Raw genomic sequence first — 57,671 nt, 5'->3', positions numbered from 1 at the left:
CGTAAAGGTGGTCTTCGTCAGAAAGTCGCAGCCAGGCAGTTCGTCGCCGGTATGCAGGCCCCGCAAGGCCAGGTCGATCAGGTTGCGATTGTGTTCATAGTGGCCGACGCTGGGCACAAGCCGTTGGGTTTTGACCTGTAGGTGCTCCGGGTTCAGGTCGTGAATCTCCAGGTCATCGCTCAACCGCTCCAGCCATTGAAAACGGGCCAGGGCTTGGGGGTTCGCGGCGGGGCCCAACAGATCGAGCAGGTGTTGGCGTGCCCGGTTGTAACTGGCCAGATGTTCAGCCAGCGTGGCCCGGTGTGCCTCGCTGGCGCTGCGATACCAATCGGGTGCGCTGTAGCGCAGCAACCGTTCGAGCAGGCGTTGGGCGCGCAGTTCCAGACGGGCACCGAGGTCGGGCAGGGCGCTGCGGATCGCGCGGTCGAGGGCCGCGATCAATTGGGCAGGGTCGTGCTGCGGGTTGTCCACCAGGCTCAGGGCCCGGTCGATATCCTGGGTGCGCTTGGCGATCAGTGCACCGACGGTGTGTTCGAACAACGGCTGGTCGTCGATGGGTGATAGTTCCAGGGGCCAGATTCCGGCGGGGCTCAAGGCGTGGTAGCGCGTGGGCAACCTGTCGATGAACTCACTGCGCCCGCTGGCGTGCTCCATGTTTTGCCGCAAGTGGGTGTTGAGTTCGGCCAGGGTGTTGAACGATTCGATCCCTCGCGCAGGTGTGAACAGCAAGACTTGGCCGACGTCCTGCGCGCTCATCAGGTCGTTGACCACAACGCTGTTTTTTTCTGTGGCGACAAAGGCACCGGCCAGCTCGACCTGTTGCGCCTGGTAACTGAACTGCAAGGCGTACAGGCCTGGACGCAAGCTTGGGGGCAGCGCCACGCTTTCGAGCATCGTGCCTTCTTGTGGGTGCAGCAGGCGATCCTGGACGCCGAGCCTGGCCTCATGCTCCAGGGCGGTGAACCCGGCTTCGAAGGTCATGTAGGATTTGAGTGACCTGCCATCGATCTGCCCACGCAGGTCCATGTCCATCAGATGCGTGTTCAAGGTGCTCTTGAGAGTGGTGAGCAGAGTCTGGCCTTCCGAGGTTTTCAGGTCGTTGTTGGCTAATCCTTGATAGTTGGTTTTTGCCTTGCTCAGGAACTGTTCCCGGTAGCGCTTGAGGATGCCGTCCAGGCGTTCCAGGTAGCGTTGTTCGGCTGTGGGTTTATGGTCGGGCAGCAGTGGGGTTTGGGCGTTGAGCAGGTGATGGCCGATTTGGTTGAGGTAGCCTTTGATTTCCTCAAAAGACGGTGGGGGGGTGGGTGTGCTCATGGAAACGGTCTCAGTCGGTAGAAAGAGCCGGCAGCATGGCGAGGAAGAGGGAGGAGGTGGTGGTACATATGTATGCCACGATTTGGCGGGAGTATCGCGATACATGCTGGGAGCCTGCTCGCGATAACGGCCTGTCAATCACAGACTCGGGGTTGGTTTGAAGTGGTATTAGAGGTGGGGATTTTGAAGGCAAGGATCGCAGCCTGCGGCAGCTCCTACGGGATTGGTATCAACTCCGTAGGAGCTGCCGCAGGCTGCGATCTTTTTAATTTATTTTTTTCGGGCGACCAACGGTCGTGGGGGATTACGGGCGGATTTCGATCATCGTGCCGTCGGGCACCAGGTTCCAGACTTCGCGCATGTCCATGTTGCGCATGGCGATGCAGCCGTCAGTCCAGTCCAGGGTGTGGAACAGGTCTTCCGGGGTGTCTTCGCTGTCCGGGGTGCCGTGGATCATGATCATGCCGCCGGGCTCGACGCCTTCACGACGGGCGCGGGCCGAGTCGCTGATGTTCGGGTAGGAAACGTGCATCGCCAGGTTGAAGCGGTCGCTGACCTTGCGCCAGTCGACCCAGTAGAAACCTTCCGGGGTGCGCTTGTCGCCTTCCATCAGCTTGGGCCCCTTGGGACGCTTGCCCAGGGAAATGCGATAGGTCTTGAGCGGCTTGCCGTCATTGATCAATTGCAATTGATGGGAAGACTTGAGAATCAGGATCTTCTCGATGACCTTGCCGTCCAGGGTTTCCACGGCAGAAGCCTGGGACACCGTGACAAACGACAAACAGAACAGGGCAAGCAACCAGCGCATTGAAACGATTCCCCAGGAGGTGTCGCGACTATTTATGTATAGAAGTTTTTGCAGGAGCTGCCGCAGGCTCGTGCCGCGTTCGGGCGATCTTTCGGCGCCTTTGTGTGATGCCGAGATGACATCAGATAATGGCAGGCTGAGCAAGTGGCGGGATCGATTCAGACCGAACGGGATAGACCTCGGTCCGCCGGTCAGCGAAGAAGCATTCTAAGGTACGACCCACCGTGCGGAAAGCCAGCTCATCCCATGGAATGTCCGCTTCGTCGAATAGTTGCACTTCCAGGCTCTCGGGGCCGGCAGAGAAGTCCAGGTCCGCCAGTTCGGCCCGGAAGAACACATGCACCTGGCTGATGTGTGGCACGTCGATCAGGGTATAGATGCTCAGGTTGCGCACCCGGGCGCAGGCTTCCTCGGCGGTTTCGCGAATGGCTGCCTGCTCGATGGTTTCGCCGTTCTCCATGAAACCGGCGGGCAGGGTCCAGTAGCCGCGACGTGGCTCGATGGCCCGTCGGCACAGCAACACCCGGGTGCCCCAAGTCGCCACGCAGCCGGCGACGATGTTGGGGTTCTGGTAGTGAATGGCCTGACAGCTGTCGCAGACAAAACGCAGGCGCGAATCGCCTTCGGGAATGCGCTGGGTCACCGGGTTACCGCACTGGCTGCAAAATTTCATGCTGGGGTTCCTGAATGCTGCGCCTATCTTGGCGTGCGGCAGTGTCTGTCGGCAAGTTGTCGTTTCGCGACATGGGGCTGCTGCGGGGGTTGGGCGACCGCAGCGATTGGTGCATGATGCCGGGTAGGGCACAGATCGAGAACACTCATGCTGGACGAGCTACTGCATCGGGTTAGTAACCACACACCACGCACACTGGAGACCGACCGTCGTTTTCCCGAGGCCGCGGTGCTGGTGCCCATCACCCGCAGTGACGAGCCTGAGCTGGTGTTGACCCTGCGTGCCAGCGGCCTGTCGACCCATGGCGGCGAAGTTGCCTTTCCCGGCGGGCGTCGTGACCCTGAAGACCCGGACCTGATTTTCACCGCCCTGCGTGAAGCCGAAGAAGAGATCGGCCTGCCGCCGGGGCTGGTCGAGGTGATCGGCCCGCTCAGCCCGCTGATCAGCCTGCATGGCATCCAGGTCACGCCCTACGTCGGGGTGATCCCGGATTTTGTCGAATACCGGGCCAACGATGCCGAGATTGCCGCGGTGTTCAGCGTGCCCCTGGAGTTCTTCCGCAAAGACCCCCGCGAACATACCCATCGCATCGATTATCAGGGCCACAGCTGGTACGTGCCGAGCTATCGCTATGGTGAATACAAGATCTGGGGGCTGACGGCGATCATGATCGTCGAGTTGATCAACCTGCTGTATGACGCAAAAATCAGCCTGCATCAGCCTCCTAAAAGCTTTATCAATACCTGAAGCCATCGTTCGAATGGCCAAAAAGCCCGCCTGAGCCTTGAGGAAACACAGATGAAATACCGCCTGGGCGACGCCCGCGTCGAAACCCATCCACAGAGCTGGGTCGCACCCAATGCCGTGCTGGTGGGCAAGGTCAAGCTGGAAGAGGGCGCCAACGTCTGGTTCAACGCCGTATTGCGTGGCGACAACGAGTTGATCCTGATCGGCAAGGACAGCAACGTCCAGGACGGCACCGTGATGCACACCGACATGGGCTACCCGCTGACCATCGGCACTGGCGTGACCATCGGCCATAACGCCATGCTCCACGGCTGCACCGTCGGCGACTACAGCCTGATCGGGATCAACGCGGTGATTCTCAATGGCGCGAAGATCGGCAAGAACTGCATCATCGGCGCCAACTCGCTGATCGGCGAAGGCAAGGAGATCCCCGATGGGTCGCTGGTCATGGGCTCACCGGGAAAGGTGGTGCGCGAACTGACCGAGCCGCAAATCAGGATGCTGGAGGCCAGCGCTGCTCACTACGTGCACAACTCGCAGCGTTATGCCCGCGATCTGGCCGAGCAGGAACAATGACCGCCACCGAACGCCCGGTGGCATCGCCCTGCGTGAGCATTTGTGCGCTGGACGACGATGATATCTGCACCGGTTGCCAACGCACGGTGGAGGAGATTACCCGCTGGAGCCGCATGGACAACGACGAGCGGCGCAAGGTGCTGGGGTTGTGTCATGAGCGGGCCAAGGCCAGTGGGTTGATCTGGATGCTCCCTTCCAAATCCGATAGCTGAATTCGCCCCGGAACAAGCTCGCTCCTACATGGGAATGCGGTCGACTGTGGGGGCGAGCCTGCTCGCGATGGACTCAAGAACACCGCGGGGAACCAGACTCCCCGCGTTATCGTTCACGCCCATCGCGAGCTGGCTCGCTCCTACAGTATCCTGTGCGTCAAATTGCCAGGTATTTCCCGCCCATGTTCTTCCTGATCGCCTACATCAGCAGCGTCGTGCTGATCAACTATGCCTTTTCCACCGCACCGGACCTGGACATCATCTGGTCGGCCTGGGGCGGGCTGGTGTTTGTGTTGCGCGACATGGTGCAAGCCCGTTTCGGGCATGGCACCCTCGTGGCGATGCTGGCGGCACTGGTGTTGTCCTATGTCACCTCTGATCCGTCCATCGCTCTGGCCAGCGCCACGGCCTTCGCGGTTTCCGAGTGCATCGACTGGCTGGTGTTCAGCATCACCAAACGTGCGCTGCATGATCGCCTGTGGATAAGTTCGGCCCTGAGTATTCCCCTCGATACCTTTATCTTTTTCGGCATGATCGATGCCCTGACGCCGGGGGTGATCCTCACCGCCCTGGGTTCGAAGTTCGCCGGGGTCACCGCCGTGTGGCTGATCATGGCCTGGCGCCTGCGCAAACAGGCTGTCGTCAGCTGAAGTTCATGTAAAATGCCGCGCTTTCTCCCCATGGGAAGCGCGCTTCCCTCGATGATCCGCTCCTTGAGGACCTTCAGATGACCCGTATCGGAACTCCATTGTCGCCCACCGCGACCCGCGTATTGATGTGTGGCTGTGGCGAGTTGGGCAAGGAAGTGGTGATCGAGCTGCAACGCCTGGGCGTTGAAGTGATTGCCGTGGACCGCTACGCCAATGCGCCGGCCATGCAGGTGGCGCACCGCAGCCACGTGATCAACATGCTCGATGGTGCTGCCTTGCGCGCCGTGATCGAAGCCGAGAAGCCGCACTTCATCGTGCCGGAAATCGAAGCCATCGCCACCGCTACCCTGGTGGAACTGGAGGCCGAAGGTTTCAACGTGATCCCGACTGCCCGCGCCGCGCAATTGACCATGAACCGCGAAGGCATCCGTCGCCTGGCCGCTGAAGAACTGGACCTGCCAACCTCGCCGTACCATTTCGCCGACACCTTCGAGGACTACAGCAAAGCCGTCGAAGACCTCGGTTTCCCGTGTGTGGTCAAGCCGGTCATGAGTTCCTCGGGCAAGGGCCAGAGCCTGTTGCGCAGCGTCGATGACGTGCAGAAAGCCTGGGACTACGCCCAGGAAGGTGGCCGTGCCGGTAAAGGTCGGGTGATCATCGAAGGCTTCATCGATTTCGACTACGAAATCACCCTGCTGACCGTGCGCCACGTCGGCGGCACCACCTTCTGCGCGCCGGTCGGCCACCGTCAGGAGAAGGGCGACTATCAGGAGTCCTGGCAGCCGCAAGCCATGAGCCCGATTGCCCTGGCTGAATCCGAACGTGTCGCCAAAGCCGTGACCGAAGCCCTGGGTGGCCGTGGTCTGTTCGGTGTCGAGCTGTTCATAAAAGGTGATCAGGTGTGGTTCAGCGAAGTCTCGCCGCGCCCGCACGACACCGGCCTGGTCACCCTGATCTCCCAGGACCTGTCGCAGTTCGCCCTGCACGCTCGGGCCATTCTCGGTCTGCCGATTCCGTTGATCCGTCAGTTCGGGCCTTCGGCCTCGGCGGTGATCCTGGTGGAAGGGCAGTCGACCCAGACCGCTTTCGCCAACCTGGGCGCTGCCCTGAGCGAACCGGATACCGCGCTGCGCCTGTTCGGCAAGCCTGAAGTCAACGGTCAACGCCGCATGGGCGTAGCCCTGGCCCGCGACGAATCGATCGAAACCGCCCGCGCCAAGGCGACCCGTGCTTCGCAGGCGGTTGTCGTAGAACTGTAAAAAACTCTCCGGCGGGCCTATACCTTTTATGGGCTCGCCGCAATTCACTGTAGGAGCGAGCCTGCTCGCGAAAGCGAATTCATAGTCGACATTGATGTTGACAGGCTTTGCGCTATCGCGAGCAGGCTCGCTCCTACAGGGGTTGTTGATCGACCGGCATCAGATTTACCCGCAAGACCCTTCATTAAAGCTCCAGGCCTGTACCCATGAACTCCCAAAGCATCATCGTCCCGAAAATCTCCACCCTGCCGGTCCACGAACCCCGGGCCCGGGCCGTCGTGCGCTGGCTGGTGCGCAAGAACATCATCGAGGAGGAGCTGACCACTTGCGGCCGCACCGGCAATCGCATGGCCCACGCCATCGCCGACGGTGCCCGCGCAGTGGTCCTGCACCCCGAAGCCCTGCCGTTCGGCGAGCCGATCAATGGCCTGGAGATCATCACCAAGCGCTGCATCTATACGCCAGCCAAGGGTTTCCTTGAAGAAGCGGGCTGCGCCGAGTGCCGCAAGGAAGTCGGTGAAGCCCTGTTCGAAAGCCTGGAAGACTGGATGCCGGGGCGCACCGACAACTTCACCTGCCCCGAATGCGGGCATGAAGACGACATCAACGGCTTCCTGTTCCTGCAGGAATGCGGCTTCTCCAACCTCGGTTTCATCTTCAATAACTGGGCCGAAGCCGGGTTCAAGCAGAGCTTTATCGATGAATTCGCCGATTGGCTCGATCAGCCGGTCAGCTGGGTGAAAGTCGAACTCTAAACGCCGTATGCCCCTGTAGGAGCTGCCGCAGGCTGCGATCTTTTGATCTTGTTTTTTAAAAATCAACATCAAAAGATCGCAGCCTGCGGCAGCTCCTACAGGGGCGATATGTTCCGTATATCTATAAGGTCGATAATAGATAGAGTTTTACATTGAACCCGAGGGGGTGTCTGACTATAATGGCGCGCTTCCATTTTCCCGCTCGGGAGCCCCCGCGATGCTGCGTATCAGCCAAGAAGCTCTGACATTCGACGACATTCTCCTAGTGCCCGGTTATTCCGAGGTGCTTCCTAACGAAGTCAGTCTCAAGACCCGCCTTACCCGTGGCATCGAGCTGAATATTCCACTGGTTTCCGCTGCCATGGACACCGTCACTGAAGCCCGTCTGGCAATCGCCATGGCTCAGGAAGGTGGTATCGGTATCATCCACAAGAACATGACCATCGAGCAGCAAGCGGCCGAAGTCCGCAAGGTCAAGCGTTACGAAGCCGGTGTGGTCAAGGACCCGATCACCATCGTCGCCGACGCCACCGTGCGCGAGTTGTTCGAACTGACCCGCATGCACAACATCTCCGGCGTTCCGGTGCTGCACAATGGCGACCTGGTCGGCATTGTCACCTCCCGTGACGTGCGTTTCGAGAACCGTCTGGAAGCCACTGTCCGTGAAGTGATGACGCCTAAAGAGCGTCTGGTCACGGTCAAGGAAGGCGCCGACAAGAACGATGTGCGTGAACTGCTGCACAAGCACCGCATCGAGCGCGTGCTGATCGTCGACGACAAGTTCGCCCTCAAGGGCATGATGACCGTCAACGACATCGAAAAAGCCAAGGCTTACCCGCTGGCCAGCAAGGACGATCAAGGTCGTCTGCGTGTTGGCGCAGCAGTCGGCACCGGTAAAGACACCGGTGACCGCGTTGCCGCGCTGGTCGCTGCTGGCGTTGACGTGGTGGTAGTCGACACCGCTCACGGTCACTCCAAGGGCGTGATCGACCGCGTTCGCTGGGTCAAGCAGAATTTCCCTGAAGTGCAGGTCATCGGCGGCAACATCGCCACCGGCGCTGCCGCCAAGGCCCTGGCCGAAGCTGGCGCTGACGCAGTCAAGGTCGGTATCGGCCCTGGCTCGATCTGCACCACCCGTATCGTCGCCGGTGTCGGCGTGCCGCAAATCAGTGCCATCGCCAACGTTGCTGCTGCCCTTGAAGGCACTGGCGTACCGTTGATCGCCGACGGCGGCATCCGTTTCTCCGGTGACCTGTCCAAGGCCATCGTAGCCGGTGCTTCCTGCGTGATGATGGGCTCGATGTTCGCCGGTACCGAAGAAGCGCCGGGCGAGATCGAACTGTTCCAGGGTCGCTCGTACAAGGCTTACCGCGGCATGGGTTCGCTGGGCGCCATGTCCCAGGCCCAGGGTTCCTCCGACCGCTACTTCCAGGACTCCTCGGCAGGCGCCGAGAAGCTGGTTCCGGAAGGTATCGAAGGGCGTGTTCCGTACAAGGGCACCCTGAGCGCCATCATCCATCAGCTGATGGGCGGCCTGCGTTCATCGATGGGCTACACCGGTAGCGCCGACATCGAAGAGATGCGCACCAAGCCTGAGTTCGTGCGGATCACCGGCGCCGGCATGGCCGAATCCCACGTTCACGACGTGCAGATCACCAAGGAAGCGCCAAACTACCGCGTAGGTTGAGCCTTCAAGCAACAAGCTAAGCAACCGGGGCTGTTTTATTCAGCCCCGAGTTGTTTCTGAATCACGACTGTTTCTGAATGACTTAGACGAGACTGAATCATGGCCCTCGATATTCACGCTCACCGCATCCTGATCCTCGACTTCGGTTCCCAGTACACCCAACTGATCGCCCGCCGCGTGCGTGAAATCGGCGTGTACTGCGAACTGCACCCGTTCGACATGGACGAAGATGCGATCCGCGAATTCGCTCCTAAAGGCGTCATCCTCGCCGGCGGCCCAGAGTCGGTTCACGAAGCCAACAGCCCGCGCTGCCCGCAAGCCGTTTTCGATCTGGGCGTGCCGGTCTTCGGTATCTGCTACGGCATGCAGACCATGGCCGAGCAACTGGGTGGCAAGGTTGAAGGTTCCGAGCTGCGTGAGTTCGGTTATGCCCGCGTAGACGTGGTCGGCAAGAGCCGCCTGCTCGATGGCATCGAAGACCACATCGACGCCGACGGCCTGTTCGGCCTCGACGTATGGATGAGCCACGGTGACAAGGTCACCCGCATGCCGGAAGACTTCCATATCCTGGCCAGCACCCCGAGCTGCCCGATCGCCGGCATGTTCAGCGACGAGCGTCGCTATTACGGCGTGCAGTTCCACCCGGAAGTGACCCACACCAAGCAGGGCGGTCGCATCCTGTCGCGCTTCATCCTCGACATCTGCGAGTGTGAAGCCCTGTGGACGCCGTCGAAGATCGCTGAAGACGCCATCGCCCAGGTTCGCGCCCAGGTCGGCACTGACAACGTCCTGCTTGGCCTGTCCGGCGGTGTGGACTCGTCCGTGGTTGCCGCGCTGCTGCACAAGGCCATTGGCGACCAGCTGACCTGCGTGTTCGTCGACAACGGCCTGCTGCGCCTGCACGAAGGCGAGCAAGTGATGGCCATGTTCGCCGAGAACATGGGCGTCAAGGTGATCCGCGCCAACGCTGAAGATCAGTTCCTCGACAACCTGGCCGGCGAAGCCGACCCGGAAAAGAAGCGCAAGATCATCGGTCGCACCTTCATCGACGTATTCGATGCCCAGTCGAACAAACTGGAAAACATCAAGTACCTCGCTCAGGGCACCATCTACCCGGACGTGATCGAGTCGGCTGGCGCGAAAAGCGGCAAGGCCCACGTGATCAAGTCGCACCACAACGTGGGCGGCCTGCCGGAAGAAATGAACCTCAAACTGGTTGAACCGCTGCGCGAGCTGTTCAAGGACGAAGTCCGTCGTCTGGGCCTGGAACTGGGCCTGCCGTACGACATGGTCTACCGTCACCCGTTCCCGGGCCCGGGCCTGGGCGTGCGGATCCTTGGTGAAGTGAAGAAGGAATACGCCGACCTGCTGCGTCGCGCCGACCACATCTTCATCGAAGAACTGCGCAAGGCCGACTGGTACCACAAGGTCAGCCAGGCGTTCGTGGTGTTTCAGCCGGTGAAATCGGTTGGCGTGGTTGGCGATGGCCGTCGTTACGCCTGGGTCGTGGCCCTGCGTGCCGTGGAAACCATCGACTTCATGACCGCGCGTTGGGCGCACCTGCCTTACGAACTGCTGGAAACCGTCAGCGGCCGCATCATCAACGAAATCGAAGGCATCTCCCGCGTCACTTATGACGTGTCGAGCAAGCCGCCGGCGACGATTGAGTGGGAGTGATCGTGATTGAGCTTGTGAACCCAGGCTCAAAACGATAGTGGCAAATGAAGCCCCCGATCGAGAGATCGGGGGCTTTTTGCATTTCAGAGAGCGGGTGCCGGGTTAGGCAGGCGACCTATGAAAACCATGCCGGTTCGTGTGAGCGCACGGGACAGTTCTACGATGTTTGCGTAAGGCACCCGATGGACGGCGGTCCATGACGGACGGACGATCAGATACTCACCGTCAACCGTACGCCCGACCGGCGTTCGGGCAATCTGGCCGTCTCTGCCGCGATGAACCAGCGTCCAGTCGTCATTCGACTTCTCAAAGGTGAACATGCCTTGGCGCAGCAACAGTCGGTTGAGTTCCTCGGACGTTCTTTCGAGCAGCGGCAGTGGCATCTGCAAACTCAGATCGGCGGATAAGGTATCGGAATCTCCGTTGAAGGGGGCATTTTGCGCAAGAGTAACGCGGTTCACTTCGATTCCTCGATCCAGCTCGATCAGCAAGTTGTTTTCAGGCAGCACTTCTTCGATGCGCAGACCGATACCACCGTGGATTTCGCTGATGCCCGGCATGCTCCGAAAGGTATTGGTGTTTTCCTGATCGGTCAGCACAACCCAATTGCCGGTCCCGTTGAGCGATTCGTTTGCCTCCATGATGGTATGGGTGAGATAGCTCTTGATGGCTTGCTCCTGGGTGTCAGGAAGTGCAAGGCCGGGGTAGCGGTAGCTCGCCAGACAATCCGTTGCCTGAACCCGAATCCCGTTGAGTCGGGCAGTCTTGACCACCTCAAGTGGTGTGTACTGCCCGGATGGATCGCTTTTCAGTTGTTGCAGGTACTTTTCGAGGTCATCGGACATCTCTCCGGTCCTGGCGAATTCATTCAAGTCCAGTTGACTGAAGTCGTTGAGCAAACGATGAAAATAGAGCGTTTTAACTCCTTGTCGGGAAAGGGCTGGCATGTTCTCGATGAGAAAACGCATGCTGGCAATGCGATCCTGACTCTCACCGATGACCAGGCCCGGTGCAGCGTTGAACACTTTCTCGATCAGTTCCGGGGCAGTGGTCGATGGCGTGACGACGGGGACGACCGGGCGTGCCGGTAAGGAAGCGAACAATCGGGTGCGGGAAAAGTAGTTGCGGGCGTCCAGTGACAGCTTGATCCGACGGGCATCGATGTATTCTTGATAGGGGGTTAGAAGCATCACACGCCCATTACCCTGCGGGATCATTTTGATATGGATTTCCGGTTTGCCCAGCGCCAGTCTCCTGACGCTGTATAGGTTCGGGGCATCGTACTGTGTGACGGGTTTACGCACGCTGACTGGCGGCGTGTTCTGTACCACCGCTTGCGACGTTCCCCTGAGGGTATTGCCGCCTCCTTTGAGGCCATATCGCTGCATCGTTTCCCACTCGCCTTCGGCATTCAAACGAACAGGAATCGAGCCAGCGAACGTTGATGGACGCTCCGGATCAATGATTGCCCAGTGCCCGGATCCGGTACCATCGCTTTGAAAGCGAACGTAATAGGGCATCTCGTCCAGCATGATGGCGGTCGAGGGTTCCGAGTCGAGTCGATAGATGCCCTGGAATTTTCCAGAACTTGATTCGGGTGTTAACCCTTCCAGCACTTCGTTGGCTTGCCAGTGCTGAGGGATGGTCGACCGCTGAAGTTCAGGCGCTACCTGGGCAAGTTCCTCGACCACCGAGGCAGCACCCTCTGCCTCGCCGGTTACCTCAGGCCATCCCATTGGCTGCATGCCTTTTTTGATCAATGCCTGTTTCAGTTCATCAAGGCTATTTACCGTCATGGTGTCGTAGGACGGCCTGAGCGGGGTATCCAGATTCATCCTGCCTTCAGATGTCATTCTGATCACACTGTCTGCCATTCGATTTTCGGCATCGCGGTAAACCACCAGCAGGCTACTTCTGTAACGCTGGAAGGTGAACATCCCGGGATCCGGCAGCAGCGCTCGCAAGTCCCGTGAACTGCGGTAGGCCCACGGCGTTTGCATTTGTACACGCCAGTCGGCTTTGATTCGCGCTACGACCCCGCCGAAATCACTGAGGCCGTCCACCACTTCAGAAACAGGGGAATCCGGATAGTCGTCATACTCCACCGCTAATCCTGGATCGAGATCGATGGGTTGAGCCTGGCCCGGTATTACATCGTCGACCCGAATACTCAGGGCGTCGGTCTGCTCGCTGATGCCCTGGTAGTCTCTGAAGCTCGTCATATGCTCCTGATTGACCAAGGCAATCCACTTGGCGGGCCCGTTTAATTCTTCATTGGTTTTAATGACCTCGCTGGCAAAAAAGCTCCTTGCCATTCGAGTGTTCGGATCACGCAGAAGAAAGCGTTCATTGATATGGAAGGTCGTCGACATGTCGACGGCTTGAACCCGGATGCGCTGGGCATTGGCCGCTTTCACCAGTTCCATCAGGTTGAATTTACCCTCGGGATCGTTGCCGGCATGGATATCGAGTTTTCTCAGGTAGCTCTCCAGCTCCTCGGGCATTTCGCCGGTTCTTGCAAAGGTATCCAGATCGAGCTGGTTGACGTTGGCCAGCAGTTCCTGCAAGTACAGTGTCTTCACGCCACGCTGTGCCAGGGTGGGCATGTTTTCGATCAGCAATTGTTTGCTGCCGATGCTGCCGCGGCTCTCGCCCACGACGAGTCCCGGTTTTTCGGCAAATGCGCTATCGAACAGCTCGGTCGATGTGTTTAATCGTTCAGACAATACCGGTGGACGAAGCGTTGGGGGATTGAGCTCGTAGTAGGCTTTTGCATCGCTGATGAGATTGCTGCGAGATTCTTCCTGAGCCAACTCGAATTCGCTCTCGGTCGTAAGAGCTTCGTCATCGACAGACATGAAATTACTACGGGCTCCCCCGGCATCAGCATCGATCCCGAGCACGCTGCGCACGTCGATCGAGCCGACAGTCCATACCCTCCTGAACACACAGAGCACGTCGGGTCCGCCGAGTGCCCAGGCTCTCATTTCGGGATCTGTGAGGCCGGGGACATGAATGCCGGGCGTTCGCGCCCACTCTTCGACGACAGGCTCATTTGACGCGCCAGCGAGTGGAGGTACGTCCATGCCTCCTCTTAGTCCTAATCGGGGGAGGATTTCCCATTTGCCTGCGGCATTCAGACGTACAGGGATAGACCCCGAGGAGGCCAGGGGATTGGTCGGGTCGATAATTGCCCAATGGTTGCCTCCATTGAGATTATCGATATAGCGCACGTAGTAAGCGTTGTCGTTGATCTTGATGGCCGATGAAGGGTTGGAGGTCAGTGGGTAAGTGCCTTGTAGCTTGCCCGGTTCACGAATCAGTGTGTCGTCATTCAATGACACATCGATTTTGAAGGAGTCCGGGACCTTCACGGCCGACTCGACATCGACCAGCTGTTGCACCGGTGTGCCGGCTGGTGTTTGCTCGGGGGCTTTGGACGATTGCATTCCCTCCTTCAGCTCCGCCATTTCCTGAGCTTCGGCCGCATCGATCTCGGGGCCGACTTCTTGTAGCGAACCCGGCCCTTTGAGGACGAGCAGATTAAACAGCACATCGATGCCCGAGAGTACTGCACCAAGGACGCCAGCCTTGCGTTCTGCGGCAGTTTTGGCATTGACCGCTTGATCGATGTTCAACCCCATGTTGGCGATGCTGGCGCCCACAACCGGTAGTGCGACCGGCCATCCCACAACCGCCATCGGGCCAAAGACTTTCACACTCGCAGTGAGGTAACCGATCCAGAGCTTCTTGCGCAGATCGCCATTGGAGGTCAGCGAAAGCACGGCTTCGGCGAGCATGGCGTCTTTTGTCGAGTCGCGTAGCCAACTGAACGCGTCACCGCTGATGGCCTGGTTTTTCTGGTTGATCAGGTGATGGTCATATTTACCCCACGTGGCGACCAGTCGATTCATCAGGTCGGTGATGTTTGTGTCGATATCCTGACGATCTGCCAGGGAAAAATGCGCCATGTACGACTCGTGCGCGTCTCCCTTGTCCATCCACAGCAGCACCCAGTGATGCATGTCGATTGCCGTTTCCAGAACCTGGAAGGGATCGTTGTTGCCGGGCAGGTAAACGACCTGCCGACCTTTGGGCGCCACAAAACGCAGAACAGTGGTCGCGACATATCCCGCGACATCCAGGGTTCGAATGCTGTCGGTGCCGTGGTGTTGTGATTGTAAAAATTGCAGGCTGACAGGCCAGGTAATCGGACCTAACGCAGCATTTGTCACGAACTGGAAATCCTCATCGCTCAACTGGCGTTTATCCCGTGCCTGCACGGCATTTAGCAGGAAGTTGCACTTGGCAAGCGTGCGGAAATCGCTGCCGGAATCACTCCAGAATGCCGTCAGGTGCTTGTTGTAGAGCGAACTGAAATCGATGCTCCAGAAGTCTTTCAACACGTCCTTGCCATGCAGGCGTACTTCGTTGGTTTCATTGAAGTTACCCGCGCCCGGGCCGGCGCTATAGAAGCCGGCATACAGGTCGAGCAGATCGGCGTTGTCCTGGTCAGTGGCGCGAAAGCGGTGGATCACCAATTGCGTGAGGGTCATGGATGACGTCGGCGTCGCGTTGACATGCTCCCAGCCGGTGAAGGCTTTCGAGCTGCTTTGGGCTGCGTCGAAGCGATGGAAATACACGTTGTCCGGATCGAGGCCGGTGATGCCGTATTTTTTCAGCAGGTTGCCGGCGACCTCATGCGCCGTGTCTTGCAGGCTGGGACAGGTCTTGATAACGCGAGTGGCGATCGCCTTGAGCGCTGCCTTGTCGGCGGCATTGGGCAGTGGGCGTGTTTCTGTTGGGTTCATGCTCTCTATCCTTGAGTAACGGGCGCCGAGGATGACCCGTTCGTTCAAGGAATGTGCACTACATAGTTATGCCCATTGGTGATTMAGTACCGTGTAGTCTCAGCGCCGCGCCACATCCGAAAAGTAGAACTTATCCAGCGTATGCCGCGATTCGGTGTACTCGAACTGCCTCCCATCCTGCAAAAACGTCTGGTTGCTGACCACGATCACATGGCTCTGGCCGTCGAGGTCCAGGTGTTGCTGGTCGTCCTTGCTGAGGGGCACCGCTTCGATGGTGCGCTGGGCGTAGGCGATTTGCAGTTGCAGGGTCTGCTCGATGAAGGCGTAGATCGATTGTTCGGCGATGTCGCGGGACAGGCCGGGAATCACGTCGCTGACGAAATGGTTGATGTCGAGGATCACCCGTTTGCCGTCGATTCGCCGCACGCGCTTGATCCGCGTGATCAGGCTGCCTTCTTCAGCCTTGATGTGTTCGAGCAGTGGGCCTTCGAGGGGAATCTGGGTGAATTCGACCACCTCGGTGCTGACGTCGTTGCCCAGTCGCGGGTAGGTTTCCTGGAAGCTGACGATACCGCCGAGCTGAAATTCGATCGGGTTGGTCGACAGCACGAAGGTGCCTTTGCCATGGACTTTCTGCGCAAAACCGCGCTCCTGCAATTGCTCGATGGCCTTGCGCACGGTGCCGCGGCTGGCTTGATAGCTGTCCATCAGTTCGGTTTCGGAGGGCAATCGGGCGCCGCGTTCCAGACGTTCGGTCGTGATGCTGGCAAGCAGATCGCTGTAGATCTGGTTGTATTTACTCATGGGGATGGCTCTATGCCGCGCTGTGCTCAAGGTTTCGAACCTTAAGGGCAGGGTAGGGGTTTGTCCATGCGGCTTTGGGTTTCTTTGACTTCGGATGTAGGAAATATCGCTGCCTGTCAGGTTCAGGATAAACAAGATCAAACTCGTCTGTACGAGTTGTTGCAATAACTCGTACAGACGAGTACTTTTCGTTTCGGCGTGCTGCCAATAACAAAAAACTACAGTGGAAGAACAAGCATGAGCCACGACTATCCGAATATCGTCACTGAGCTGCTGCACAACCTCGGTGGCAGCGACAACCTCGAGCAGGCCGCGCATTGCGTCACACGGCTACGCCTGGCCCTCAAGGACCCGAGCCTGGTCAACAGCGCCACGCTGAACCAGATCGATCTGGTCAAAGGCTCGTTCTTTACCGGCGGCCTGTTCCAGGTGGTCATCGGCCCCGGCGAAGTGGAAAAGGTCTACGCCGAGCTGCGCCGGCAAACCGGTCTCGCCGCCTCGACCATCGCCGACGTTAAACAAAAAAGCGCCGACAAGATCCACCCGATGCAGCGATTGGTGCGGGTATTTTCCGACGTGTTCATGCCGATCCTCCCGGCGCTGATCATTGCCGGCCTGCTGATGGGCATCAACAACCTGATCGGCGCCAAGGGCATGTTCATCGAGGGCAAGACCCTGCTCGATGCCTACCCTAAGCTTGACGGGATCTGGAGCCTGATCAACCTGATGGCCAACACCTCGTTCGTGTTTCTCCCGGCGCTGGTGGGCTGGTCGGCGGCCAAACGCTTTGGCGGCAGCGAAATCCTCGGCATTGTGCTCGGCCTGATGCTGGTGCACCCGGATCTGCTCAATGCCTGGAACTACGGCAAAGCAGTGGCGGGGCTGGAGGGGCAAAGCCTGCCGTACTTCGACATCCTCGGTATGTTTCAGATCGAGAAAGTCGGTTATCAGGGACAAATCCTGCCGATCCTGCTGGCGGCCTACGTGATGAGCGTGATTGAAAAGTGGCTGCGGGCGCGGGTGCCTAACGCGGTGCAATTGCTGGTGGTGCCGATCACTACCATCGTCGTCACCGGTGTGCTGGCGCTGGCGGTGATTGGCCCGGTAACCCGTCATCTGGGGATTCTCATCACCGAAGGCGTGGTCACCCTGTTCGACCTGGCGCCCATGGTCGGCGGCGCGATTTTCGGGCTGCTCTACGCACCGCTGGTGATCACCGGCATGCACCACATGTTTCTCGCGGTCGACCTGCAACTGATCTCCACTCAGGGCGGCACATTCATCTGGCCGATGATCGTCATGTCCAACCTCGCCCAGGGCAGCGCGGCACTGGCGGTGTTCTACATGACCCGCAGTGTGCGGGACAAGAGCATGGCCTCGACCTCAGCGATTTCTGCCTACTTCGGCATCACCGAACCGGCCATGTTCGGGGTCAACCTGCGCTACAAGTTTCCGTTCTATGCGGCCCTGATCGGCTCGGCGCTGGGCAGCATTTTCCTGTCGCTGAACAAGGTCCAGGCCTCGGCGATCGGCGTCGGCGGATTGCCCGGTTTCATCTCGATCATTCCGCAGTTCATTCCGATGTTCGTGATCGGGATGGTGATTGCCATGGTCGTGCCGTTTGTTCTGACCTGCGGGTTGAGCATGAAGATTGTCCGGCCCGGGTATCGGGTCGCCTGATAGATCGCATTCGCCCTACGGGGCCGGCACAAATTTAAGAGGAAGTCCCGCCATGCAAGACTGGCAACGTTCGGTGATCTACCAGATCTACCCGAAGAGTTTTCACAGCCACGCCGGCAACCCCACGGGGGATTTGCTCGGCGTCGTGGCCAAGCTCGATTACCTGCACTGGCTGGGTGTCGATTGCCTGTGGATCACGCCGTTCCTGCGTTCGCCCCAGCGCGACAATGGTTATGACATCAGCGATTACTACGCCATCGACCCGAGCTACGGGACCATGGCCGACTGCGAGTTGCTGATCGCCGAGGCCGGTAAGCGCGGGATCAAATTGATGCTCGACATCGTGGTCAATCACACCTCGATCGAACACACCTGGTTCCAGCTGGCCCGCAGCAGCCTCGATAACCCCTACCGCGATTTCTACATCTGGCGCGACCAGCCGAACAACTGGGAATCCAAGTTCGGCGGTTCGGCCTGGGAGTACGAGGCCCAGACCGGTCAGTACTACCTGCACTTGTTCGACCACACGCAGGCCGACCTGAACTGGGACAACCCCCAGGTGCGTGCCGAAGTCTTCAAGATGATGCGTTTCTGGCGCGACAAAGGCGTGGGTGGTTTCCGTCTGGACGTGATCAACCTGATTTCCAAACCAGCGGATTTCCCCGAGGACAACACCGACGGTCGACGTTTCTACACCGACGGCCCGAACGTCCACGACTACTTGCAGCAAATGCACCGTGAAGTGTTCGAAGGCCATGACCTGATCAACGTCGGCGAGATGTCATCCACCAGCCTGGAACACTGCATCCGCTATTCGCGGCCAGAGTCGAAAGAGCTCTCGATGACCTTCAACTTTCATCACTTGAAGGTTGATTACCCGAACCTGCAAAAGTGGATTCGCGCCGATTTCGACTTCCTCGCACTCAAGCGCATCCTCTCCGACTGGCAAACCGGCATGCAGGCCGGCGGCGGCTGGAACGCACTGTTCTGGTGTAACCACGATCAGCCACGGGTGGTCTCGCGTTTTGGTCATGACGGTGAGCATCGGGTGGTGTCGGCGAAGATGCTCGGTACGGCGCTGCATTTCCTGCAGGGCACGCCGTTTGTGTATCAAGGTGAAGAACTGGGCATGACCAATCCGGGGTTCGATCACATCGATCAGTACCGCGATGTCGAAACCCTGAACATTCACCGGCTCAAGCGCGAGGCAGGTAGCAGCGACGCCGACAACATGGCGGCGATCATGCAGAAGTCCCGGGACAACGGTCGCACGCCCATGCACTGGAACGCCGAGCCTAACGCCGGTTTCAGCGCTGCCGAACCATGGATCGGGGTGCCGGCCAACGCGGCGCAGATCAACGTCGCCCACCAACTCGACGACCCGGATTCTGTGTTGCATTACTACCGTCAGCTGATCGCCCTGCGCCGCCGTGAAACGCTGATGTCCGACGGTGTGTATCGGCAGTTATTGCCTGAGCACACGCAAATCTGGGCGTACGTGCGTGAAGGCCATGGCGAGCGTTTGCTGGTGCTGAACAACTTCTACGGCACGCCGTGCGAAGTCGAACTGCCGGATGAGGTGATCAGTGAAGCGATGGCGCAACGGCTGGTGATCAGCAACTACCCGGACTGTCCGCTGCGCAATCAGCAGGTGTTTTTACGGCCGTTTGAGTCATTCGTGCTGCACCTGACTGACCACTAGCCCTTAACCAATAAAAGCACCGTTTCAAAAAACACGCAGAACGCTGCGCGGGGGAGTTTTGCGCGCCGATTTTGCTGCATCACACAATAAGAATAATGAGGTGGTTCTTGAAAACAACAATAAATCGCAGCCTTGTAGCGGCGGGCGTGTGCCTGGCATTACCACTGTCGGCCCAGGCGCTGGAGTTCTCCGGTTACTTGCGTAGCGGCGTCGGGACCTCGGTTAACAGCGGTAAGCAGCAGTGTTTCCAGTTGCAGGGAGCGCAGACCAAATACCGCTTGGGTAACGAATGTGAGCAGTACGCTGAACTTGAACTGCGCCAGGATCTGTACACCCTGGACGATGGTTCGGTGCTCAGCGTCGACGGCATGGCATCGCTGTATAACCAGTACGACAAGGACCTGACGTTCAACGGTGACAACGGCTCGGTGCGCATGCCCCAGATGTACGCGCAATGGTCGAACATGCCCAGCCTCAACGGCGGTTCGCTGTGGGCCGGTCGGCGTTACTACAAACGGAACGATATCCACATTTCCGACTTCTATTACTGGAACCAGAGCGCTACCGGCGGCGGTATCGAAGATGTGCTGATCGGCGATCTGAAGTACAGCTACGCCTTTTCGCGCAAGGACAACCTGTACCAGAAGGATTATGTCACCCGGCAGGATTTCAACGTCGCAGGTTTTCAGACCAACCCCGGCGGTGAGCTGGAGTTTGGCCTCAGTTACATCGAAAAACCTGGCCGCAGCGATGCGCACGCAGGTTGGGCAATCACCGCCCAGCATGTGCAGAAAGACTTCCTCGGCGGTAAGAACAAACTGGCGCTGCAATACGGCAAAGGGCCTGGCACCGGGTTGGGTTACACCGGCGATGTGGGCCTGGACGACAGCAACAAGAGCTACCGGCTGGTGGAATTCTTCGACTGGCAAGTGACACCGCGTTTTGGTGGTCAGGTCGAAGCGGTCTATCAGAAGGATATCCGCCCGGACGGTAACGGCCAGAACTGGATTTCCCTGGGTGTTCGCCCGGCTTACGCAATCACCGACCAATTCAAGTTGGTGACTGAGCTGGGACACGATCAGGTCAAGGCCCCAGGAGGTACGCGCAAGTTGAGTAAATTCTCCTTTGTCCCAACCTGGTCGCCAAAAGGCCCGGGGTTCTGGGAACGTCCCGAGGTGCGTTTGTACTACACCTATGCCAGCTGGAACGAGGCGGCCAAACGGGCGGCCAACGAGCTGGCGGCGGGTTCGGCGTTGTCCGACACCGGTTCCTTCGGCACGGCGCGACACGGTGCGAACGTCGGATTGCAGGTCGAGTATTGGTGGAAATAAACGCATACCCCTGTAGGAGCTGCCGAAGGCTGCGATCTTTTGGCGTCCTTGAGGACACCAAGATCAAAAGATCGTCCGAACGCGGCCCGAACCTTCGGCAGCTCCTACCCGGTACCGCAATATCCCAGCGTCTTTTATAAAGAACAAAACAGCAGGTGACGTCATGGCTACACCCCAACAATTGCAACTGCTGGCACCCTTGTCCGGCGTGCTGATGCCGCTGGACATGGTGCCCGATCAGGTGTTTTCCAGTCGCGTGATCGGCGACGGTCTGTGCATTGATCCGACTTCGCAAACCTTGTGCGCACCGCTGGCCGGGGTGATCAGCAATGTGCAGGTCAGTGGGCATGCCGTCAGCATCACCGACGACAATGGCGTGCAGGTGCTGATGCACATCGGCCTCGATACCGTGAACCTGGCCGGCAAAGGTTTCACCCGGTTGGTGGAGGAAGGTCAGCGGGTAGTAGTGGGGCAGGCGCTGATCGAGTTCGAGGCCGATTACATCGCCTTGAACGCCCGCAGTTTGTTGACCTTGATGCTGGTGGTCAGCGGTGAGCCGTTCACCTGGCTGACACCCGAAACGGGTGTGGTGGAAAGCGGTCAGCCGCTGCTGAGTCTGAATCCATCCGCAGAGGCGGCCGATGAGCCGATGCCGGAGGAGGGCGAAGCGCTGTTCTCCAAACCGGTGACGCTCCCCAATACCAACGGTTTGCATGCTCGACCTGCGGCAGTGTTTGCCCAAGCGGCGAAAGGCTTTTCGGCGAGTATTTGCCTGCATAAACAGCAGAACAGCGCGAACGCCAAATCCTTGGTGGCGATCATGGCTTTGCAGACCGGCCATGGTGACATCCTGCAGGTCAGCGCAGAGGGCGCGGATGCCGAAATGGCGATCAAGACGCTGGCCGAGTTGCTGGCCGCCGGTTGCGGGGAAGTCGTGACGGTGATGGCAGAGGTTGAGACGGTTGCTGCTGAGGCCTCATCGCTGAAGGTGCTGCGCGGCGTCTGTGCATCGCCGGGGTCGGCGTTTGGCCAGGTGGTGCAAATTGCGGAGCAGACCCTCGAGGTGAGTGAGTCCGGCGTCAGCCCTCAGGTTGAGCGCGAACACCTGTCCCGGGCGTTGGCGGCAGCGGTTCTGGCCCTGCAGCAGTTGCGTGACAACGCCACGGGCGACGCTCAGGCAGACATCTTCAAGGCGCATCAGGAACTGCTCGAAGACCCTGGCCTGCTGGATCAGGCACTGGCACTGATCGATGCAGGCAAAAGCGCCGCTTTCGCCTGGCGTGCGGCCACCGAGTCGACGGCAGCCTTGTTCAAAAGCCTGGGCAATGCCTTGCTGGCCGAACGGGCTGCCGACCTGGCCGACGTCGGTCAACGGGTACTGAAGTTGATTCTCGGTGTAGAAGATCGTGCGATGGAGTTGCCGGACGGGGCGATTCTGATTGCCGAGCAACTGACGCCCTCCCAAACGGCTGGTCTGGACACGCGCAAGGTGCTGGGGTTCGCCACGGTCGGCGGTGGAGCTACCAGCCATGTGGCGATTCTCGCGCGGGCCTTCGGCTTGCCGGCGATCTGCGGCTTGCCGGTTCAGGTGCTGGCACTGGCCAACGGCACGCGGGTGTTGCTCGATGCCGACAAGGGCGAGTTGCAGCTGGATCCTGAACTGACCGCCATCGAGCAGTTGCAAACCCATCGTCAGCAGCAAAAGAAACGCCAGCAATACGAGCTGGCCAATGCAGGGCTGGCTGCCTGTACCCGTGATGGGCATCACGTTGAAATCACCGCCAATATCGCTTCGCTAGCCGAAGCCGAACAGGCGATGGCGCTGGGTGGCGAGGGCGTCGGTCTGTTGCGTTCGGAGTTTCTTTATCTGGATCGCAATCATGCGCCAAGCCATGACGAGCAGGCTTCCACCTACAGCGCCATCGCCCGCGCCCTGGGGCCCGCGCGCAATCTGGTGGTGCGCACCCTGGATGTCGGCGGTGACAAACCGCTGGCCTACGTGCCGATGGACCACGAAACCAATCCGTTTTTGGGTATGCGCGGGATTCGTTTGTGCCTGGAGCGTCCGCAGCTGTTGCGCGATCAGTTCAAGGCAATTCTGAGCAGCGCCGGGCTGGCTCGCCTGCACATCATGCTGCCGATGGTCGCGCAGCTGTCGGAGTTGCGGTTGGCCCGTCAGCTGCTTGAAGAAGAGGCGCTGACATCAGGGCTCACGGAACTGCCGAAACTGGGGATCATGATCGAAGTACCGGCGGCGGCGTTGATGGCTGACCTGTTTGCACCCGAGGTGGATTTCTTCTCCATCGGCACCAACGACCTGACCCAATACACCCTGGCCATGGACCGCGATCACCCACGGCTGGCCAGTCAGGCCGACAGTTTTCATCCCTCGGTGCTGCGCTTGATTGCCAGCACCGTGAAAGCCGCTCATGTCCATGGCAAATGGGTCGGGGTGTGCGGCGCCCTGGCTTCGGAAAAACTGGCGGTACCGCTGTTACTGGGGCTTGGCGTGGATGAGCTGTCGGTGAGCGTACCGTTGATTCCGGCGATCAAAGCGGCGGTTCGCGAAGTGGACCTGCTGGATTGTCAGGCCATCGCCCAGCAGGTGCTGGGGCTGGAAAGTGCCGAGCAGGTACGCGAGGCATTGCGGCAGCACCACGAGGCAACGGTCAATACTTCACTGGTTCTGGAGAACTGAGCATGTTCGAGAAAATGCAGCGGGCGTTCTGGAAAGCTTTGACGCCGGACCTGGTGGTGGATGAGCCGAAAGTGGTGGCTCAGCCTGTTTGCGGTTTGGCCCCGAATGTCGTGGCCGCGCTGGGCGGTGTGGATAACCTCAAGTCGCAACAGCCGATGGCGCTGACCCGGGTGCGGGTGGAGTTGCGGGATGTGGTGCAAATGGATCGGCAGGCGCTAACGGCTGCGGGGGTGCCGGGCGTGATGCTACTGGAGGATGGGGTTGTGCATTTGATTACCGGACTTCAGCCATAACCGGACCTTTGTGATGAGGGGGCTTGTCGGACCGGCGCATCGCCCTGCTGGGTCGCGAGGCGGCCCCTAACTCTGCAATCGCATGGCCTGTGACCATCCGCTGCGCTGCCCTTACTGTTTCTCAACCGCAGGTGTATCGTATTCGCCTTTTGCAGGCCCCTCGCCTGTGGTTGATATGTGAGGTAGTTGAGTTCATGTCCTTTACCCGTCGCCAAATCCTCGGTGGCCTGGCCGGTCTTGTTGTCGTTGGTGTCGGAGCCGGTGGCGCGTCGCGTTACTGGCTGGGCAAGATGGCCGATGCTGACGCCGGTCATGACTACGAGTTGATCGCTGCGCCGCTGGACGTTGAGCTGGTGGCCGGGCACAAGACTCAGGCCTGGGCGTTCGGCCCGTCCGCACCGGGGACCGAGTTACGGGTGCGCCAGGGTGAATGGTTGCGGGTACGCTTCATCAACCACCTGCCAGTCGCCACCACCATTCATTGGCACGGCATTCGTCTGCCGCTGGAAATGGATGGCGTGCCGTACGTCTCGCAACTGCCGGTGCTGCCGGGTGAATACTTCGATTACAAATTCCGCGTGCCGGATGCCGGCAGCTACTGGTATCACCCGCATGTGAACAGCAGCGAAGAGCTCGGCCGTGGCCTGGTGGGGCCGTTGATCATCGAAGAGCGTGAGCCGACCGGTTTCAAGTATGAAAAGACCTTGAGTCTCAAGAGCTGGCATGTCGATGACGTCGGCAATTTCGTCGAGTTCAGCATTCCCCGTGAAGCGGCCCGTGGCGGTACGGCGGGGCGCCTGGCAACCATCAACGGCGTGCCGCAAGCGGTGATCGACTTGCCGGCCGGGCAGATCACCCGTGTACGCCTGCTCAACCTCGATAACACCCTGACTTATCGCCTGAACATTCCCGGCGTCGAAGCGCAGATCTATGCACTGGACGGCAACCCGGTCGAGCCACGACCGCTCGGCAAGGAGTACTGGCTCGGTCCGGGCATGCGTATTTGCCTGGCGATCAAGGCCCCGCCGGCCGGTGAGGAGTTGTCGCTGCGCAACGGCCCGGTACGCCTGGGTACGTTCCGTTCGGTGGCCAATGCCGATGCGCCGACCGAGTGGCCGCCGGCACTGCCGGCCAACCCGATCGCCGAGCCGGACCTGGCCAATGCCGAGAAACTCAACTTCAATTTCGAATGGGTCGGCTCGGTATCGGTCAACGTTGATAACGGCAAGCCGCCGAGCCTGTGGCAGATCAACGGCAAGGCCTGGGACATCACCGACAAGACCTGCGCCGACCGCCCGATTGCCAAGCTCGAGAAGGGCAAGAGCTACATTTTCGAATTGAAGAACATGACTCAATACCAGCACCCGATTCACCTGCACGGCATGAGTTTCAAGGTCATTGCCTCGAACCGGCACAAGGTCATTCCGTATTTCACCGACACCTACCTGCTGGGCAAGAACGAGCGCGCGCAGGTAGCGCTGGTGGCGGATAACCCGGGTGTATGGATGTTTCACTGCCATGTGATCGACCACATGGAAACCGGCCTGATGGCCGCCATCGAGGTGGCGTGATGCGTCAGATTCGTCCCGCCGCCATCATCGACCGCAGCCGTGATCGCGAGTTCATGCGTGAGGCCCTGGCACTGGCGGCCCAAGGCGCGGCCCTCGGCGAAGTGCCGGTGGGCGCGGTGCTGGTGCAGGACGGGGAAATCATCGGGCGCGGTTTCAATTGCCCGATCAGTGCCAGCGACCCGAGCGCTCACGCCGAGATGGTCGCCATCCGCGCCGCCGCCCAGGCCGTGAGCAACTACCGCCTGCCGGGCAGTACGCTGTATGTGACGCTGGAGCCGTGCAGCATGTGCGCAGGCCTGATCGTGCATTCGCGGATTGCGCGGGTGGTGTACGGCGCGCTGGAGCCGAAAGCCGGGATCGTGCAGAGCCAGGGGCAGTTCTTTACCCAGGGCTTTTTGAATCACCGGGTGTTGTATGAAGGCGGGGTGTTGGCGGAGGAATGTGGGGCGGTGCTCAGCGAGTTCTTCAAGGCCCGGCGCGCCAAACCATCAGACTAATCACGGACCCTGTGGGAGCGAGCTTGCTCGCGATAGCGGACTAACATTCAACATCTCTGTTGACTGACAGGGCCTCATCGCGAGCAAGCTCGCTCCCACAGGTTTATTCGGTGTTTGGGAGACTGGGGTTTACTTGCGGGCGACAATGACGGCGCGCATCGGCGCCGGCAGCCCTTCAACGGTCTTGCTGTGATCCTCGGGATCGAGGAAGTCACTGAGCGACTGATACTTCATCCACTGCGTCCCGCGCTGTTCCTCGACCGTGGTGGTGCTCACATCCACGCACTTCACGTCCGTGAACCCGGCACGACGCAGCCACAACTCCAGCGCCGGCACCGACGGCAGGAACCACACGTTGCGCATCTGCGCGTAGCGGTCTTCCGGCACCAGCACCTGATGCTTGTCGCCTTCGACCACCAGCGTTTCCAGCACCAGTTCACCACCTTTGACCAGGCAATCCTTCAGCGCCAGCAAATGTTCGATCGGCGAGCGGCGGTGGTAGAACACGCCCATGGAAAACACTGTGTCGAAACCTTCGAGGTTTGGCGGCAGGTCTTCGAACGGGAAGGGCAGGTGCCAGGCATTCGGCTCGGACAGGTAACGCTGCACCGCCTGGAACTGACAGAAGAACAGCCAGTTCGGATCGACACCGATCACACTGTCGGCACCGGCGCCGAGCATGCGCCACATGTAGTAGCCGTTGCCGCAGCCGACATCGAGGATGCGCTTGCCCGCAAGGTCCAGGTGCGGGGCGACCCGCGACCATTTCCAGTCCGAGCGCCATTCGGTGTCGACGTGCACGCCGAACAGGTCGAACGGCCCCTTGCGCCATGGCGACAGACCCATCAACGCAGTGCGCATTTGCGCGCGGGTTTCATCGTCGCAATCGGTGTCCAGCTTCAGGCCATTGAGCAAATCGACTTCACTCGGCTGGATCTTCGGCAGGGCGTCCAGTGCGCTTTGCCAGCGCTCCAGATCGCCATGACCCTTTTCCATTTTCTTGTCGAGTTGTGCCTGCAGGGTGTTGGCCCAGTCGGCCAGCGGGGTGCCGGCCAGACGGCGGGCGAGGGGGGACAGATCAATCATGGCAAGGCAATCAACGAGGCAAAGTTAAGACACTGGAACCACGGCACGACTTTCGAGAACCCGGCGGCCAGCAGGCGTTCGCGGTGTTCTTCGAGGCTGTCGGGCTTCATGACGTTTTCGATGGCGCTACGCTTCTGGGCGATTTCCAGCTCGCTGTAGCCGTTGGCGCGTTTGAAGGCGATGTGCAGATCGGTGAGCAGTGCGTGTTCCTGCTCGTCTTCGAAGCGCAGTTTTTCCGAGAGGATCAGGGCACCACCGGGCAACAGCGACTGACGGATGCGCGACAGCAACGCCGTGCGCTGGTCCGGGGCGATGAATTGCAGGGTGAAGTTCAGCGCCACCACCGAGGCCGGCTGAAACTCCAGCGCCAGGATGTCGCCTTCGATCACCTCGACCGGCAGCAACTCCTGGAACATCGAATCCTGCCCGTTGAGGTACTCGCGGCAGCGTTCGATCATGGCCGCGGAGTTATCCACAGCGATGACGCGGCAACCGTCGGTGCGCACGTGCCGGCGCAGGGCCTGGGTCACGGCACCCAGCGACGAGCCCAGGTCGTAAAGCACGCTGTCCCGCTGGGCGAACTGCGCGGCAAGCACGCCGAGGTTTTCGACGATGGTCGGATAGCCCGGCACTGAGCGCTTGATCATGTCCGGGAACACCCGCACCACGTCCTCGTTAAAGGCGAAGTCAGGCACCTGGGCCAAAGGCTGGGCGAAAAGGCGATCGGGTTCTTTGCTCACGGCGGTTCCAGCGGTGCAGGTGGAAAAGGCCGGCATTTTAGCCAAGTTGGCGCGGGGATGCGCGGGTTGTCTGATAAAGCGCCAAATCAAAAGATCGCAGCCTGCGGCAGCTCCTACCCTGCAAACGCGATCCCTGTAGGAGCTGCCGCAGGTTGCGATCTTTTTCTCATGCTGGTTGCGTTTTTTTGCTGAAAGCCGAGGCAGTGATACCCCATTGCCCCAGCCAATAGCTGAGGATGATCACATAAGGCGCGGCATCGAACGGCACCACAAACCGGCTGATGCCAATCACGCTGTCGGAGAACACGAACGCCACTGCGCCCGCTGCTGCCCACAGCGCCGAACGCTTGGGCACCTCGGTGCCGAGCCGGGCCAGTGCGCGCCAGAGCATGGCGCTGATGGCCAGACCGTAGACGATCACCGGAACCAGCAATGGCCCCAGTCCATGATTGATCAGGATCCCCAGCAGTACGGCACCAACACCGAGGGCGACAATCAGCGACAACAGCGCCAGACGCCGGCAGTCGCTCAAGTACGCTTTCAGATAGGCCAGATGAGCGACCAGAAACGCGCCCAGCCCAAATACAAACAAGTCCCCCGGCCACGCCAGCAACACGTCGCCGACCAGGGAGAAAATCAACCCCAGGCTGATCCAGCGCCGATATTCACCGGGCGGAGCGTCATGCAACCAGCCGAGCAAGGCCAGCACGGGCAGCGGTTTGACCAGCAGGCACAGCAGAGACGCATGCACGCTCAGGCCGTAAAGAAAGGTCACCGCACCCATCAGCGCCAGAATCAGCCAGCCCACGGTCAGTTAACCGAGATCGCGCAGTCGAACGAGTCCACCGGCAGCACTTCCGGCGCCCACGGCTGTTGCGAGGTCAGGCGCAAACGCCCGGTGCCGGTCGCAAAAGCCTGAAAGCGCCAGGTCGAGACCCCGGCCGCGCCGACGATGCCGGCATCTTCCGGGTTTCGATAAACCTCTGGCCCCAGGGCGTGCAACACGCCGCCGGCCGAATCCTGGATCGCCCAGCGATAGCCCGTGGTCGGATTGCTCGGCAAGGTCAGGATCAGGTTTTGCCCGTTGGTGAGTTTCACCGGACATTCGCTTTGGTTTTCCACTGTCACGTTGTGCGCAGGTTGCGTGGCACATCCGGCCAGCAGGGCGAGGGCGAAGGGGGCAAGCAGGCGAATGGAGGACATAGGCTTCAGGGGCTCCGGCGTTCACGACGAACGGCGAGCATAACTTAAGATGAGACAAAGTGTGATGGCCAGCCAAGGGCTGCAGTGCCAGGACTGACGCTTTCGCTGGCAAGCCAGCTCCTACAGGGTTTTGCAGTGAACACACATTGTGTGAACAGCGCCGACCACTGTAGGAGCTGGCTTGCCAGCGAAAGCGGTGGTACTGGCGCTACATGACTGTCAGAACAACACCTTCGCCACATCCGCAAACCGCTTGGCGAAATGCACGGTAATACCGTCCTTCAAATACTCCGGCAGCTCTTCGAAGCTCCCTCGGTTGGCCTCAGGCAAGATAAGCTCGAATATCTTCTGCCGCCGCGCCGCAATCACCTTTTCCCGCACCCCGCCAATCGGCAGGACATGCCCGGTCAACGTCAACTCACCGGTCATGGCCACGCCTTTTTTCGGTGGCTGGTTGCGCGCCAGCGACAGCAGGGCACTGGCCATGGTCACACCGGCGCTCGGGCCGTCCTTCGGCGTGGCGCCTTCCGGCACGTGCAGGTGGACGAAGGCTTCGTCGAAGAACTTCGGATCGCCGCCATAGGACTTCAGGTGCGAGCTGACGTAGCTGTAGGCGATTTCCGCCGATTCTTTCATCACGTCACCCAGTTGCCCGGTGAGCTTGAACCCACGGTTGAGGGTGTGGATGCGTGTGGCTTCGATTGGCAGGGTCGCACCGCCCATGCTGGTCCAGGCAAGGCCGGTGACCACGCCGACACCCGACAGCACCTGCTCGTTGCGGAACACCGGTTTGCCGAGCGAGGCCTCCAGGTCTTTCGGCCCGAGCTTGATCACCGCTTTCGGCTCGTCGAGCAGTTTCATCACCGCTTTGCGCACCAGTTTGCCGAGGTTTTTTTCCAGCTGACGCACGCCCGCTTCACGGGCATAACCGTCGACCAGTGCCTTGAGCGCGCTGTCGCTGATGCTCAGGCTGCCCTTGGACACGCCGGCTTTTTCAAGCTGCTTGGGCCACAGGTGACGCTTGGCGATGGCGACTTTTTCTTCGGTGATGTATCCCGACAGGCGAATCACTTCCATTCGGTCCAGCAACGGGCCGGGGATCGAATCGAGGGTGTTGGCGGTGCACACGAACAACACTTTCGACAGGTCCAGACGCAGGTCGAGATAGTGGTCGAGGAATTCGACGTTCTGCTCAGGATCCAGGGTTTCCAGCAGCGCCGAGGCCGGGTCGCCCTGATAGCTCTGACCCATCTTGTCGATCTCGTCGAGCATGATCACCGGGTTCATCACTTCGACGTCCTTCAACGCCTGCACCAGCTTGCCCGGCTGTGCGCCGATGTAGGTGCGACGATGGCCCTTGATCTCGGCTTCGTCACGCATGCCGCCAAGGCTGAAGCGATAGAACGGCCGGCCCAGGGACTCGGCGATGGATTTGCCGACGCTGGTCTTGCCCACGCCCGGCGGACCGACCAGCAATACGATGGAGCCGCTGATCTCGCCTTTGTAGGCACCGACCGCGAGAAACTCGAGGATGCGGTCCTTGATGTCGTCGAGACCGGCGTGATGTTTGTCCAGCACCTTGCGCGCGTGCTTGAGGTCGAGTTTGTCATCGCCGTAGACGCCCCACGGCACCGAGGTCGCCCAGTCGAGGTAATTGCGGGTGACCGCATACTCCGGTGAGCCGGTTTCGAGCACCGACAGCTTGTTCATTTCCTCTTCGATGCGTTTCTGCGCTTGTGGTGACAGCACTTTGCCGGTCAGCCGCTGTTCGAACTGTTCGAGATCGGCACTGCGGTCATCCTTGGTCAGTCCCAGCTCCTGCTGGATGACCTTGAGTTGCTCCTTGAGGAAGAACTCACGCTGATGTTCACCGATCTTGCGATTAACTTCGGCAGAAATCTCTTTTTGCAAGCGCGCGACTTCGACTTCCTTGCGCAGCATCGGCAGGACTTTTTCCATGCGCTTGAGCATGGGCACGCAGTCGAGGACTTCCTGCAGCTCACTGCCCGTCGCCGATGTGAGCGCGGCGGCGAAGTCGGTCAGCGGCGACGGGTCGTTGGGGCTGAAGCGGTTGAGGTAGTTCTTTAGCTCTTCGCTGTACAGCGGGTTGAGCGGCAGCAGTTCCTTGATCGCATTGATCAGCGCCATGCCGTAGGCCTTGACCTCGTCGGTCGGCTCGGTGGGCTGGTGCGGGTATTCGACTTCCACCAGGTACGGCGGGCGGTGATGCTTGAGCCAGGTCTTGAGGCGTACGCGGGTCAGGCCCTGGGCGACGAACTGCAGTTTGCCGTTTTCGCGGCTGGCGTGGTGCACCTTGACCAGCGTGCCGTAGAGCGGCAGGGCCGAGGTATCGAAGTGGCGCGGGTCATCCTGGGGCGTGTCCATGTAGAACAGAGCCAGGGAGTGGTGTTCGGACTTGGCCACCAGGTCGAGCGTCTCGGCCCACGGCTCTTCGTTGACGATGACCGGCAGGACCTGGGCCGGGAAGAACGGTCGGTTGTGGATCGGGATGACGTAGACCTTGTCCGGCAGGTTCTGGCCGGGCAAGGCCAGGCCTTTGCCGGGTTTGTGCTGTGGGGCGTTTTCCGGATCGGCGTATTCACTCGGGTCTTCGGGGAATTCCTGCTGGTCGCTCATGTGGGCACCTGCGCAATGGGTATGGGTCTTAGATGGGGCAGGTTGGCGGTGGTTTCAACGGTCATTTTCTGCAACGCGGTGTTTCAACGGCGTGTTCAGGAGAGAGACAGGTTAGCTGGATTGTGGCGCGATGCTCTGCGCTTTTGCTTTTGTAGGAGGATGGTGGTGATAATAAAAAAGGCGACTCCTTCGCAGGAGTCGCCTTTGTTTTGACTGCCGCTAAAACTTACTCGGACAGTTTGTACGCGATCACATAGTCACCCATTTTGGTGCCCAGTGAGCCGTGGCCACCGACGACCAGCAGCACGTACTGCTTGCCGTCCTTGCCGGTGTAGGTCATCGGCGTAGCCTGACCGCCAGCCGGCAGGCGCGATTTCCAAAGCTCGTTGCCGGTGTTGACGTCATAGGCGCGCAGGTATTGATCCAGCGTGCCGCTGAGGAAGCCGACGCCGCCGGCGGTGACCATCGAGCCGCCCATGCTTGGCACGCCGAGTGTCAGGCCGATAGGCAATGGCGAGCTGTCGCGGCTGGTGCCGTTCTTGCGTTTCCACACGACTTTGCTGGTGGTCAGGTCGATGCCGGCCACGTAGCCCCAGGCCGGAGCCTGGCACGGCACGCCGAACGGCGACATGAACGGGTGCATGATCACCGCGTACGGTGCGCCCGTGTTCGGTTGCACGCCCGCTGTTTCGCTCTCGCGCTTGCTGCCGGCCGCGACTTCGGCGCGAGGCACCATTTTCGAGACGAAGGCCATGTAGTTCGGGCTGGTGAACAGCATCTGGCGAACCGGGTCGACCGAAACACCGCCCCAGTTGAAGACGCCGACGTTACCCGGATAGATCAGGCTGCCCTGTTCCGACGGCGGGGTGTACTGACCGTCGTAACGCAGCTCCTTGAACTGGATGCGGCACAGCATCTGGTCGAACGGGCTGGCGCCCCACATGGCTTTTTCGGTCAGTTCCGGGGCCAGCAGGTTCAGGTCCGAACGGGCCTGGGTCGGTGCGGTGTGGTCGCCTTTCACGGCGCCTTGCGGAACCGGGATTTCCTTGATCGGGATGATCGGCGTGCCGTCGCGACGGTCGAGGACGTACAGGCTGCCTTGCTTGGTCGGCTGGATCACAGCCGGCTTGATGCCGTCGGCGGTTTTCATGTCCAGCAGGGTTGGCTGGCTGCCGACGTCCATGTCCCACAGGTCGTGGTGGGTGAACTGGTAGTTCCAGCGCACCTTGCCGGTGGCCAGGTCCAGCGCGACCAGGCCGGCACTGAACTTCTCGGCGCCCGGGGTGCGGTCTGCGCCCCACTGGTCAGGGGTCTGGTTGCCCAGTGGCAGGTAGACCATGCCGAGTTTTTCGTCGACGCTGGCCAGCGACCACATGTTGGCCGAGTTGCGGCTGTAGTGTTCGCCCTCTGGCAGCGGTTCGGTCGCGTCGGGATTGTTGCTGTCCCAGTTCCACACCAGATGACCGTCGTGTACGTCAAAGGCACGGATCACGCCGGATGGCTCGTTGGTCGACTCGTTGTCGGTGACGTGGCCGCCCATGATCACCAGGTCACGGGTGATCGCTGCTGGCGAGGTGGAGTAGTAGCCACCGGGGGTGAACGGCCCGATGCCTTGAGTCAGGTCAACCACACCGTTTTTACCGAAACCTTCGCAGACCTTGCCGGTGTCGGCGTTGAGTGCGATCAGGCGTGCATCGGCGGTTGGCAGGTACAGACGACGCGGGCAGGCCTGGGCGACGGCTTTGCCGGCCTCGGAAATCACTGCGGAAGCAGCGCTTTCAGACTTGGCGTAGGCCGCTTCGTCGTAGTACGACACGCCACGGCAGGTCATGTGGGCGAAGCCCTTGAAGCCCACCGGGCTCTTGATCTGCGGGTCGAAACGCCACAGTTCCTTGCCGGTGTCCGGGTCCAGCGCCAGCACCTTGCTGTGGGCGGTGCAGGCATAGAGCATGCCGTTGGCCTTGAGCGGGGTGTTTTCGTTGGTCAGTTCCACCGGATCACCGGCGGTTGGCAGATCGCCGGTCTGGATACGCCAGGCTTCTTGCAGCTTGCCGACGTTGGCCGGGGTGATCTGCTTGAGTGGCGAATAGCGGTCACCGAATTCGCTGCGGCCATAGGCCTGCCAGTCGCCTTCGGGCATCTGCGGCGCAGTGCTGGTCATGTCAGCCGAGTCACGACCCAACTCGCCCAAGGTCTCGCCCGGATGGGTGAACTGGCTGGCCACGGCGGTGGCACCGGCCAGGACCACGGCCACGCTCAAGGCGCCAGTGCCCATAGGGGCAGGGCCGTTGATCAGCAATGGACGACGGAACCACGGTAGCAGCATCACCACACCGAGGGCGAACCACAGCGCCAGGCGTGGCACCAGTTGCCACCAGTCCAGGCCAACTTCCCACAGCGCCCACAGGGTACTGGCGAACAGCACCAGCGCGTACAGGCCCAGCGCGGCGCGGCGGGCGGCGATCAGCAGGACGCCGCTCAGCGCGATGCCGATACCGGCCAGCAGGTAATACAGCGAGCCGCCGAGCATGCTCAGCTTGATCCCCCCGGCCAGCATGGCCAGGCCCATCAGTAGAAGCAGTATGCCGAGCAGGGTCGGCCATAGACGGCTTCGACCCAAGGCACTATCAGTGCTCATAGTGTGATTCTCCGTGACGTTTCAAGTAGTCCCGCGCCAGTTCACTGTAGATGACGATCCGGCGCGGGCAGGGTTCAGATAAAACTGGTTCAGCTAATGCAGTCCCTTGTGGGAGCGAGCTTGCTCGCGATTGCGGTTGAACATTCAGCATTGATGTCGACTGATACACCGTCATCGCGAGCAAGCTCGCTCCTACAAAGGTTTTGTGGTGTTGGTCAGAACGAGGACTGGACCTTGATCCCGCCAATCAGCGCGTCATCGACCTCGTTCACGCCACCAGGATGGCGGATGTATTGCAGGTTCGGGCGCACGGTCAGCCAGTTGGTCACATGCACGCCGTAATACAGTTCGGCGCTGTATTCGGTGTCCTGGGGCGGCAGGAAGGACGGATTGTCGAAGTCGAAAACGGCGTTGGCCTGGTTGGTCGCCTCGGCATTCTTGCGAAAGGCCGGGTTGACGTGGACGCGGGCCATGGCGAAACCGATGTCGTCCCTGGCGCGCGCGTCGAACGGGCCTTTGTAGACGAGGCCGGCCTGGACGTAGTTGTCGATGGCATTGGTCTTCTTGTCGTGCATCGTGCCGTTGGCGAACAGGCTCAGGCCGCGGGAGTGGTCGCTGGCGACGCTGGTGACTTGCTGCTGAAGGCCCAGCCACATGCCGTGTTTGCTCGAGGCGCTGCGGTAGGCTTCGCCAGTCAGGGCCGCAGGCTGGCCATTGCTGTCCTTGTAGACATCGGTGGCGCTGGCGCTGCTGTAGTAGTAACCGGCACGGTACTCGCCCGGCAGGCCGTTGAGCTTCGGCGTCCACACCAGTTCCACCGGCAGGACCGCACCTTGGGTGCCGCTGCCGCTGAGCTTGAAGCCATTGCCGCGATCCAGGTTCGACGAGTTCTGCTCAAACGCGCCGATCTGCGCGTACAACTGCGGCGTCAGGTGATATTTGACCCGCATCGCCCACTGGCTGACCGGCCAGTTGTACCAGATGTCACCCGCCCAGTTGCCGACCTGGGAGCCGCAGAACGCCAGGTTCTGGAAGTCGCAGGGGAAGCTGTTGAAATCTTCGCCCTCACCGAAACGGCCGACCTTGATGTCGAGTTTTTCATCGAGGAATTTCTGCTGATACCACATCTGCGTCAGGCGCCAGGTCTGGCCGCGGCCCCAGACTTCCTGGGCCGAGGTGAAGCCGCCGACACGCGGGTCGTTGATGCGGTCGTTGCTGATGTTGTTGCCGTTGCGTTCGGTGATGGTCAACTGGAACTCGGCGTCATTCCAGCCGAGGATCTTCTGCAAGTCCAGGTGGGTGCCCAGGCCGAACTGATCGCTGTAGCGCGCGGTGCGGTCGTGGTCGTAGCCGCCGTGCAGATTGCTGCCCATTTCACCGGTGTAATCGACTTTGAAGTCGTAGCCTTTTTCCGCGAGTTCTGTGCGAGTGCCGTTCCAGTCACCAAGCATCCATGGTGAATCGCTATCGAAGGCAGACGCCGCCTGAGCGCAGGAGGCAAGGCCCAGGGCGGTGAGGCCACCGATCAGGGGCAGGATGTTTCGATGGGTAGCAGCTGCAAAGACAGCGCTGTCTCGCAAAGATTTAAAGTCGGGCATAGAGACGGAGTTCTTGATCTTTTTCTGGGGGATAAACGGAAAGCGGCAGGCGTGAAGCGAAAGCAGAAGCGTTTCAGCAGGCAGCGGGGCGCAAGGATAATGTTCTGTTACAAATAGAGAAAGTGCTTTTGCTGACATGCATCGTTTCGGATTTGGTAACAGTGACAAAAGATCGCAGCCTGCGGCAGCTCCTACAGGATACGGATTCCAATGCAGGAGCTGCCGCAGGCTGCGATCTTTTCCGTTTCACCTACATTTAACGTAAGGTGCGCGGCTTCCAATTCCCACTCTGCTCGAAGGCCCGGCATGACCGAACACAACCCTGACCCGCTGCACGGCGTGACGCTGGAACAGATCCTCAACGCGCTGGTTGAACATTACGAGTGGTCGGGGCTGGCCGAACGCATCGATATCCGCTGCTTCAAGAGCGACCCGAGCATCAAGTCGAGCCTGACGTTCCTGCGTAAAACCCCATGGGCGCGAGAAAAGGTCGAACGCCTGTATGTGAAGTTGATGCGCACCAAACGACCGCTTTGAACAGGGTCAATCCGTTCGGGTTTCGCCGCCGTTTTGTGGCTGTGGCTGCCACGCTCGGCTGGGCGGGATTGAGCATCCAGATGTACCTGATTCTCCATTCTCGCTGGACGCTGGGTGCCAGCCTGATCGGCGGGCTGATGAGTTTTTTCAGCTATTTCACCGTGCTGAGCAACACCCTGGTGGCGACCGTGCTGACCTGTGAATGGACCACCCGCGAGTCAGCCGCGCGCCGCTGGTTCCTGCAGCCTTGGGTCAGCAGTGCGATTGCCGTGAGCATCGCCGTGGTGAGCCTGGCCTACAACCTGTTGCTGCGCCACTTGTGGCATCCCGAAGGCTGGCAATGGCTGGCCGATGAGCTGTTGCATGACATCATGCCAGTGCTGTTTCTGGGGTATTGGTGGCGTTATGTGCCCAAGGGCACATTGCGCGTGTGGCATATCGCGCTGTGGGTGATTTATCCGCTGGTTTATTTTGGCTATGCGCTGCTGCGCGGGCATTTGCTGGCGGTTTACCCATACCCGTTCATTGATGTCGAGAAGCTGGGTTATCCACAGGTGTTCATCAATGCCGGCGGGTTGTTGGCGGGGTTTGTGGTGATTGCGTTGTTGGTGATCGGGCTGGATCGTCGTCTTCATCATTAGTTGGAGTTCGTTGGATCAAGATCAAAAGATCGTCCGAACGCGGCCCGAGCCGCCAATAGCCGACGGCTTTGACGAATTGTTCGTTCAAACTGTGCTCATCGAGCAACACCCGACGAATCCGCCGCGACACTTTGCTCTCGGTCGCCACCCACGCGTACAGGCTGCCGGTTGGCACCTGGATCTGGCGCACGGTGCTCAACAAATGTTCTTTGCCACCTTCGCGCAGCACCCAGATCACATTGACCTCGGCTGCACTGTGCAGCACTTGCTGCTCCTTGCCGTTTTCCACCTCGACAATCACCAGTGCGCGCCGGTTCGCCGCCAGGCCTTCCAGGCGCCGGGAGATGGCGGGCAGGGCGGTTTCGTCGCCGATCAGTAAATAGCTGTCGAAGATGTCCGGCACGATCATCGAGCCACGCGGCCCGCCGATGTGCAGGAACTGCCCGGGCTGAGCTTGCGCCGCCCGGCACCAGGGTTTGCAGGGCCACAGCTTGCTCGGCGTTTTGCGGGAACAGCAGTTTGACGTGGTCGTCCGTACCCAGGCTAATGAATCGATTCTGGTCGGACCATGTAACACTTTTAAAATGAAACAACGGCGCGATTCAGTATCTGTCCTATTAGTCAGGGCTTGAATAGTCTGTTGTCGGCCTTTGTTTATCGGGTGTGTGCTACTCGTCCTACAGAAGTTGAAGAGTGTCAAAGGGCTGTATGGGATTTTAGGTTCTGTACGAAATCAGTCGAAACCAATTTGAATTCCACAGGCGTCGAGGTTCAGTAAAGTCCGCGTCCATCAAAGACAGGAGCCCACGATGGCCAAACGGTATGAACTCCCCGACGCAGCCTGGGATTTGGTTGCGGATGTATTCGATGAACCTCGTCGTAGCGGGCGCCCACGAGCAGATGACCGCTTGATGCTTAACGGCGTCCTTTGGGTACTCTGTTCTGGTGCTGCTTGGCGTGACATGCCTGAGCGTTTCGGCCCTTGGTCAACGGTTTATCAAGGTTTTCGTGACTGGCGCAATCGCGGAACGTTTGACCAGATGCTCAAGCGGCTTCACATCAAGCTGAACGGGCAAGGGGTAATTGATCTGGAGACGTGGATGATGGACTCACGGCAGTACGCGCAACCCGGGCCTCTTCTGGTGCTGGGAAAAAGGGGGCCTGAAGAACCGCAAGATCATGCGCTCGGCCGCAGCCGGGGCGGCCTGACCACCAAGATTCACATGCCGTTGCTGGATGAGGCGTACATACCAAGCTTGCGCGGCCGCCCTCGCAAACGCTGCCGATGGTTGTTGGCTGATAAAGGCTATGACGCCGAAGCTTTGCGTCGTTACTGCGACCGGTATCGGATGCAGCCGGTGATAGCTCTGCGCAGCATAAGGCGTAAACCTAAGCCGGATTTGCCGAGTCTGTTTGATCGTCCCAAGTACCGGCAGCGCAACATCATTGAGCGTATGTTCGGCTGGCTGAAAGATAACCGCCGCATCGTTACGAACTTCGACAAACTCGCGAAAAGTTATGCGGCGATGGTCTCGCTGGCCTGCGCCATGCGGTGTTTACGAGATTACTTTTCGTACAGAGCCTAAGTCAATCTGTTTGTAGGTGAGCTCTTACATGCGGCAGGTTAACTTGTTGGTTTTATTTATTTTTTTGCAATGTTTAGGCTTCATCTTTCCTACGTTGGTTGGTGAAAAATCCTACTTACTTTTCTTAGGAATTAGTCGAATATGCCCCGGCGTTGAAAGCTCAAACAAATAGCTATTTTGGCTTCAGCCAATAGTAATGACTTGTCAGCGTCTATTCGTTAATAGAAAGGGAAGTCTCGGCTTTGTTCGAACTTTTAATTGTCCAGCCCATTTGAAGTAACAGGTATTTACCCATGTTCAAAAAAATCGCGATCGCTACTCCTCTGGCCGTTCTGGCACTGAGTTCTTCCATGGCTTTTGCTGCAGGTGAAGCGCGTCATTCCATTAATCTGGTTGCGTCGGTTCCAACCAAGGAGTTCCACGTACTGCCGGTGGACCCGGATCTGGTCATCAAAGATCAAAAGTTGAGCTACAACCCGGTTTCCGGTGATCTGAGCACTCTGCGTGCGCAATTCGACACCAAAAACACTAATGGCTCGATTGCCGCCAGCCTTGAAAGTGAAGCGTTCCTGTCCAACGGTATAGACACGGATAAGGTTCCCTTGACGGTGACGTTCAATGGTAAAACGCTGAAACATACGGCGGCTGAGGAAGTCGTCGGCGAGGCCGAGTCCACTCCGGGCAAGCGTGTCGAACTGGTCATCGCTCCCACCAAGCCAGCCGCTGGCGGCTATAAGCCGGGTGAGTACACCGGTGCGGTCACCATGATCTTTGATGCAGTGCCAACGCTTTGATGTCTTGAATGCTTGTGAGCGCAAAGCTCACAAGACATCAAAAACCGGTCGGCAGTCTCCCCTGTCGGCCGGGTTTTTCACAGCATTAACCGTTCATTCTTAGAGAATTCCGTTCATGTTCCCGATGACTCCCATCGCGGCCGCGCTCGCACTTTTTTTTTGCGCAAGTGCACTGGCCGCGCCAACTGACAATGGCACGACACCCCGCAGTTTGCTCGCTCAGGCCAAAGGTTTGCCGTCCGAGTTCGAAGAGCACTTCTTCGATGTGCCTTTGGCGGTTCGGGTGGAACTTGATCAACAATTTCTGGGTGAGGCAATGATCGTATTGTCCCGCGATGATCGCATCACCCTGCTTGAGTTTGCCGATGTCAGCGACAGCAACATTCCCGCCAGTGAGCGTGAAACCTGGGCGGCTTACCTACAAAAAGGCGTGGCCCTCGGCGCCTGCGAAGGCAGTTGCCCGGCGCAGATGCTGGCCGTGCATTACAACCTTCAGAATTCATTGGTGTCGATTCTCACTCAAAATGCCGAGCGCGACACTGAAACCAAGCGTTATTACGAGCAGCCGGAAGGTGGCAGCACGGGGTTGATCCTGCGCAACCAACTGAACCTCAACGGTGGCCAGGATCAGGACCTGGGCGGGCGATATGGGCTGGAGGCCAGCAGCAGCCTGGGCAACTGGACCCAGAATCTGAATATGCAGCTAGCCCGTCTGGGCGGTCCGGATGACAAGCTCTATCACGCGATATACGAGCTCTACAGCCAGCGTGAGCTGGAGGGCAGTTTTATGCGCCTGGGTTATTTCACCCCCAACTCCGAAGGCTTGAGCCGCCAGCCACGTTCGTTCGGTGCCAGCCCCGACACGGCAGTGGGCCTCATGTACGGCAGCTCCGACAGCCTGGCGATCAACAGCCCCAAACCCAGCGTTTACCCGATCTATGTCACCGCCAATCGTCAGGCCTCGGTGGAGATTTTTCGCAATGGCTTGCTGATCAATACCCAACCGGTCGATGCCGGCTTGCAAACCCTGGATACCCGGCCCTTGCCCGGCGGGATCTACGAAGTGGAAGTGCGCTTGATCGAAGACGGTCAAATCACCTCCACCACCCAGGAGCTGGTGTACAAACCGAGCAACTGGCGCAACCACGATGAGCGCTGGCGCTACAACCTGTTCGCCGGGCAGGAAAGCAAGCTGTTGAGTAACTGGGATGAGCAGGCCTACGGCGACATGACCGCCGGCGCCGCCTTCAACTACCTGTTGCATCCGCGGATCATTCTCGGCGTTTCGGGGCGCCAGGTTCGGGACACACTGCAATATGGCTCGTCGATCGATTGGACCTTGGCTAACAACACCAGCCTCTTCGCCAACCTGTATCAGACCCAGGACCATGGCACCGGTCTTGATGTGCAAGCGATGTACAGCTATGGCACCGGAAGCGTATTCGCGACCCATAACCGCAGTTGGCTGGACACCACCAAAATCTTCGAAACCCTGCCCGATGGCACTCGGGTGCGACAGCGCAATGTGTTTGTCGGACAGACCAGCACTTCGTCGTTGTCGGTGAATCATCGGGTCAGCAGCAGAAGCTCGCTCAACGGCCGGATCTCTCACACCGACGGCAACAGTGAAGGCGTAGGCCTGGATCTGGGCTGGACCCAGCGCACCCAGCTGTTCGGCAGCGATGGCAACTGGCGGTTCTCGGTATTTGACCGGCCCGGCACCTTCAGCAGCGGTGACCAACGTAACCGTGGCTTCGACCTGACCGTCAGCCTCGCGCTGGGCGGGCCGGGTGAGCAATGGTCCGGCAGCATTGGTTCGCGCACTTCCCGTGATGGCGGCCGCGACAACAACGCTTCGCTCGGCTACCGAAAAGACCTGCAGGACCATGTGCTGCAAAGCGTGTCGGCCACCGCGATTACCGACACTTACGGCATCGGCCTTTCCAGTCAGGCGAACTTCCAGACCGAAGCCATCAACGGCGATGCCTTCGTCCAGCGATCGTCGTTCAACGGCAACTACACCGGCGGATTGAACCTGGACAGCACCGTTGCCGTGGGCGGCCAGCACGTCGTCATGACCAGCCAGCATCAAGGCAGCGGTGCCGGGATGATCATCGACGTCGAGTCCGACCTCGATGAAATTGCCCTGCGCGCCGACGACTTGAGCGGCGGCAGCGCCAGCTTGCGGCCGGGGCGCAACTTCATCCCGATCACTGCCTACAAGAGCAGTTCGGTGAGCTTCGACTTTGAAGGCAACCACCCGCCAGCGGCCAGTATCCAGCCGGCCCGCACCAGCTATCACCTGAACAAGGGTGGCGTGGACTACCGCAAAATCACCATCAGCAAAACCCTGACCGTGCTCGGCCGTCTGGTCGACCCCCAGGGCAAACCGCTCAAGGGCCACCACATCATCAACCACGCCAGCCGCGGGGTCAGTGAAGTGGACGGGTTCTTCTCCATGGAAATGAAGGCCGGTTCGCCGACCCTGGAAGTGCGTTATGGCAATCAGTTGTTGTGCCAGTTCCGGCTAGACCCGAACAGTGCGCGCAATGAGAACGATGTGTTGATGATCGGGGATTTGCGCTGTACGCCGGATACCTTGGCGGATGCAACTTATAAGGCCGAGGCAGCGGGTTGAGCCTTTATAAAATGGACAAGTACGGGATGTTCAAAAAATGTTGATCCGATTGACGCTACTGTGTTTGGGGTTGGGGCTCTTTGTCGCGCCGGTTGGTGCTGAAGTTGTACGACTGAGTGCTGAGTTCAAACCGGACCCGTCGAAACCTAATAGTAATGAATTCAAGAATACGACACCGAATAGTGGGTTTTGCGAGAAGTTTGAAGTCGATTGCAAGCGATGGCAGATCTTCAGCATCGGTACCCTGATCGAACTGCATGCTGATCGCGCGATTCCTGCCAGGCATACCGATCCCCGTCAAGGCGCGATGTTTAATGTACCCGCAGGTTGGAAAGATGTTCCCGTCTTTGACACACACGGTATGGAGTCAGGCGTGGTGCAGGTACGAATCGCCGGCATCGGCGGGCAATACCGGCTGAGTGAGAGGGTTCAGCAGCTGATTGGTAGAGAACTCCCCGCTTATCCCGCTCACTATGCGCTTTGGCGGGAAAATAGCTGGGAGAACGCCCCGAGACCCTGCGGCTACGGGCCAGGGAGCGACTTTGATGACTGGAGTTCTACCTTCTTCTGGACCACTCCAGTTGAAGGCGTGTGCTCAAAGCAGGCGGCCTATGACATCCCGGAGTTTTCCTATAAGAATTTCGACTTCGCGTACCAACTGCGGACCCCCAACCCGTTGAAAATGGCACCGGGCGTCTATACGGCAACGACACTTTATACCGTTGGCCCGGGGGCGGACTTCGACATGGGGAATATCATGCAGCCCACGGACGGCGCTATTCAACTCGACTTCACCCTGACGGTCGATCACGTATTCAATATAGAAATTCCACCGGGCGGCAATGAAGTCGTCTTGGTGCCGCAGGGCGGTTGGCAAGCATGGCTGAATCAAGGCCGAAGACCAACGCGGTTGTTTCGCGATCAAACCTTCAATATCTGGACCTCTGCACCGTTCAAGATGAGCATGGAGTGTGAGCATTACACGGCCAACAGTACCTGCGCTTTACAGGACGATAAAAACAATCAAGTGCCGGTGGATGTATCGGTGAGTTTACCCAGCGGTTTGAGCGACGCTGAACGGCAATCGGTAAGCCGCCGCCGATTACGGGTAGACGGTGTGGGGACCGAAAGATTCGAGCCCGCTCAGTATGTCGATCGCAAACCCGGAACCTTGCACTTTGAAGTGGGCAAAGGTGCCGTGGAAGAGATGTTGCAGCGCGACAGTCTTCGCTATTCAGGCGACATCACGGTTATTTGGGATTCACAAATTTAATCGGCACTTGAGCCGCAGCGTCTCGTGCCCGCTGTCTTTTAATGAATGAGGTTAAGGAATATGAAACGCCTGTTGGCATTGTTCGGTTTTTGTCTGCTTTCTCAAGCGGCTCAAGCCGGGCCGCAGATCAATGTCGGGGTGGTGTACGACTACCTCGATGGCGATAAAAGCATCTATCTGAAACGGGTCTTCAATGGTGGCGACAGCACCGCCTTCGTCAAGGTCAATATCCTCGAGATCGTCTATGACGCCGATGGCAAGGCACGGGAAATCCCGCTGACCTCTCAGGCCGACGCCAGCGCCCGTGATGGCTTGATGGCCAGTCCGGCCAGGTTGATCGTGCCGGCCAATGGCATGCAGGGTACGCGGTTGTTGTACATGGGCGAGCGCGATAAAGAGCGTTACTTCCGCGTGCGCTTCGTTCCGGTAGTCCCGGAGAAAGAAGATGAGTTCGCGGTGTCCACCGAAGAACGCGAAGACTATAAAAAAGGCCTGTCGGCCGGCGTTAACGTACTGGCTGGCTACGGCACAGTGTTTTTCGTGCGACCCATGGAGACCCGCTTTGACAGCGTGATCGATAACGGCACGGGCAACTATCAGATCCGCAACAACGGCAACACGGTGGTGGTGATCGATGAGTTCAAGGACTGTTCAGTGAAAAGCGAGCAGGAGTGCCAACCCACTACCAAACATCACATTCTTTCCGGTCGGACTTTCCAGTTCGATAAACAGCCAGGCCGTGAGTACCGCTTCAATCTGGTTGAGGGCACACAGACCAAGAGCCTGCGCGTGGCAGGGAAATAACAGTGAAGGCGCTCTTGACCTCAACCCAATGGCCTGCAAGCAACGGTGAAGAAAATGCTTCGTAAATTAGTCATGACGACCGTGTTGGTGATGACATCGGCGTTGGGGCCTGTGGCATTGGCCGCACGCTTCGTCGAGCAGTTTGAAGTGTCGGTCACCATTCCGACGGCGACCTTTTATGTACTGCCTGTCGATCCGCAACTGCTTGAGCGCGAACAGCGCTTGAACTGGAACCCGGTCACTTCAACGCTCAGCCCGCTGCGCGCCAACTTTGATGTGAAGAATATCGATGGCGGGATATCGGCGCGCCTGAGTGAACGGGCGTACTTGTCCAATGGCCGTGACGAGATCGACTTGAACGTGGCCTTCAACAAAATCCCCCTGACGATGGACAGCCAACCGGTGGTGGACGACGCCCGGCCGGGCCGCCGGGTGATGCTGGAAATCGCTGCACTGGAAGGCCCGGACGGCTTCAAGGCCGGCGACTACCACGGCACCGTGCATATGATTTTCGAGGCGATGAGCCCTTGAAACAGGCTCGTCGTTCTTTTAGAGGGTTTTAGTGATGGTCTTTGTAAATAGCTTGAATGCTTGGGGCAGGCGAGTGCGATGGGGTGTTTGTGGTCTGTTGTTGGCACATGCCATGCCGTTATACGCAGGTTCCGTAGAGGTCACGGCGCTATTTCGCCCTGATCCGGGCAACCCAATGGTCAATCGGTTTGAAAATACCACGCCCAACCGGGGAAGCTGTGCCGCTAGCGCGGCTTACTGCAAGTCCCTTGGCATATCCAGCTTGATCATGCCCCTGTACTTCAAAACCGAAGTGCCGATTCTGGCCGGGCACAGCGAGCGTCAGGGACCGATGGTCAAGCTTCCCGCCAACTGGCGAACATTGGACGTTGTGCATCAAACAACCGGCGAAACCCGACCATTGAAGGTGCGCATGGCAGCACTCGGTGCCACGTACAGAACGCCTGTGCCCCTTGTCGATATTGTTGGCCCAGGCACCAGCTGGTACGAAATGAACCGCACACTCTGGGGCGGTAGCGCGGCCAAGGATGCCAGGGCCCCCTGTTTATCCACTACGGTTAATCACCAGACCAGCGCCACCGGTGGCTTTTTTTTCTGGCAGACGCCTGTCGAAGCGGCGTGCCCGCTGCAATCGGCATACGACATTCCGGCGGGATTCCAATTCAACGAGGCCGGCCTGGGTATTTTGACCTTTGGCTACCAGATCGAGACCCCCGATCCCTTGGGCATGCCATCGGGGATCTATACCGGCAAGATTGCCTACACGGCCGGGCCGAATATGGACATCGACATGGGGGATGTACTGCTACCTAACGATCCACTGTTGGAAATCAACTTCACTCTGACCGTGGAACACACGCTAAAAGTCGAAATCCCGCCCGGTGGCAACCGTATCCAATTGGAACCCCAGGGCGGCTGGCAAGCCTGGCTCAATCAGGGCCGCAAACCCACGCGGTTGTTCCGCGACCAGACCTTCAACCTCTCGGCCAGTTCACGCTTCAAGATGCAGCTCGAGTGTGGCACGGGCCAGATTGACGATACCTGCGTCATGCAAAACGCCGCCGGTGACCAAGTGCCGCTGGAGGTACTGGTGAGTTTGCCCAACGGCCTGACGAACACCGATGGCGGCGCGGTCAACCGCTTGCCGCTAAAGGTCAGCGGCGCGGGGACCGAGCTGTTTCAACCTTCCTTCTATGTCAACCGACGACCTGGCACCTTGCATTTCGAAGTGCAAAGGGAAGGTGTGGAAGAAATGCTCAAGCGCGAGGGCGATACCTGGTCGGGCACGGTGTCGGTGGTTTGGGATTCGGAAGTGTGAATCGCTTTCCATGACTTGTGCCGGGCGTTCAATAACTCCGTATGGTCAGGTGGGAATCATGTTTCCTGGAAAAAATATAATGGAGCGACAATGAGCCTCAGGTTCGTGCTGATGACTGCACTGGGTTGGTTCTCTGCCGTAACTCGAGACGCTCTCAAGCAACGTCCGGACCTTCCCTCCTATTGGCATGCCCGACTGATTGAATACTCGATAGGAAATGCGCTTGATGGCCGAAGAAATGAAAGTGACGCCGCACGCTTGAGTTTTCTCAGGTTGGCTCAAGCGGTCACCAATGCGCTGCGCTTTTGTCTGCTGGAAATGCCAGGCACGATCCCTCAGCGACTGGCAAAACCGAGAGTCCAGGTTCCTGCCAGACGGCAGCGAAGTTACCCAAGGCTGGTGAAACCCAGGCCAGCCAAATACCCTAAAAAAAGGTACTTCACGGAATTCCGGGGAACACATATAACGAAATATCCGTAGGAGCTGCCGAAGGCTGCGATCTTTTTGATCTTGATCTTCAGCAATCTCCAGATCGCAAAAGCAAGATCAAAAGATCGTCCGAACGCGGCCCGAGCCTTCGGACGATCTTTTTAGGCATCACTCCTCGTCGCTGTCATCCAGCCGCCAATAGCCGACGGCTTTGACGAATTGTTCGTTCAAGCTGTGCTCATCGAGCAACACCCGACGAATCTGCCGCGACACTTTGCTCTCGGTCGCCACCCACGCGTACAGGCTGCCGGCTGGCACCTGGATCTGGCGCACGGTGGTCAGCAGATTGTCCTTGCCACCTTCACGCAGCACCCAGATCACATTGACCTCGGCCGCACTCTGCAGCACTTGCTGCTCCTTGCCGTTTTCCACTTCCACGATCACCAACGCACGACGGTTGGCCGCCAGGCCTTCCAGGCGCCGGGCGATGGCGGGCAGGGCGGTTTCGTCGCCGATCAGTAAATAGCTGTCGAAGATGTCTGGCACGATCATCGAACCCCGTGGCCCGCCGATGTGCAGGAACTGCCCGGGTTTTGCCTGCTCGGCCCAGGTCGAGGCCGGGCCGTCGCCGTGCAGCACGAAGTCGATGTCCAACTCTAGGGTGTTCAGGTCATAGCGGCGCGGGGTGTAGTCGCGCATCTCAGGCAGCGGACCGTTGTCCTTGCCAGCACCCAGCACCAGGGTTTCCAGCGCCGCAGCTTGCTCGGCGTTCTGCGGGAACAACAGTTTGACGTGATCGTCCGTGCCCAGGCTGACGAAGCCTGCCAGTTCAGGCCCGCCCAAGGTAATCCGGCGCATGCGCGGGGTCAGGTCGACCACGCGCAACACTTCCAGGCGACGGCGTTTGATTTCGTGCATGACACGGGCAATGGCGGTAATCACTTCAGTCATTCGGCGTTCTCCTGAACGGGTTGAACGGCAGGGCCGTCGACGATGGCTTTGGCGGTGTTGTTGAGCAAGTCGCGTACACGCAGGATTTCTTCCGGACTCCAGCGGCCATGGTGCATTTGCAGGGCGTGGCGCAGGTTGTGCACCGCCTCGTGGATTTCGGCCGGGCGATCATGGCCGCGCAGCGAACGTTTGCTCACATCGATGCGCATCCGCACGCCGTCCAGTGCAACGGCTTGCTCCTGCAAGGAAAGACGTCCGGTGTCGGTGATTGTGTAGCGTTTTTTTCCGCCTACGGCGTCACCCTGGATCAGTTCGCTTTCTTCAAGGAACGTCAGCGTCGGGTAAATCACACCGGGACTGGGACTGTAGGCGCCATCGAACATCCCTTCGATCTGGCGGATCAGGTCATAGCCGTGGCAGGGCTGCTCGGCGATCAGCGCCAGCAGCAGCAGTTTCAGATCGCCGGGGGCAAATACCCGTGGGCCGCGGCCACCGCGTTCGCGGCCGGGGCGCTTCTCGAAGCCGTCGCGGCCGTCACCGTGTTCGCGATGGGGGGAATGATGGTCTCTCATTTCGTCTTCTCTCGTCGTGTTTAGATACAACTTAAGATATATCTTAATTCTGGATCAAGACGTTTTCCGTACGAGGCGACCTCATGCCGACGAGCGGTGGCGTAGTAGAATGTGTGGAATCCATCGAAAAAACCCTACCGCCTGCCTCTCTTTCTACGACACCCGGCTATTCAAGAATTTTAAAGTTATTACTCTAAAGTTTTTTGAACTTATATTCTAAAGGCGTAAAAATCCCCATGTTAATTGGCTAGAACTGCTGTCTGGTTTTTTCAATAAAACTGTATGTAGGTCGCAACTTACAGTCATCGTTTTGTATTTTTATTTTTTGCGGTTTTGTCTTTCTGGTCATGAGGTTGTTTAACTACGAGCTCATAGGAAGTTGCCTGCTTACTTTCCAGAGCGGTAAGTCGATCATGCCCCGGCGTTGAAAGAACACAGCCACCGGACTTTACGGCTATGAGCTGTCTGAACTTTCAATGAACCGAACCTTTAAAAGAAAACAGGTACTGAATGATGTTCAAGAAATTTGCAATCGCTGCCCCACTGGCTGTTCTGGCTCTCCAATCCTCCATGGCTCTCGCCGCGGGCGAGGCTGCTCACTCGATCAATCTCATCGCTCACGTGCCAACCAATGGCTTCTATGTAGTGCCAACCGACCCTGATCTGGTCAACAAGGATCAGGACATGAGCTTCCAGCCAGCCACTGGCAAGATGGGAGAAGTTAATGGTTTCTTCGACGTGCGCAACAATAATGGCTCGGTTCACGCCAGCCTGGAAAGTGCACCTAAATTGATCTCCGGTGCTCAGTCGATTGATTTGAAAGTCGAGTTCAATAACAAGGAGTTGACGCTCACTCCACAAATGGTCGTGGGGGAATCCGAGTCCGACGCGAACTACCGCGCGCCGCTGAAAATCACTGCCAAGGGCACAACCTTCCAGCCGGGCGACTACACCGGTGTGGTCGCAATGACCTTCGACGCCGTTGCTCCGGTCGGCACGCCTTGATCGAGCTTCAAGGCAACAAACGCTAACTGCTCAAGTGGCGTTAACCGGCGGACAACCTGACCGGCCTGTCCGCCGGACTCCAACCCGTTCGTAACCAGAGTAAGAGTTCATGTTCCCGATGACACCCATCGCGGCTGCGCTTGCGCTGTTGTTTTGTGCCAGTGCAGCGGCGGCTCCCGTTTCTTCCGCCGGTACGACACCGCGAAGTCTGTTGGCCCAGGCCAAAGGCCTGCCGGCAGATTTCGAGGAGCATTTCTTTGATGTGCCTCTGGCTGTTCGGGTGGAACTCGATCAGCAACCGCTGGGGGAGGCCATGGTGGTGTTATCTCGTGATGATCGCATCACGTTGCTTGAATTTACCGACACCAGCGAAAACCGCTTCGGCCCCGCCGAGCGGGAAAAGTGGGCCAGTTATCTCAAGCCAGGCGTGCCGCTGGGCACGTGCACCGGTTCGTGTCCGGATCAAGTGTTGGCCGTGCATTACAACCTGGAAAACTCCCTCGTCTCGATCCTCACCGAAAACGCTGAGCGCGACGTCGAGGCCAAGCGTTATTACGAACAGCCCGATGGCGGCAGCAGCGGTCTGATGGTGCGCAACCAGCTCAATCTCAACGGTGGCCAGCAACAGGATCTGGGCGGTCGCTTCGGTCTTGAAGCCAGCGCCAGCCTGGGCAACTGGAGCCAGACATTCAACATGCAACTGGCCCGTCTTGGCGGTCCGGATGACAAGCTTTATCACGCAGTCCATGAGCTTTACACCCAGCGCGAATTGCAAGGCAGTTTCTTTCGTCTGGGTTATTTCACCCCCAATTCCGAAGGATTGACCCGCCAGCCGCGCACGTTCGGCACCAGTCCCGACACCGCTGTCGGCGTCATGTATGGCAGCTCCGACAGCCTCGCCATCAACAGTCCGATGCCCAGCGTCTATCCGATCTACGTCACGGCCAACCGCCAGGGCTCGGTGGAAATCTATCGCGACGGTCTGTTGATCAATACCCAGGCGATGCCCGCCGGTTTGCAGACCCTCGACACTCGGCCGCTGCCGGGGGGGATCTATGAAGTCGAAGTGCGCCTGATCGAGGACGGCCAGATCACCTCGAGCACTCAAGAGTTGGTGTACAAGCCCAACAACTGGCGCAACCTCGACGAGCGCTGGCGCTACAACCTGTTCGCCGGGGAAGAAAGCAAACTGTTGAGCAATTGGAATCAGCAATCCAGCGGCAGCACCACGGCCGGGGCCTCGATCAATTATCTGGCACACCCACGGGTCATCCTGGGGCTGTCGGCGCGCCAGGTTCGCGAAAAACTGCAATACGGCAGTTCCGTCGACTGGACCCTGGCCAATCAGCTCAGCCTGTACGCCAACGTCTACCAGACGCAGGACCACGGCACCGGTCTGGACCTGCAAAGTCTCTATAACTATGGCGCCGGCAGCGTGGTGATCAGCCACAACCGTAGCTGGCTGGACACCACCAATCTTTACGAAACCCTGCCGGATGGCACCCGGGTGCGCCAACGCAATGTGTTCGTCGGTGAGACCAGCAACTCCTCGCTGGCACTCAATCATCGACTCAGCAGCAAAAGCACGATCAATGCCCGGGTATCCCACAGCGAGGGCAACGTCGAAGGCGTCGGCCTCGATTTGGGCTGGAACCAGCGCACCAACCTGTTTGGCAGCGATGGCAACTGGCGGCTGTCGTTGTTCGATCGGCCAGGCAGTTTCAGCAGCGGTAATGACCGCAATCGCGGCGTCGACTTGAGCGTCAACCTGGCACTCGGCGCACCTGGGCAGCAGATCACCGGCAGTATCGGTTCGCGCACGGCCCGGGACGGTGGTCGCGACAACAACGCCTCCATTGGCTGGCGCAAAGACCTGAAAGACCATGTGCTGCAAAACGTCTCTGTGACGGCGCTCACCGATACCTACGGCGTCGGCGTTTCCAGCCTCGCCAACTTTCGTACCGACGCGATCAATGGTGATGGTTTCGTTCAGCGTTCGTCCTTCAACGGCAATTTTACCGGCGGCCTCAACCTGGACAGTACCCTGGTCCTCGGCGGCCAGCAGATGGTGTTGACCAGCCAGCATGAGATGCGCGGTGCCGGACTGATTGTCGATGTGGAGTCGGACATCGACGACATTGCCCTGCGCGCCGACGACTATAGCGGCGGCAGCGCGGCACTGAAGCCGGGACGCAACTTCATCCCGATCACCGCGTACCAGAACAGCTCGGTGAGTTTCGATTTCGAAGGCAACCATGTGCCGGCGGCCACCATCGAACCGGCCCGCACCCGTTATCACCTGAACAAGGGTGGGGTCGAGTACCGCAAGGTGCGGGTGATGAAAACCCTGACCGTGCTGGGCCGGCTGGTCGATTCGCAAGGGCAGCCGCTCAAGGGGCACCACGTGATCAACCACGCCAGTCGTGGCGTGACAGAGGTCGATGGTTTCTTCTCGATGGAAATGAACGCCGGTTCGCCGACGCTGGAAGTGCGTCAGGGCAACCAGTTGCTGTGCCAGTTCCGTCTTGAGGCCGACCGGCATCGCAGCGAAAACAATGTGCTGATGATCGGTGACCTGCGATGTACGCCGGACACCTTGGCCGATATCACCTTCACCGAGCAGAAGGCGGGTTAATCGTGAAAGCAATATTGAACGGGTTAGCTTTGCTGGCGGCGCTGAACCTGTCGATGACGGAGGCGGCGAATCGCGAGATCAGGGCCTTGTTCCAGCCCGACCCGTCGCAGCCGAACAATAACGTGTTCATCAACAAGACCCCGAACAGTGGCTATTGCGCGTCGCATCCGAGCCAATGTGCCATCACCAGGATGTTCAGCATCCAGATTCCTGTTCGGTTCGATTCCACACGCCCCATCATGCCTGGCGACCACATGGCGTTGAAGGTACCGGCCAACTGGCGACAACTGTCGGTCACCAATCGGGATACTCAGGAGACGGAAATCGTCGAGGTGCGCATCATTGGCATCGGCTCAAATTTTATCTTGAGTGATTCGGCCGCCAATCTTGTGGGTGTAACAGGCATCCTCGAAGGACATCAGAAGCTGTGGAACGGCGGCAGTTGGGTCTATGCGCCAGCGCCCTGTCAGTACAGCGGCGTCGGTTACTACAGTCCCACCAGCTATTCATTTTTCTGGAAAGCACCGGTCGAATCGGCCTGCACCAAAGTAGCGGCGTACCAAATTCCATCGATGTACTTCGATAAAGTCGATTTCGCCTATGAGCTGCGCACCCCGAATCCGTTGGGTATGTCGTCCGGGCTGTACACCGGCTCGTTGTCATACACCCTCGGCCCTGGTGGAGATTTCCAGATGGGTTCGATGATGACCCCGGATGACGGCAGCCTGACCCTGGATTTTGTACTGGATGTGCAACACACCCTGAAAGTCGACCTGCCACCGGGTGGAAACAAGGTGGCGCTGGAACCCGAAGGCGGCTGGAACCGCTGGATCGAAAGCGGTCGCCAGCCGACGAGGATCTACCGCGATCAGGCCTTCTTCATCTCGGCGTCTTCGCGCTTCAGCGTGATGATGCAGTGCGATTCGCTGGGCGGTACTCGATGTTATCTGCGCGGCGAGAACGGCAACAGCACACAGGTGGAAACCAGGCTCAGCCTGCCCGCGGGCATCATCGGTCCCGGCAATGGCCCGGTCAATCATGTCTCGCTGATGAATAACGTTTGGATAGGCCCTTTTCAGCCTGGTCATTATCTGGATCGCAAGCCAGGTTCGCTGCGTTTCGAGATGCCGCGGGACGCGATCGACTTTCTGATACGCCCCGGCTTCAGCGGCACGCTCAAGGGCAATATCACCATCATCTGGGATTCGGAAGTGTGAGCGTCCGGCCCTCCATTTTGTTTAATTTTTTTGGGATTGAAGACATGACACGTCTGTTTTTGCTGTCGATGCTCAGTGTGTTTTGCATGGCGGCGAACGCTGGGCCGCAAATCAATGTCGGCACTGTTTATGACTATCTGGATGGCGACAAAAGCACTTACCTGAAGCGGGTCTTCAACAGCGGTGACAGCACCGCGTTCGTCAAGGTCAACGTATTGGAGATCGTGTATGAGGCTGACGGTACGTCTCGGGAAATTCCGGTCGAGACCTCCGCTGACAAGGCATCGCGCAATGGCCTGATGGCCAGCCCCGCGCGACTGATCGTGCCGGCACAGGGTATGCAGGGCACTCGCCTGCTGTACATGGGCGAACGTGACCGCGAACGTTATTTTCGCGTGCGTTTCGTGCCGGTGGTACCGGAAAAGGAGGACGAATTCGTGGTCAGCGGCGAAGAGCGTGAGGACTACAAAAAGACCCTGAGCGCCGGCGTCAATGTCATGACCGGGTTCGGCACGATCTTCTTCGTGCGGCCCAAAGACGCACGTTTCGAGACAGCCATCACTGAAACCGACAGCCGTTATGAACTGCGCAACAACGGCAACTCGGTGCTCGTCATCGATGAATTCAAAAACTGTTCGTTGAGCAAGGAGAGCGATTGTGGAGCCACCACCAAACACCATGTTCTGGCGGGCAAATCTTTCGGCTTCGACAAGGAAAAGGGCCGTGAATACCGTTTCAAGCTGCTCGAAGGCGAACGTAAACAGGACTTGAAGGTAGTGAGCCGCTAACGGCTGTTTCATTGGCGGGATAGGTAATGAATATGAGCAAGCAATGCGCCGTCGTCGTACTGATGGCAATCACTGGACTGACGAGCACCATCAGTTGGGCCGCTCGCGAAGAGCACACGTTCGAAGTATCGCTGACGGTTCCGAGTCGGGCTTTTTACATCATTCCGTCCGAACCGGACTGGATTCACCGGGCGCAGCCACTGCTCTGGAGCTACCCCACATCAACCTTGGGCAGCCTGCGAAAGAACTTCGACGTGCGCCACGACACCAGCGCGATTGAAGCGCGCCTGGAAAGCGTCCCCTACCTGTCGAATGGCAGGCCGGACGACAATATTGCACTGCGGGTCAGGTTCAACGGCGTTGAACTGAGTTCTGTCCTGCGTCAGGTCGTGTCCCGGGAAGAAGCCGCAACGGGCAAGCGAGTGGCGCTGGAGATCGACCCGGTAAAACCGCTCGGGGGATACCGCGCGGGTGATTACGCCGGCAACGTTTTGCTGCTGTTCAACGCCAGGGCGCCAGGAGAATGAAGCTTGTGGCATCGAATCAATCGGGAATGACACGAATGGAAAGTTTTAAAAAATTCACCGGCAAACTGGCGTTGTTGATGACGCTGTGCGTGACCTCGGCGGAGGCGGCGAATCAGGAGATCCGCGCGTTGTTCCAGCCTGATCCGGCGCAACCGAACAGGAACGTGTTCATCAACAAGACACCCAATAGCGGCTATTGCGCGATCCATCCAACCGAATGCGCCGCCACCGGGATGTCCAGTATCCAGGTGCCGATTCGTTTCAATTCCACTGGCCCCATCTGGGCCGGTATCTCGGGTGTGGGGGTAAAAACGCCTGCCGATTGGCGGCGTTTCCCGGTCACCAATCGCGATACCCAGGAAACAGAAACCGTCGAAATACGCATCACCGGCATGGGTTCAAGATATTCCCTGAGTGATTCAGCCGCCAGTCTGGTGGGGGTGACAGACATACTTGAAGGTCACCAAAAGCTCTGGACCAGCGGCAGTTGGGTTTACGCAGCCCCGCCTTGTCTGTACAGCGGTGTAGGAAGCTACAGCGACAGGGCCTATCGTTTTTTCTGGAAGACGCCAGTGCAAGCGGCGTGTACCAAGGTGGCCGCTTTCAACATTCCAGGAGGCATGACGTTCGAGTACTTCGATTTTGCCTATGAGCTGCGCACGCCCAATCCCTTGGGTATGTCGAGCGGGCTTTACACCGGGTCGATGACGTATACCGTCGGGCAGGGTGGAGACTTCGATATGGGCTCAATGGTGCCGGACCAAACTTCGCTGTACCTCCATTTCGTGCTGGATGTTCAGCACACGCTCAAGGTCGATCTGCCACCGGGTGGGAACAAGGTGACGCTGCAGCCCGAAGGCGGCTGGCAACCCTGGATCGAGAGCGGTCGCAAGCCGACCCGCATCTACGCCGACCAACTGTTTTACATCTCGGCTTCGTCGAGCTTCAGGGTCATGTTGCAGTGCATTGGGGGCGGGTTTGTATGCGATTTGCGGAGTCCGACGAACAATCGCGCCAGAGTGCACACAAAACTCAGCTTGCCCGTCGGGATCGACGGTCACAACGGGCCGGTCAAGGAAGTTTTACTTCAACCCAACGCCTGGCTGGGACCCTTCCAGCCAGGGTTATATGTGGATCGAAAAGAGGGTTCACTGCGTTTCGAGATGACCCAGGACTCCATCGACTTTTTGTTCCGTCCCGGATTCAGTGACACGTTCAGCGGCAACATCACCGTTCTCTGGGACTCGGATGTGTAACGCTCGGTAAAAAAAAAGCCAGGCTCCTGAAGACAAGGCACGCCAGGACTACAGGAGCCGGTTACCCGTTTACAGCGCGTATTTATCCAGCAGCATCCGGGTCAGGCTTCGTCCCAATTGCAGTTTATCATCGGCCAGCGTGTTGATGCTTTCCGAGTAGGCCTGCTCGTTGATTTCGCCGGTTTCCCTGCGTTGCTCGAGAAGTCGCAGCTTTTCATCGAACGCCCGATCATTCGAACGGAATCTCAGGTCATAGGTTTCATGCAGGTACTTCTCCCAGAACAGCTGTTGGAGCATGGCGTCAAGCAAACCGTCCCCTTCCTCCAGCGCCAGCACGGTGGTGTACGCCTGTTCGATGGCATTGTCGCTCACGGCCGCGATATTGCGATAAAGCATGCCCTCCGATTGCCACGGCAAGCCAAGGCGCGAAGCCAGACGAGTCTGATACGCCAGGTAAATTTCCACTTCTTCGGCCCTGCTCGGACGTGACAGTGCATCGGCCCGGGCGATGTCATTGACCCGTTGCAAGCGCGCGGCACCCTTGCTCAGGCTCACCAGCCGGGTTTCCAGTTCGGCGGCATTGGTCGAATAGGTATACGCCTGGGACGCAAGCGCCTGCACGCCCATATTGTTGAAAACTTCGGAGCTGGCATCGGCACAGGTGGTGGGTTGCTCGGCGGTCTGAAACAGTTTTTCGCGCAGTGGCGTATCCAGATCCACCGCATCGATCAGTTCCCAGACACGACGGGACAAGGCTGCGCGGGTAGCGCCACCGGCTCTGAAGTCGGCCGAATGCGTCAGGCTGTCGATGATTCTGAAGAAGCCTTCGCTGTTCGGCTCGTTCATCAGATTGTCCCAGGCATCCGCTCTGTAAGTCCCCAAGCCAGGCGAGTTCGCACCCCAAAGCGAGGAGTCATCATCGACCGGCCATTTGGCGCGCGCATTGGCGGCCAGAGGGGCGTAGATGTTCTGGCGCGGCAAGCCCACTGAATCGCGGTATTGGAACAGGATCTGGCGTTGAATATCGTCCAGGGATTCGATATCCAGCCGTGCGCGCGCCACTACTGATGCTTGCCTTGACCCGTTGACGACATTGGGTACGGTCTTGATCGGATTTCCCCGCAGGTCAAGAAAGAACCCCTTTGGACGCTGTTTGCTCAGCAGTCCGTCTGGCCAGGTATCGATGTCGGTGTTTGAAAGATTAAGCACTTTCAGGCGTGGCATGCGCTCGACATTGGGCGCCTGGCGCAGCGGGTTGTGATCGAGCCGCAGGGTCTGCAGGCGTGTCAGATGTTGCAGTTGCTCGACGGCCTCGGTGTTCAGCGCAATATGATTGCCGCTCAGACGCAGGGTTTCGAGCAGGTGCATGCTGGCCACATTGTCCGGCAAGCGGGTCAGCTGACAGCGACGTGCGCTGAGATGGCGTAGCTGGGTAAAGCTTTTCAATAATCCCTTGGAGCCGGACGTAAATGCCATCTCGTCCAGGTTCAAGGTGCTGATCTGTTCGAGGTACGGGCGGATGTCTGGCAATGTCTTCCACCATGGCTCCAGGTTGAAACTCAGGAGCTCAGTGGATAGGTCCAGTGCATAACCCTTGTCGAAGTGAATGCTGCGTTCATCGAACACCAGGGTTTTTCGCTGGAAGCATTCCATCAGGCGATTAGCGATGAAAGTGATTTCCCTGGGCGGTAGGAGCGTATTGTCGGGCTCGAACGGCGTGTGCTTTATCTTCCATGCGTCAAGGATGTTTTCCAGCTCTGTGAGTTCTCGTTCCAGGTTGCTTATCAATTGAACAGGGTCGCTGCCCGAAGGCATGGAACGAATGAAGTTGTCGACCTCATGTTCACGCAGGTGCGGGTACAGATTTTGCACCCGTTGCTCAACGGTCACTGGCTGTCTGGAAAATCCGGGGCCGCATAACAGCAGGCTCGTGTCCAGCTCCGCCACCGGCCGGATGGAAGGCTCCAGCAAGAGCGTGCGGCGTTCGGCCGGTGCCATGGTCTTGGCCATTATCCATTGCTTGAAGGCTTGTCCCTGGCCCAATCCATAACCTATTGATCGGCGTGCCTGCTCCGGTAAGGCGCGCAGCAGCGCTTCATGAAAGTCGACAGCATCGGAAAGCGGGCGATGTTGACCGTCAACCACCTCATACCGGCCGTCTCCGACGCGTATTAGCAGGCGTACGTGAGTGGCATCGTCTGGACCGACACTGCAACGCAAAGGACCATCGGCGGTGCCGTCACGTATTTCCACGCGTAGATCGCCCAAGGCTGCGCTGTTGAATCGCAGCGCGTTGAGCACCAGGCGCTCGGTGTCGGCGGTCAATCGTTCGGCCTGGAAAAAGCCCTCGCTGGCGCGTGTCGAGCGGGTTTCAAAAGCACATTCGCGGACGCGGCTCTTGAGATCCAGTGGGAGGCGTTGCTGTGTGTCGACGATGCGCAGATCGTCTTGCCGGGCATTGGCGACAAGGCGTTCGGCGATGATCGTCGGCAGTTCAGGGTATTGCCGCTGCATGACCTGAA

Annotated in this window: 45 protein-coding genes and 1 pseudogene (2 of these 46 cut by a window edge); 30 read left to right on the top strand and 16 right to left on the bottom strand. The window is 58.9% G+C overall.

The genetic code is table 11. From position 1 onward, the window contains the following. From AC1DXW_RS05865 to AC1DXW_RS05855, 3 genes are all read right to left on the bottom strand, one after another. Positions 1-1,314, bottom strand: the 5' end (the start) of a protein-coding gene (locus AC1DXW_RS05865) for a membrane-targeted effector domain-containing toxin (protein ID WP_477759831.1). Its footprint begins 4,440 nt before the window's first position; only the first 1,314 of its 5,754 coding nucleotides appear in the window; its start codon is at positions 1,312-1,314; the stop codon falls past the left edge of the window. 304 nt (positions 1,315-1,618) lie between these two features. Continuing rightward, on the bottom strand, positions 1,619-2,122 hold the full coding sequence (locus AC1DXW_RS05860) for a L,D-transpeptidase family protein (RefSeq protein ID WP_477753511.1): 504 nt from the start codon (positions 2,120-2,122) through the stop codon (positions 1,619-1,621). Positions 2,123-2,243: 121 nt separating this feature from the next. After that, entirely contained in the window at positions 2,244-2,795 is a 552-nt protein-coding gene (locus AC1DXW_RS05855; RefSeq protein WP_477753510.1) for an NUDIX hydrolase, read from the bottom strand. 147 nt (positions 2,796-2,942) lie between these two features. On the opposite strand from AC1DXW_RS05855, the gene AC1DXW_RS05850 reads away from it, so the two are divergent. From AC1DXW_RS05850 to guaA, 8 genes are all read left to right on the top strand, one after another. Beyond that, positions 2,943-3,542, top strand: a complete 600-nt coding sequence (locus AC1DXW_RS05850; RefSeq protein WP_477753509.1) for a CoA pyrophosphatase — start codon at positions 2,943-2,945, stop codon at positions 3,540-3,542. Positions 3,543-3,593: 51 nt separating this feature from the next. Continuing rightward, positions 3,594-4,118: a gamma carbonic anhydrase family protein gene (locus AC1DXW_RS05845; protein WP_477753508.1), complete on the top strand. Its 525-nt coding sequence runs from the start codon at positions 3,594-3,596 to the stop codon at positions 4,116-4,118. Further along, complete coding sequence (locus AC1DXW_RS05840) at positions 4,115-4,330, top strand: DUF1289 domain-containing protein (RefSeq protein ID WP_477753507.1); 216 nt, start codon at positions 4,115-4,117, stop codon at positions 4,328-4,330. The genes AC1DXW_RS05845 and AC1DXW_RS05840 overlap by 4 nt, the downstream gene beginning before the upstream one ends. A gap of 182 nt (positions 4,331-4,512) precedes the next feature. Further along, complete coding sequence (locus tag AC1DXW_RS05835) at positions 4,513-4,980, top strand: preQ0 transporter (protein WP_477753506.1); 468 nt, start codon at positions 4,513-4,515, stop codon at positions 4,978-4,980. Positions 4,981-5,057: 77 nt separating this feature from the next. Beyond that, the gene (gene purT / locus AC1DXW_RS05830) at positions 5,058-6,239 is read left to right on the top strand and encodes a formate-dependent phosphoribosylglycinamide formyltransferase (RefSeq protein WP_477753505.1); all 1,182 of its coding nucleotides are present in this window, start codon (positions 5,058-5,060) and stop codon (positions 6,237-6,239) included. 206 nt (positions 6,240-6,445) lie between these two features. Continuing rightward, the gene (locus AC1DXW_RS05825) at positions 6,446-6,994 is read left to right on the top strand and encodes a hypothetical protein (RefSeq protein ID WP_046040989.1); all 549 of its coding nucleotides are present in this window, start codon (positions 6,446-6,448) and stop codon (positions 6,992-6,994) included. A gap of 217 nt (positions 6,995-7,211) precedes the next feature. Beyond that, on the top strand, positions 7,212-8,681 hold the full coding sequence (gene guaB, locus AC1DXW_RS05820; RefSeq protein ID WP_008053208.1) for an IMP dehydrogenase: 1,470 nt from the start codon (positions 7,212-7,214) through the stop codon (positions 8,679-8,681). Positions 8,682-8,780: 99 nt separating this feature from the next. Then, positions 8,781-10,358 (top strand): glutamine-hydrolyzing GMP synthase, encoded by a 1,578-nt coding sequence (gene guaA, locus AC1DXW_RS05815; protein WP_477753504.1) that lies wholly within the window; start codon positions 8,781-8,783, stop codon positions 10,356-10,358. A gap of 83 nt (positions 10,359-10,441) precedes the next feature. Here guaA and AC1DXW_RS05810 read toward each other — a convergent pair whose 3' ends face one another. Then, on the bottom strand, positions 10,442-15,169 hold the full coding sequence (locus AC1DXW_RS05810) for a membrane-targeted effector domain-containing toxin (protein WP_477753503.1): 4,728 nt from the start codon (positions 15,167-15,169) through the stop codon (positions 10,442-10,444). Positions 15,170-15,268: 99 nt separating this feature from the next. Then, complete coding sequence (treR, locus tag AC1DXW_RS05805; RefSeq protein WP_477753502.1) at positions 15,269-15,973, bottom strand: trehalose operon repressor; 705 nt, start codon at positions 15,971-15,973, stop codon at positions 15,269-15,271. Positions 15,974-16,210: 237 nt separating this feature from the next. Here treR and treP point away from each other — a divergent pair, with 237 nt between their 5' ends. The 7 genes from treP (at position 16,211) to tadA (ending at position 25,745) form a co-directional block, all read left to right on the top strand. Beyond that, positions 16,211-17,653: a PTS system trehalose-specific EIIBC component gene (treP, locus tag AC1DXW_RS05800; protein WP_477753501.1), complete on the top strand. Its 1,443-nt coding sequence runs from the start codon at positions 16,211-16,213 to the stop codon at positions 17,651-17,653. Positions 17,654-17,705: 52 nt separating this feature from the next. Beyond that, positions 17,706-19,355 carry an alpha,alpha-phosphotrehalase gene (treC, locus tag AC1DXW_RS05795; RefSeq protein WP_477753500.1) on the top strand — a complete coding sequence of 550 codons (1,650 nt, stop codon included), beginning with the start codon at positions 17,706-17,708 and terminating at the stop codon, positions 19,353-19,355. Positions 19,356-19,462: 107 nt separating this feature from the next. Next, positions 19,463-20,686, top strand: a complete 1,224-nt coding sequence (locus AC1DXW_RS05790) for a carbohydrate porin (RefSeq protein WP_477759830.1) — start codon at positions 19,463-19,465, stop codon at positions 20,684-20,686. A gap of 163 nt (positions 20,687-20,849) precedes the next feature. Further along, the gene (gene ptsP, locus AC1DXW_RS05785; protein ID WP_477753498.1) at positions 20,850-23,384 is read left to right on the top strand and encodes a phosphoenolpyruvate--protein phosphotransferase; all 2,535 of its coding nucleotides are present in this window, start codon (positions 20,850-20,852) and stop codon (positions 23,382-23,384) included. A 2-nt stretch (positions 23,385-23,386) separates the two neighbouring features. After that, entirely contained in the window at positions 23,387-23,677 is a 291-nt protein-coding gene (locus AC1DXW_RS05780; protein WP_477753497.1) for a PTS sugar transporter subunit IIB, read from the top strand. A gap of 194 nt (positions 23,678-23,871) precedes the next feature. Next, positions 23,872-25,248 (top strand): multicopper oxidase family protein, encoded by a 1,377-nt coding sequence (locus AC1DXW_RS05775; RefSeq protein ID WP_477753496.1) that lies wholly within the window; start codon positions 23,872-23,874, stop codon positions 25,246-25,248. After that, entirely contained in the window at positions 25,248-25,745 is a 498-nt protein-coding gene (gene tadA, locus AC1DXW_RS05770) for a tRNA adenosine(34) deaminase TadA (RefSeq protein ID WP_223460321.1), read from the top strand. Before AC1DXW_RS05775 ends, tadA begins: the two co-directional genes overlap by 1 nt. Positions 25,746-25,874: 129 nt before the next feature. Here the strand turns inward: tadA and cmoB are convergent, their stop codons facing one another. The 7 genes from cmoB to AC1DXW_RS05735 form a co-directional block, all read right to left on the bottom strand. Further along, positions 25,875-26,831, bottom strand: coding sequence for a tRNA 5-methoxyuridine(34)/uridine 5-oxyacetic acid(34) synthase CmoB (gene cmoB / locus AC1DXW_RS05765; RefSeq protein WP_477753495.1), 957 nt, complete (start codon positions 26,829-26,831; stop codon positions 25,875-25,877). Further along, positions 26,828-27,607: a carboxy-S-adenosyl-L-methionine synthase CmoA gene (cmoA, locus tag AC1DXW_RS05760; RefSeq protein WP_477753494.1), complete on the bottom strand. Its 780-nt coding sequence runs from the start codon at positions 27,605-27,607 to the stop codon at positions 26,828-26,830. Before cmoA ends, cmoB begins: the two co-directional genes overlap by 4 nt. Positions 27,608-27,737: 130 nt before the next feature. Continuing rightward, positions 27,738-28,379: a lysoplasmalogenase gene (locus AC1DXW_RS05755; RefSeq protein ID WP_477753493.1), complete on the bottom strand. Its 642-nt coding sequence runs from the start codon at positions 28,377-28,379 to the stop codon at positions 27,738-27,740. A 2-nt stretch (positions 28,380-28,381) separates the two neighbouring features. Further along, on the bottom strand, positions 28,382-28,774 hold the full coding sequence (locus AC1DXW_RS05750) for a protease inhibitor I42 family protein (protein ID WP_477753492.1): 393 nt from the start codon (positions 28,772-28,774) through the stop codon (positions 28,382-28,384). Between the two features lie 219 nt (positions 28,775-28,993). Next, positions 28,994-31,411, bottom strand: coding sequence for an endopeptidase La (gene lon, locus AC1DXW_RS05745; protein ID WP_477753491.1), 2,418 nt, complete (start codon positions 31,409-31,411; stop codon positions 28,994-28,996). A gap of 226 nt (positions 31,412-31,637) precedes the next feature. Further along, positions 31,638-34,049 (bottom strand): glucose/quinate/shikimate family membrane-bound PQQ-dependent dehydrogenase, encoded by a 2,412-nt coding sequence (locus AC1DXW_RS05740; protein ID WP_477753490.1) that lies wholly within the window; start codon positions 34,047-34,049, stop codon positions 31,638-31,640. A 215-nt stretch (positions 34,050-34,264) separates the two neighbouring features. Further along, complete coding sequence (locus AC1DXW_RS05735; RefSeq protein WP_477753489.1) at positions 34,265-35,647, bottom strand: carbohydrate porin; 1,383 nt, start codon at positions 35,645-35,647, stop codon at positions 34,265-34,267. A 306-nt stretch (positions 35,648-35,953) separates the two neighbouring features. Between AC1DXW_RS05735 and AC1DXW_RS05730 the strand changes: the two genes are divergently transcribed. Both AC1DXW_RS05730 and AC1DXW_RS05725 read left to right on the top strand, forming a co-directional pair. Next, positions 35,954-36,184, top strand: a complete 231-nt coding sequence (locus AC1DXW_RS05730; protein ID WP_108216564.1) for a VF530 family protein — start codon at positions 35,954-35,956, stop codon at positions 36,182-36,184. An 80-nt stretch (positions 36,185-36,264) separates the two neighbouring features. Then, complete coding sequence (locus tag AC1DXW_RS05725) at positions 36,265-36,825, top strand: Pr6Pr family membrane protein (protein ID WP_477753488.1); 561 nt, start codon at positions 36,265-36,267, stop codon at positions 36,823-36,825. 28 nt (positions 36,826-36,853) lie between these two features. Here the strand turns inward: AC1DXW_RS05725 and AC1DXW_RS05720 are convergent. After that, positions 36,854-37,376, bottom strand: a pseudogene (locus tag AC1DXW_RS05720) (siderophore-interacting protein); the annotation flags it as partial. 258 nt (positions 37,377-37,634) lie between these two features. Between AC1DXW_RS05720 and AC1DXW_RS05715 the strand changes: the two are divergent. From AC1DXW_RS05715 to AC1DXW_RS05685, 7 genes are all read left to right on the top strand, one after another. Further along, entirely contained in the window at positions 37,635-38,411 is a 777-nt protein-coding gene (locus AC1DXW_RS05715; RefSeq protein WP_477753487.1) for an IS5 family transposase, read from the top strand. A 293-nt stretch (positions 38,412-38,704) separates the two neighbouring features. Further along, a complete protein-coding gene (locus tag AC1DXW_RS05710; protein WP_477753486.1) occupies positions 38,705-39,205 on the top strand; it encodes a CS1 type fimbrial major subunit in 501 nt (166 codons plus the stop codon). 115 nt (positions 39,206-39,320) lie between these two features. After that, positions 39,321-41,843, top strand: coding sequence for a CS1-pili formation C-terminal domain-containing protein (locus AC1DXW_RS05705; RefSeq protein WP_477759829.1), 2,523 nt, complete (start codon positions 39,321-39,323; stop codon positions 41,841-41,843). 37 nt (positions 41,844-41,880) lie between these two features. Further along, on the top strand, positions 41,881-43,116 hold the full coding sequence (locus tag AC1DXW_RS05700; RefSeq protein WP_477752302.1) for a hypothetical protein: 1,236 nt from the start codon (positions 41,881-41,883) through the stop codon (positions 43,114-43,116). Positions 43,117-43,176: 60 nt separating this feature from the next. After that, on the top strand, positions 43,177-43,920 hold the full coding sequence (locus AC1DXW_RS05695; RefSeq protein WP_477759828.1) for a molecular chaperone: 744 nt from the start codon (positions 43,177-43,179) through the stop codon (positions 43,918-43,920). Positions 43,921-43,974: 54 nt separating this feature from the next. Beyond that, positions 43,975-44,451, top strand: a complete 477-nt coding sequence (locus AC1DXW_RS05690; RefSeq protein WP_477759827.1) for a CS1 type fimbrial major subunit — start codon at positions 43,975-43,977, stop codon at positions 44,449-44,451. A gap of 268 nt (positions 44,452-44,719) precedes the next feature. Then, the gene (locus tag AC1DXW_RS05685) at positions 44,720-45,769 is read left to right on the top strand and encodes a hypothetical protein (RefSeq protein WP_477752305.1); all 1,050 of its coding nucleotides are present in this window, start codon (positions 44,720-44,722) and stop codon (positions 45,767-45,769) included. A 597-nt stretch (positions 45,770-46,366) separates the two neighbouring features. On the opposite strand, the gene AC1DXW_RS05680 is transcribed toward AC1DXW_RS05685, so the two are convergent. Both AC1DXW_RS05680 and AC1DXW_RS05675 read right to left on the bottom strand, forming a co-directional pair. Further along, on the bottom strand, positions 46,367-47,149 hold the full coding sequence (locus AC1DXW_RS05680) for a siderophore-interacting protein (protein WP_477752306.1): 783 nt from the start codon (positions 47,147-47,149) through the stop codon (positions 46,367-46,369). After that, positions 47,146-47,721 (bottom strand): PadR family transcriptional regulator, encoded by a 576-nt coding sequence (locus AC1DXW_RS05675; RefSeq protein ID WP_477752307.1) that lies wholly within the window; start codon positions 47,719-47,721, stop codon positions 47,146-47,148. Before AC1DXW_RS05675 ends, AC1DXW_RS05680 begins: the two co-directional genes overlap by 4 nt. Before the next feature lie 513 nt (positions 47,722-48,234). On the opposite strand from AC1DXW_RS05675, the gene AC1DXW_RS05670 reads away from it, so the two are divergent. From AC1DXW_RS05670 to AC1DXW_RS05645, 6 genes are all read left to right on the top strand, one after another. Then, the gene (locus AC1DXW_RS05670; RefSeq protein ID WP_477752308.1) at positions 48,235-48,726 is read left to right on the top strand and encodes a CS1 type fimbrial major subunit; all 492 of its coding nucleotides are present in this window, start codon (positions 48,235-48,237) and stop codon (positions 48,724-48,726) included. 109 nt (positions 48,727-48,835) lie between these two features. Continuing rightward, positions 48,836-51,361 (top strand): CS1-pili formation C-terminal domain-containing protein, encoded by a 2,526-nt coding sequence (locus tag AC1DXW_RS05665; protein WP_477752309.1) that lies wholly within the window; start codon positions 48,836-48,838, stop codon positions 51,359-51,361. Beyond that, a complete protein-coding gene (locus AC1DXW_RS05660; RefSeq protein WP_477752310.1) occupies positions 51,307-52,578 on the top strand; it encodes a hypothetical protein in 1,272 nt (423 codons plus the stop codon). Before AC1DXW_RS05665 ends, AC1DXW_RS05660 begins: the two co-directional genes overlap by 55 nt. Before the next feature lie 44 nt (positions 52,579-52,622). Next, positions 52,623-53,366 carry a molecular chaperone gene (locus AC1DXW_RS05655; protein WP_477752311.1) on the top strand — a complete coding sequence of 248 codons (744 nt, stop codon included), beginning with the start codon at positions 52,623-52,625 and terminating at the stop codon, positions 53,364-53,366. Between the two features lie 32 nt (positions 53,367-53,398). Continuing rightward, a complete protein-coding gene (locus AC1DXW_RS05650; RefSeq protein WP_477752312.1) occupies positions 53,399-53,893 on the top strand; it encodes a CS1 type fimbrial major subunit in 495 nt (164 codons plus the stop codon). A gap of 35 nt (positions 53,894-53,928) precedes the next feature. After that, complete coding sequence (locus AC1DXW_RS05645; RefSeq protein ID WP_477752313.1) at positions 53,929-55,149, top strand: hypothetical protein; 1,221 nt, start codon at positions 53,929-53,931, stop codon at positions 55,147-55,149. A gap of 69 nt (positions 55,150-55,218) precedes the next feature. Here AC1DXW_RS05645 and AC1DXW_RS05640 read toward each other — a convergent pair whose 3' ends face one another. Beyond that, positions 55,219-57,671 carry the 3' portion of an NEL-type E3 ubiquitin ligase domain-containing protein gene (locus AC1DXW_RS05640; RefSeq protein WP_477759826.1) on the bottom strand. The gene runs 2,467 nt beyond the window's last position, so 2,453 of the gene's 4,920 nt are visible here — the last part of the coding sequence; its start codon lies off the right edge, out of view; the stop codon is at positions 55,219-55,221.

Source organism: Pseudomonas sp. P4_C4, from assembly GCF_056402055.1.
The sequence above is the reverse complement of the archived record's forward strand: the minus strand, read 5'-3'. Positions and strand labels throughout refer to the sequence as shown.

Coding starts and splice junctions, on each gene's coding strand:
- AC1DXW_RS05860 (WP_477753511.1), bottom strand. CDS start 2,122: ATGCGCTGGTTGCTTGCCCTGTTCTGTTTGTCGTTTGTCACGGTGTCC.
- AC1DXW_RS05855 (WP_477753510.1), bottom strand. CDS start 2,795: ATGAAATTTTGCAGCCAGTGCGGTAACCCGGTGACCCAGCGCATTCCC.
- AC1DXW_RS05850 (WP_477753509.1), top strand. CDS start 2,943: ATGCTGGACGAGCTACTGCATCGGGTTAGTAACCACACACCACGCACA.
- AC1DXW_RS05845 (WP_477753508.1), top strand. CDS start 3,594: ATGAAATACCGCCTGGGCGACGCCCGCGTCGAAACCCATCCACAGAGC.
- AC1DXW_RS05840 (WP_477753507.1), top strand. CDS start 4,115: ATGACCGCCACCGAACGCCCGGTGGCATCGCCCTGCGTGAGCATTTGT.
- AC1DXW_RS05835 (WP_477753506.1), top strand. CDS start 4,513: ATGTTCTTCCTGATCGCCTACATCAGCAGCGTCGTGCTGATCAACTAT.
- purT (WP_477753505.1), top strand. CDS start 5,058: ATGACCCGTATCGGAACTCCATTGTCGCCCACCGCGACCCGCGTATTG.
- AC1DXW_RS05825 (WP_046040989.1), top strand. CDS start 6,446: ATGAACTCCCAAAGCATCATCGTCCCGAAAATCTCCACCCTGCCGGTC.
- guaB (WP_008053208.1), top strand. CDS start 7,212: ATGCTGCGTATCAGCCAAGAAGCTCTGACATTCGACGACATTCTCCTA.
- guaA (WP_477753504.1), top strand. CDS start 8,781: ATGGCCCTCGATATTCACGCTCACCGCATCCTGATCCTCGACTTCGGT.
- AC1DXW_RS05810 (WP_477753503.1), bottom strand. CDS start 15,169: ATGAACCCAACAGAAACACGCCCACTGCCCAATGCCGCCGACAAGGCA.
- treR (WP_477753502.1), bottom strand. CDS start 15,973: ATGAGTAAATACAACCAGATCTACAGCGATCTGCTTGCCAGCATCACG.
- treP (WP_477753501.1), top strand. CDS start 16,211: ATGAGCCACGACTATCCGAATATCGTCACTGAGCTGCTGCACAACCTC.
- treC (WP_477753500.1), top strand. CDS start 17,706: ATGCAAGACTGGCAACGTTCGGTGATCTACCAGATCTACCCGAAGAGT.
- ptsP (WP_477753498.1), top strand. CDS start 20,850: ATGGCTACACCCCAACAATTGCAACTGCTGGCACCCTTGTCCGGCGTG.
- AC1DXW_RS05780 (WP_477753497.1), top strand. CDS start 23,387: ATGTTCGAGAAAATGCAGCGGGCGTTCTGGAAAGCTTTGACGCCGGAC.
- AC1DXW_RS05775 (WP_477753496.1), top strand. CDS start 23,872: ATGTCCTTTACCCGTCGCCAAATCCTCGGTGGCCTGGCCGGTCTTGTT.
- tadA (WP_223460321.1), top strand. CDS start 25,248: ATGCGTCAGATTCGTCCCGCCGCCATCATCGACCGCAGCCGTGATCGC.
- cmoB (WP_477753495.1), bottom strand. CDS start 26,831: ATGATTGATCTGTCCCCCCTCGCCCGCCGTCTGGCCGGCACCCCGCTG.
- cmoA (WP_477753494.1), bottom strand. CDS start 27,607: ATGCCGGCCTTTTCCACCTGCACCGCTGGAACCGCCGTGAGCAAAGAA.
- AC1DXW_RS05750 (WP_477753492.1), bottom strand. CDS start 28,774: ATGTCCTCCATTCGCCTGCTTGCCCCCTTCGCCCTCGCCCTGCTGGCC.
- lon (WP_477753491.1), bottom strand. CDS start 31,411: ATGAGCGACCAGCAGGAATTCCCCGAAGACCCGAGTGAATACGCCGAT.
- AC1DXW_RS05740 (WP_477753490.1), bottom strand. CDS start 34,049: ATGAGCACTGATAGTGCCTTGGGTCGAAGCCGTCTATGGCCGACCCTG.
- AC1DXW_RS05735 (WP_477753489.1), bottom strand. CDS start 35,647: ATGCCCGACTTTAAATCTTTGCGAGACAGCGCTGTCTTTGCAGCTGCT.
- AC1DXW_RS05730 (WP_108216564.1), top strand. CDS start 35,954: ATGACCGAACACAACCCTGACCCGCTGCACGGCGTGACGCTGGAACAG.
- AC1DXW_RS05725 (WP_477753488.1), top strand. CDS start 36,265: ATGTACCTGATTCTCCATTCTCGCTGGACGCTGGGTGCCAGCCTGATC.
- AC1DXW_RS05715 (WP_477753487.1), top strand. CDS start 37,635: ATGGCCAAACGGTATGAACTCCCCGACGCAGCCTGGGATTTGGTTGCG.
- AC1DXW_RS05710 (WP_477753486.1), top strand. CDS start 38,705: ATGTTCAAAAAAATCGCGATCGCTACTCCTCTGGCCGTTCTGGCACTG.
- AC1DXW_RS05705 (WP_477759829.1), top strand. CDS start 39,321: ATGTTCCCGATGACTCCCATCGCGGCCGCGCTCGCACTTTTTTTTTGC.
- AC1DXW_RS05700 (WP_477752302.1), top strand. CDS start 41,881: ATGTTGATCCGATTGACGCTACTGTGTTTGGGGTTGGGGCTCTTTGTC.
- AC1DXW_RS05695 (WP_477759828.1), top strand. CDS start 43,177: ATGAAACGCCTGTTGGCATTGTTCGGTTTTTGTCTGCTTTCTCAAGCG.
- AC1DXW_RS05690 (WP_477759827.1), top strand. CDS start 43,975: ATGCTTCGTAAATTAGTCATGACGACCGTGTTGGTGATGACATCGGCG.
- AC1DXW_RS05685 (WP_477752305.1), top strand. CDS start 44,720: ATGCCCCTGTACTTCAAAACCGAAGTGCCGATTCTGGCCGGGCACAGC.
- AC1DXW_RS05680 (WP_477752306.1), bottom strand. CDS start 47,149: ATGACTGAAGTGATTACCGCCATTGCCCGTGTCATGCACGAAATCAAA.
- AC1DXW_RS05675 (WP_477752307.1), bottom strand. CDS start 47,721: ATGAGAGACCATCATTCCCCCCATCGCGAACACGGTGACGGCCGCGAC.
- AC1DXW_RS05670 (WP_477752308.1), top strand. CDS start 48,235: ATGTTCAAGAAATTTGCAATCGCTGCCCCACTGGCTGTTCTGGCTCTC.
- AC1DXW_RS05665 (WP_477752309.1), top strand. CDS start 48,836: ATGTTCCCGATGACACCCATCGCGGCTGCGCTTGCGCTGTTGTTTTGT.
- AC1DXW_RS05660 (WP_477752310.1), top strand. CDS start 51,307: ATGTACGCCGGACACCTTGGCCGATATCACCTTCACCGAGCAGAAGGC.
- AC1DXW_RS05655 (WP_477752311.1), top strand. CDS start 52,623: ATGACACGTCTGTTTTTGCTGTCGATGCTCAGTGTGTTTTGCATGGCG.
- AC1DXW_RS05650 (WP_477752312.1), top strand. CDS start 53,399: ATGAGCAAGCAATGCGCCGTCGTCGTACTGATGGCAATCACTGGACTG.
- AC1DXW_RS05645 (WP_477752313.1), top strand. CDS start 53,929: ATGGAAAGTTTTAAAAAATTCACCGGCAAACTGGCGTTGTTGATGACG.